This window comes from Janibacter sp. Y6 (assembly GCF_040900765.1).
GTDB lineage: Bacteria > Actinomycetota > Actinomycetes > Actinomycetales > Dermatophilaceae > Marihabitans > Marihabitans melonis.
Map to the genome: position 1 here is coordinate 453,979 of NZ_JAKLYZ010000001.1, position 57,671 is coordinate 511,649.

Sequence of the window (57,671 nt, forward strand, 5' to 3'; positions counted from 1 at the left end):
GACGCACATCGCATTCCGCACCTACAGCCGTCACGACCTGGACGCGGCCTTCAGCCTCGGCCTCGAGGGCTGAGCCCGTCGCGCGGATCGCGCACCGGGCATCGCTCGCCCCTTCGTCGAGACGAGCCCTGATGCCCGCCCCCGTCGTCCCCGCCGTCGCGCTCGGCGCCTACCTCCTCCTGCTGTGGCTCGCGTTCGGAGTCCGGGCGATCCGTCAGGAACGCCGCACCGGTGACCACGGCTTCCGCGGCACCACCGAGGCGCCCGGCAGCCCGGGGTGGTGGGGGGTCCTGCTCCTCGCCGTCGCGATCGTCTGCGGGCTCACCGGGCTGAGCCTCGCGGTGGCCGGCGTGGTCCGGCTCGAGCAGGTGCCCGGACCGGTGCAGCTGCTCGGAGCCGTCGTCGTGGCGCTCGGCGCCGGCCTCGTCCTGCGGGCGCAGAGCGTCATGGGCGAGTCGTGGCGCGTCGGCGTCGACCCGCAGGAGCGGACCGAGCTGGTGACTCATGGCCCTTTCGCCCAGGTGCGCAACCCGATCTTCACCGGGATGGTCGTCGCGGCGGCAGGCTTCGCCCTCCTCGTGCCCAGCTGGCTGCTCGTGCTCTCGTGCGCCGCGCTGGCTCTCGGCATCCACCTGCAGGTGCGCCACGTCGAGGAGCCGTACCTGCTCGACGCGCAGGGCGAGCCCTACCGCCGGTACGCGGCGAGCACCGGGCGCTTCGTGCCGGGCCTGGGTCGTCTGCCGCAGCCCTGTGCCCGGCGTCGTCGCGTGACGGCGGTTGCTCAGCCCACGTGGCGGCGGCTCGCCTCGGACCACCGGTCCAGAGCTGCGCGGGCACGCCCGTCGTCGATGACCTCGGCGACCGCCCGCACCGAGCGTGCGATCGCCTCCGGCACGTCCTGCGGGACCTGACCTGCTGCCGTGGCCAGGGCGTGCGCCGCACCGGCGTTGAGGAGCACCGCCGTGCGGGCCCCTCCCCCCTCGCCGCGCAGGACGGCACGAGCCACCTCCGCGTTAGCCGCGTGGTCGCCGCCGCGGATGTCGTCGATCGTGCACCGCACCAGCCCGACGTCTTCGGGAGTGATCGCCTGCGCGTGCACCTCGCCGCCCGCGACCCACCACAGGCGGGACGGACCGGCCGGGCTCAGCTCGTCGAGGCCCTCGTCGCCGCGGAAGACCAGGGCGTCCCGACCCCGTGCGGCGAAGACGCCCGCGATGAGCTCGGTGTGACGCGGGTTCGCGACGCCGACCGCCGAGTAGCGCGGCTGCGCGGGGTTGGTCAGCGGCCCGAGCATGTTGAAGGCGGTCGGCACCCGCAGCGCGCCCCGGGCGGGAGCGGCGTGCCGCATCGAGGGGTGGAAGAGGTTGGCGAAGCAGAAGGTGATGCCTGCCTCGAGGGCGACGTCCCGCACGTCCTGCGGGCGCAGCGTCAGGGGGACCCCGAGGTGCTCGAGGACGTCGGCGGTGCCCGTCATGCTCGACGCGGCCCTGTTGCCGTGCTTGACGACCGTGAGTCCCGCACCGGCGAGCACGATGGCCGACATCGTCGAGATGTTCACCGTGTTGAGGCGGTCGCCGCCGGTGCCGACGATGTCGACGGTCTCACCGGGGACCTCGATGCGCGTCGCCCGCCCGAGCATGACGTCGACGAGCCCCTCGAGCTCGGCGACGCTCTCCCCCTTCGCCCGCAGCGCGACGAGGAAGCCCGCGACGACGACCGGGTCGGCCTCGCCGGCCATCACCTGCTCCATCGCCCAGCGGGCGCGCTGCGTCGTGAGGTCCTCGCCCTCGATGAGGGTCGTGAGGATGTCGGGCCAGCTCTCGTCCGGGACGGTGCTCGTGGAGGACGCCGCCGGGACCTGGGTCACGCGCTCAGCCCGCGTCGGGGCCGTCGACCGGCCGGGCCACGTCGTCCGAGCCGCCACGGGCCAGGGCGGCCACGGCGTCGGCGAGGGCGATCGGGTCGAGCGGGTGCGGCACGACGGCGTCGGCGAGCGACCACGTCGCGAGCCAGCCGTCCTGGGGGCGCCCGGTGAGGACGAGGACGGGCGGGCAGCGGTAGACCTCGGACTTCAGCTGACGGCACAGACCCATGCCACCGGTCTTGGCCGCCTCGCCGTCGAGGATCAGCAGGTCGAAGCCGCCGGCGTCGACCGCCTCGACCACCGCGGGGGCCGTCGCGCACTCGTGCCAGGAGACCACCTCGACGTCGCGCGCCGGTCGGCGGCCGACCGCCGCGCGGACGGTGTCGCGCACCGTGATGTCGTCGCTGTGGAGCAGGACGGTGACCTGCCGCGCCGCGGCGGTGGGACCGGTGGTCGCCACGGTGCTGCCGGGCGTCGCAGAGGAAGCGCTCATGGGCCCAGATGGTACCTGCGAGCCGTTCGCCGCACGTCACACGGGGGGTGCGCGCACATGGCCCGCCCCGTCGGACATAATGACGACGTGGCCACTGCTCAATCACTCTCCCCGACCGCGCCCGCGCCGCTGCCGTCGGACCCCATGACGGGACCGGTCAGCCGGCCCAACATGGTCTCCGTCGGGACGATCGTGTGGCTCTCCAGCGAGCTGATGTTCTTCGCGGGTCTCTTCGCGATGTTCTTCACGCTGCGCGCGACCCGACCGGACCTCTGGGCCGAGCGGGTCCCGATCCTCGACGTCCAGTACGCCCTGATCAACACCCTGATCCTCGTGGTCTCCTCGGTGTGGTGCCAGCTCGGCGTGCTCAAGGCCGAGGACGGCATCCCCTCACGCACCGGCAGCCTGCTGCAGGTCGGCCAGTGGGGCATGCGTGAGTGGTACGTGCTCACCTACATCTTCGGCTCGGTCTTCGTCGCCGGTCAGGTGACGGAGTACGCGAAGCTCGTGAGCGAAGGGGTGACGATGTCCGCCGACGCGTGGAGCTCGGTCTTCTACCTCACGACCGGTCTGCACGGCATCCACGTGACGGGCGGGCTCATCGCCTTCCTGCTCATCATCGGCCGCACCTTCACGACGAGGCACTACAGCCACTCCCAGGCCACGGGAGCGGTCGTCACCTCGTACTACTGGCACTTCGTCGACGTCGTGTGGATCGCGCTCTTCGCCGCGATCTACCTGCTGGGCTGAGCAGCGCCATGACCTCGACCGACTCCCCCACCAGGACAGGACGACGCATGCCCTCGATCAACCGCCGCCACCCCGCTGCCCTGGCGCTGCTGATCCTCTTCGGCCTCTTCTTCGCCGGCACCGCGTACGCCGCGGTCTCCCCCTCGCAGGCCGACGCCAGCGCGACGAGCCGCAGCTCGGTCGACGACGTCGCCGAGGGCAAGAAGCTCTTCACCGCCAACTGCGCCACGTGCCACGGCACGAACGGCCTCGGCATCGACGAGAAGGGCCCGAGCCTGGCCGGCGTCGGCGCCGCCTCCGTCGACTTCCAAGTCGCCACCGGTCGCATGCCCCTGGCCAAGCCCGGTGTGCAGGCCCCCCGCGTGGAGCAGGTGAAGTTCACCCAGGAGGAGATCGACCAGATGGGGGCCTACGTCGCCTCCCTCGGCGCCGGTCCCGCGGTGCCCGAGGAGGAGTACACCGACGCCTCGAAGGGGGATGCCGGCAAGGGCGGCGAGATCTTCCGCGTCAACTGCGCCATGTGCCACAACTCCGCCGGCGCCGGTGGCGCGCTGACCCGTGGCAAGTACGCCCCCGCCGTCGCGGGCGTCGAGGGTCGCCACGTCTACGAGGCCATGCTCACCGGCCCCCAGTCGATGCCCGTCTTCAACGACGCGAACCTCACCCCCGAGGACAAGCGCGACGTCATCGCCTACATCCAGGCCCAGCAGGACGCGGGCAACCCCGGCGGCAACCCGCTCGGGTCGCTCGGTCCCGTCCCCGAGGGTCTCTTCATCTGGACGATCGGCCTCGGCGGCCTCGTCGCCGCCGCCGTCTGGCTCGGGCAGAAGTCCGCCTGAGCCCCCGCCACGACTGATCAGAGAAGGACCAAGACGATGACCGACCACACTCCCGAGTCAGAGCACACCGCGGGGACCGCGGTGCGCCTGGACCAGGGCCACGTGCAGGGCACCGGCGGGGTGCCGGACCGCTTCGAAAACCCCGGCCTGCCGCCGCACGTCCACCGCGCCGCCGACCTCGACGACCGAGCCGCTCGCCGCGCCGAGCGCATCGTCGCCGGGCTCTTCGGCCTGTCGATGGTCGGCACCCTGATCTTCCTCGTCGCCTACTTCCTCGTCGACGTCGAGACCCAGACCTTCGTGCCCGTCGTCGGCCGCACGAGCCTGTCGAACGTCCTGCTCGGCGTGGGCCTGGCGCTCGCGCTGCTCGGCATCGGTCTCGGTGCCGTCCAGTGGGCCAAGACGCTCATGCCCGACGAGGAGAGCGTCGAGGAGCGCCACCCGCTGCGCAGCAGCCAGGAGGCTCGCGACGGCTTCGTCGAGACGATGATGGAGGGCGGCGAGAAGGCCCAGCTGACCCGTCGTCCGATCCTCAAGGGCGCCTTCCTGGGCTCCATGGCCCTCTTCCCGCTGCCGCTCGTCCTCCAGGTCGCCGGCAGCCTGGGGCCCCTGCCCAAGAACGACCTGTCCGTCACGTGGTGGAACGGCCGCCGTGACGAGCAGACCGGTCTCATCGTCAAGCCGGAGAAGAAGCTCCGCCTGATGACGGACCCCGAGAACAAGCCGATCCGTCCCGGCGAGGTGACGATCGGCTCGGTCTTCCACGTCATGCCGGAAGGCCTGCTGGAGGAGCACGGGACGCAGAAGCTCACCGAGAAGGGCAAGGCCGCGGTCTTGCTCATGCGTCTCAAGCCGGAGGACTTCCAGGACACCCCTGGGGGCCGCAAGGCACAGGAGTGGGGTTACCAGGGCATCGTCGCCTACTCCAAGATCTGCACCCATGTCGGGTGCCCCGTCGGGTTGTACGAGCAGACCACGCACCACCTCCTCTGCCCGTGCCACCAGTCCACCTTCGACGTCACCAATGACTGCGAAGTCATCTTCGGACCGGCCAAGCGTCCGCTGCCGCAGCTGAAGATCACCGTCGAGAACGGCTACCTCGTCGCCGACCAGCCCTTCCAGGAACCGGTCGGACCGAGCTTCTGGGAGCGTGAGTCCTGATGAGCACCACAGCACGACCTGCCGACGCCCTGCGAGCAGGCGACAGCCCCCGCAGCACCTCCACCTCACCCGGTCTGAAGAAGGTCGGCGGCGTCGCCGGCTGGATCGACGACCGCACCGGCTCCGCCAAGGGCGTGGGCTACCTCATGAAGAAGGTCTTCCCCGACCACTGGTCCTTCATGCTCGGCGAGATCGCGATGTACTCGATGATCATCTGCCTGCTGACCGGTGTCTTCCTCACCCTGTGGTACGACCCCACGCACGGCGAGGTCATCTACGACGGCTCGTACGTGCCGCTGCAGGGCGTCGAGATGTCGCGGGCCTACGCCTCGACGCTCGACATCTCCTTCGACGTCAAGGGCGGTCTGCTCATCCGGCAGATCCACCACTGGGCGGCCCTGCTCTTCATCGTCTCGCTCTCGGTGCACATGCTGCGCGTCTTCTTCACCGGTGCCTTCCGCAAGCCCCGCGAGATCAACTGGACCATCGGCTGCCTGCTGTCGATGCTCGCCCTCATCGAGGGCTTCGCCGGCTACTCCCTGCCCGACGACCTGCTCTCGGGCACCGGTCTGCGGGCGGCGCAGGGCTTCATGCTCAGCGCGCCGGTCATCGGCAGCTACCTCAGCTACGCGGTCTTCGGCGGCGGCTTCCCGGGCGAGGACATCATCCCGCGCCTGTACTCGGTGCACATCCTGCTGCTCCCGGCGATCCTCGTCGCGCTCTTCACGGCGCACATCGTCCTCGTCGCGCTGCAGAAGCACACCCAGTACCCCGGTCCGGGTCGCACGAACGACAACGTCGTCGGCTTCCCCGTCATGCCGGTCTACGCGGCCAAGGCCGGTGGCTTCTTCTTCATCGTCTTCGGTGCCCTGGCCCTGATGTCCTCCCTCGTGCAGATCAACGCGGTGTGGGTCCACGGGCCCTACGACCCGAACGCGACGACCGCCGGTGCCCAGCCCGACTGGTACATGGGCTTCGCCGACGGCGCGCTGCGTCTGCTGCCCGGCTGGCTGGAGTTCACGACCTTCGGCTACACGTGGAGCCTCAACGTCGCCATCGGCGCGCTGCTGCTCATCCCGGTGATGTACGGCGTCATGGGCGCCTACCCCTTCATCGAGTCGTGGGTCACCGGTGACAAGCGCGAGCACCACCTGCTCGACCGCCCGCGCAACCGTCCGGTGCGCACGGGCATCGGCATGGCCGGTCTGACCTTCTACGGCGTGCTCCTCTTCGCCGCGAGCAACGACATCATGGCGATCAAGTTCCACATGTCGATCAACGACATCACCCACATCCTGCGGGTGCTCGTCTTCGTCGGCCCGATCATCGCCTTCTGGGCGACGAAGCGGATCTGCCTGGCGCTGCAGCGTCACGACCGCGAGACCGTGCTCCACGGTCGCGAGACCGGTCGCATCGTGCGTGGCCCTGGTGGCGACTTCCACGAGGTGCACGAGCCGCTCGACCCGTACACCCGCTGGACGCTCGTGCAGCACGACCCGGCCAGCCCGCTGGAGCTCGAGTCCGGTGTCGACGCCAACGGCGTCGAGCGCAAGGGTGCAGGCAAGCGCAAGGCCCGTGCGGCGCTGTCCCGCTTCTACTACTCCGGTGCGGTCAACCCCGTCACCCCGGCCGAGCTCGAGGCGGCGCACCACGACGGTCGCAGCCACGAGGCCATCGAGCCGGCGCAGGAGCAGGAGCGGCGCACCGTCGAGGCCGGCGAGCGCTGAGCGGCCATCCCGACGAAGGGGCCCGGAGGTGACCACCTCCGGGCCCCTTCGTCGTGCCCCGGCGGCCTCGAGCGCGCCGGTGGCGGTCATGGTCGTCGTCCTCGCGGTGCTCGGCATGTTCGGGCCGCTGTCGATCGACACCCCCTTCCCCGCCTTCACCCAGATGGGCCGCGACCTCGGCGTCGGGAGCACCGCGCTGCAGCAGGTCGTCAGCGTCTACCTGCTCTCCTTCGCCGCCATGAGCCTCTTCCACGGCCCGCTGAGCGACGCAGTGGGGCGCAAGCCCGTCATGGTCGGCGGGGCGGTCGTCTACGCCCTCGCCTCCGTCGGCGCCGCCCTCTCCCCCTCGCTGCCCGTCCTGCTGCTGTGCCGCGCCCTCCAGGGCGCCTCGGCGGGTGCGGGCACCATCGTCTCGCGCACGGTCGTGCGCGACCTCTACGAGGGACCCCGGGCCCAGCAGCTGATGAGCGTCATCGCCATGGTCTTCGGCGTGGGCCCGGCGATCGCCCCCCTCCTCGGCGGCTGGTTGCTCCACCTCGGCCCGTGGCCGGTGATCTTCTGGTTCCTCGCGCTCTTCGGTGTCCTCATCGCTGCCGCGGTCGTGCTCCTCCTGCCCGAGAGCCACCCCGTCGATCGGCGCACCCCCCTTCGCGTCGGGAGCGTCCTGGGCAACGTCGCCGCGGCCGCCCGAGACGGACGCTTCCTCGTCCTGTGCGGGGCCAACGCCTTCTCCTTCGCCGCGCAGTTCCTCTACATCGCCGGGGCACCGATCGTCGTCGTAGAGATCCTCGGGCTCGGGGAGCAGGACTTCTGGCAGCTCTTCGTGCCGATGGTCGTCGCGATGGTGAGCGGCTCCTTCGTCGGCGGACGGCTCGCCGAGCGCGTGCCCGGCCCCCGGCTCGTCGCCAGCGCCCAGGTCGTCGCCGTCACCGGTGCGGTCGTGGCCGCCGTCCTCGCCGCCACCCCGGGCACGTCGGCGCAGATGCCCTACGCTCTCGTCGGTCTCGTCATGGTCTCCTTCGCGACCGGTCTATCGCTGCCCGTCTACCAGATCGCCCTGCTCGACGCCTTCCCGCGCGCGCGGGGCACCGCCGCGTCCGTGAGCACCTTCCTCATGCTGCTGCTCAACTCCGCGCTCGCCGGTCTCGTCGCGCCGCTGGCCGGGGTGTCGATGCTCGCCTTCACCTCGACCAGCCTCGGCCTGCTGCTCCTCGGGGTGGCCCTGTGGTGGCTGCACCGGTGGGCCGACCCCGACCGGCGTCCGCAGCCGGCGACCGAGCAGGCGGCAGCGTAGTGGAGGCCGTCGACGACGCGACCTTCGAGACGGTCGTGCACGAGGCGCTCGACGCCGTGCCCGAGCAGCTCATGCGGATGGCCGACAACCTCGCGATCTTCGTCGAGGACGAGCCCACCGAGGAGCACCTCGACCCCACGCTGCCCCCCGACGAGGCGGGCGACCTGCTCGGCATCTACCTCGGCACCCCGCTCACCGAGCGCGACGCCTGGTGGGCGGCCGGGTCGCTGCCGGACCGGGTCGTCCTCTTCCGGGGGCCGCTCACCCGGATGTGCGAGGACCTCGACGAGCTGCGCGAGGAGGTCGCGATCACCGTCGTGCACGAGATCGCGCACCACTTCGGGATCGACGACGCCCGCCTCCACGCGCTCGGCTGGGGCTGACCCGCCCCGATCAGCGCAGAGCGCTGTGCCCGATCAACGCAGAGCGCTCTGCTCCTGCCACCCGGCGTAGTCGTACTGCCATACCCCGATGCCCTCGGTGGGCTGGAACTCCCGCGAGGAGCCGGTGAAGTCCACCGGGTCGCCCGGGATGGAGCTCTCGTACATCCAGCGAGCGGCGGCGGGCGCGAGGTTGACGCACCCGTGCGAGACGTTGCTCGAGCCCTGCGCACCGACCGACCAGGGCGCGGAGTGCAAGAACTCCCCCGTCCAGGTCACCCGGACGTTCCAGTCGGTGTCGATCTTGTAGTAGCCCGGCTCGCCCTTGTCGATCCCGATCGTCTCGGAGTCCATCGTCATCTTCGCCTGCTTGCCGATGACGACCTTCATCCCCGACCGGGTCTCGGTCTGCGGGCCCGGCTTGCCGCTCGAGACGGGGAAGGAGCGCACCGTCTCGCCGTCACGCGTGACGCGCAGGCGGTGCTGCGCGATGTCGACCGTCGTCAGCTGCTGCCGGCCGATGGTCATCGTGCCGGAGACGTCGCTGCTGACCCACTTGTCCTCGCCGGTCTGGAAGCCCGTGAGCGGCGCGTCGAGGGTCACCGTCGTGCCGGGCTTCCAGAAGGACTTCGGGCGCCACATGAGCTGGCGGTCGTCGAGCCACCCCCACGACCCCTGAGTGCGCGGAGAGGTGGTCACCGTGACGGCCTTCTCGATCGCCCGGCGGTAGCGGGCAGAGGTCACGGCGGAGTCGAACTGCAGGCTCACCGGCATCGCGACCCCGACGGTCTGCCCGTCGTAGACCATCCCGTAGGTCGCGGTGACCGCGGGCTCGTGGGTGCGGAAGGTCGAGCGCGAGGTGCGCTCGACGCCGTCCGAACCAGTGCTGCGCGTCGTCACGGAGTACCTCGACCCCGGCGCAAGACGACCCGTGCTCTTCCACTGCGAGCCCGTGACGCGTCCTTCGACCGCGCTCCCGCCAGCGGTGCGCACCGTCACGCCGTCGAGCTGCCCGGTCATCGCCTGGACGGTCACCGGCTGGTCGGGCATGACGTCACGGGCCCCGTCAGCAGGTGAGAGCTTGAGCCGGGCGGGCCGGGCGGGTGCCGACGTCGTGCTCGACGTCTGCCCGTCGGTCGACCCGCTCGTGCCCGAGCCCGTCGCGCCCGCCGTCCCGGTGCCCTCGGCCCCCGACGTGCACCCGGCCAGCAGCAGGCCTGCTGCCGCACCGTACGCGGCCCAGCGGCCGCCCTTCGCTCCCCTGCTCATCGAGGTGCCCCTCTCCCCTGCTCGTGCGGCCCCTGCAGGCCCGGTCCTCGGACGACGACGCCGCGGCGACCTCGACCGGTGGTCGTGGTCGCCGCGGCGTCAGCCGGCATGCGTGCTCAGTGGGCGTGCTCGCCCTTGTAGTACTCGAAGACCCAGCCGACGAGGGCGAAGACGCCGAAGACCGCGCCCAGGACCGCGACCCAGATGCCGACGGCGACACCGAGGAAGATGATCGACCCGGACAGCGCCAGCCACAGCGGCCACCACGAGTACGGGGCGAAGGAGCCGTAGCTGCCGGCCTGCTGCTCGATCTCGCCGTCGAGGTCGTCCTCGGGGCGAAGAGGGAGCTTCGCGGCCGTCTTGGCCAGGTAGAAGGCGATCATCACGCCGAGACCACCGGCGAGGTAGAGCCCGACGAACCCGACCGGCTCGTCCCACTGCGTCACCAGGCCGTAGATCGTGGCGACGAGGAAGAAGAAGACGGCGAGGATGCCGAAGAGCTTGTACTCGGGCTTCATGCGTTGTCCTCACGGGTCGAGCGGACCGTGGCCGTCGCCGGGTCGCCGGCACCGCTCGGGGTGAGCGCACGGGGCGCGTACTCCGGGTGGTGCAGGTCGAAGGCCGGGCGCTCGGAGCGGATCCGCGGGATCGAGGTGAAGTTGTGCCGCGGGGGCGGGCACGAGGTGGCCCACTCCAGCGAGGCGCCGTAGCCCCACGGGTCGTCCTGGTTGACGTCCGGGGCGGTCGTCTGCGTCTTCCACACGTTGTAGAAGAAGGGGAAGAACGAGATCGCGAGGATGAAGGCGCCGACCGTGGAGATCTGGTTGGCCAGCTGGATGTTGTCCTCGGGCATGTAGTCGGCGTAACGACGCGGCATGTTCTGCACACCCAGCCAGTGCTGGATGAGGAAGGTCGTGTGGAAGCCGATGAAGAGCAGCCAGAAGTGCCACTTGCCGAGGGTCTCGTCGAGCATCTTGCCGGTGAACTTCGGCCACCAGAAGTACGTCGCCGCGAAGAAGCTGAAGACGATGGTGCCGAAGAGCACGTAGTGGAAGTGCGCGACGACGAAGTACGTGTCGGACACGTGGAAGTCCAGGGCGGGGCTGGCGAGGATGATGCCCGTCAGACCACCGAAGAGGAAGGTCACGAGGAAGCCGATCGTCCAGATCATCGGCGTGTCGAAGACGAGCTTGCCGCCCCACATCGTGCCGATCCAGTTGAAGAACTTCACGCCTGTCGGCACCGCGATGAGCATCGTCATGATCGCGAAGAACGGCAGGAAGACCTGGCCGGTGACGTACATGTGGTGGGCCCACACCGAGACCGACAGCGCCGCGATGGCGATCGTCGCGAAGACGAGCGTCTTGTAGCCGAAGATCGGCTTGCGGGAGAAGACCGGGATGATCTCGGAGACGATGCCGAAGAACGGCAGGGCGAGCACGTAGACCTCTGGGTGCCCGAAGAACCAGAAGAGGTGCTGCCACAGCAACGTCCCGCCGCTCTCCGGCGCGAAGATGTGCCCGCCGAAGCGCCGGTCCACGCCCAGGCCGATGAGCGCGGCCGCGAGGACCGGGAAGGCCATGAGGACGAGGATCGAGGTGATGAGCACGGTCCACGTGAAGATCGGCATCCGGAACATCGTCATGCCGGGCGCGCGCATGCACAGGATCGTCGTGATGAAGTTGACGGCGCCGAGGATCGTGCCGAAGCCACCGAGCGCGAGGCCCCAGACCCACAGGTCGCCGCCGAGGCCGGGGCTGTAGGTGGGGTTCGACAGCGGGGTGTACGCCGTCCAGCCGAAGCTCGCGGCGCCGCCCGGGGTGAGCAGACCGGCGCCGGCGATGACACCGCCGAAGAGGTAAAGCCAGTACGCGAACATGTTCAGCCGCGGGAAGGAGACGTCAGGGGCGCCGATCTGCAGCGGCATGAGCGCGTTGGCGAAGCCGGCGAAGGCCGGGGTCGCGAAGAGCAGGAGCATCACCGTGCCGTGCATGGTGAACATCTGGTTGAACTGCTCGGGGTTGTCGACCACCTGCAGACCGGGGGCCCACAGCTCGGCGCGGATGACGAGGGCCATCACGCCACCGATGAGGAACCACAGGAAGGAGGTGACGAGGTAGAGGTTGCCGATGACCTTGTGGTCGGTCGTCGTCAGGTACTTGTAGGCCTGCGTACCGGCCCGCTCGCGCCTCATGACGCGGCGGTCCTCGGAGTCGGTCGTCCGGTTGACGATCCCGGTGATGCCGGACATCAGCGTGCCCCTTCCTCGAGCAGTTCGGCCTCGCCCGGCGCGAGCTTCTCGCGGTTGAGGTCGGTGGGCAGCAGCCCGGTCTGGCCCTTCGCCTCGAGGTCGGCCATGTGCTGGTCGAACTCCTCCTGGCTGACGACCTTGACGTTGAAGAGCATCTGGCTGTGGTAGGCGCCGCAGAGCTCGGCGCACTTGCCCTGGAAGGTGCCGGTCTCGGTCGGGGTGACCTGGAGGCGGTTGACCAGGGAGGGGTTGAGGTCCATCTTCTCGAGGAAGGCGGGGACCCAGAAGGAGTGGATGACGTCACGCGAGGTGAGCTGGAACTCGACGCGCTTGTCGACCGGCACGTAGAGCGTCGGCAGCGTCTCCTCGACACCCGGCTTGCCGTCGAGCTCGGCCATGAGGCCGCTCTCGTGGACGTCGGCGTCGACGTAGTTGAAGTCCCAGCTCCACTGCTTCGCGGCGACGTTGATCGTCACGTCGGGCGTCTGCGAGACGTCGTGCAGCTCGGACTGCGCCTCCTCGGTGAAGTAGAAGAGGGCGCCGACCATGAGGATCGGGACGACCGTGTAGAGGATCTCGAGGGGGACGTTGTACTGGAGCTGGACGGGCAGGCTGCCGTCGTCGTCCTTGCGACGGCGGTACGCCACCATGCACCAGATCGTCAGGCCCCACACGAGGACGCCGACGGCCAGCGCGGCGATCCAGGAGCCGATCCAGAGGTTCTCGACGAGCTTGGACTGCTCCGTCGCCCCCTGGGGCAGGTAGCCGTTGGCAGGGTCGGTGTGGATACCGACGGCGCTGCAGGCCGAGAGCGCGAGAGCGGCGACGGCAAGACCGACGACGCCGATCCGGCGACGAGCTCGACCGATGTGGCGGTCAGGACGAGGCAAGGGACACCAACCTGGGACGGGACGGACAGTGGAACACGAGCAAAGGTACCCCAGTCGGCTGGGAGGTCCGGGACCGGGGGCGCCGCCCGCAGGGGTGTGGCGAGCCCCGTCGAGCCCCCTGTCGCCGAGCGGTCGCCGGCGGTGTCCTCACGGCCCCCACGGCGCCGGCAGGACGGCCCGGGCGAGGTCGGGCTGGGGCTCGCGCAGGGCGGCGGCCAGGCGCCTCGCGTAGGCGGTCCGTGACAGGGTCGTCACGCCGAGAGACTCGAGGTGCTCGGTGGGCCACTGGGTGTCGACGAGAGCAGCAGGACGCGAAGGGGTGAGCACCAGCCCGTCGAGGGCGACGAGGGCGACCTTCGAGGCGTCGCTCACCCGGTGGAACATCGACTCCCCCGCGAAGAGGCCGCCGATCGCCAGGCCGTAGAGACCCCCGACGAGATCCCCTTCGCCAGGTTCCCCCTCCCACACCTCGACGGAGTGCGCCCAGCCGAGGAGGTGGAGGGCCCCGTAGGACAGGCGGACGTCGTCGGTGATCCACGCACCGGGTCGGTCGGGATCGGCGCAGGCGGCGACGACGGCGTCGAAGGCGAGGTCGACGCTCACGCGCAGCCGCCGGCAGGAGCGGCGCAGCGAGCGGGTCATCCGCAGCGCGCCGGGCAGCAGCACCCCCCGCTCCTCGGGGCGCCACCAGCCGACGGGCGGGCCACCGAGGTCGCCCACCCCCATGGGGAAGAGACCGTGCCGGTAGGCCTCGAGCACGGTGCCGGGGCGCAGGTCGGCGCCGATCGCCACGAGGTCCTCCCCCGGCGTGTCGCGGACCGAGGCGAGGTCGACACCGGCGGGGCCGGGGTCGACCGGCGGGTACGGGACCTGCGGGGACCGCGGCGCAGAGCCGCTCGCCCCGGGCGTCACGACGCTCAGGCCGCGGCTGCCAGGGCGTCGACGAGCAGGTCGGCGCTCGCGTCGCCGTACGCCTCGCGGAAGCGGGCGACGAAGTCCTCGCGCCCCAGCTCGTACTCCTGGGTGCCGACGGTCTCGATGACGTAGGTCGCGAGCATCGAGCCCACCTCGGCCGACTCGCGCAGCGGCAGGCCGATGGCGATGCCGGTGATGAAGCCGGCACGGAAGGCGTCGCCGACCCCGGTCGGGTCGGCCTTGCGCACCTCACGGGCAGCGGGGACGACGACCGGCTCGGGCAGCTCGGCGCCGGTGATCCGCACGCCGTCCTTGCCCAGGGTCGTCACCCGGAAGCGCACCCGCGCGGTGATCTCGTCCTGGCTCCAGCCGGTCTTCTGCTCGGTGAGGTGCGACTCGTACTCGTTGGTGATGAGGTACTCGGCCCCCTCCACGAGGTCGCGGATGAAGGCGCCGTCGCTGAAGGCGAGCTGCTGGCTCGGGTCGGCGACGAAGGGGATGCCGCGCTTGCGGCACTCGTCGGTGTGCCGGCGCATGGCCTCGGGGTCGTCGGGGCCGACGAGCACGAGGTCGAGGCCCCCGAGGCGGTCGGCCACGGGCCCGAGCTCGATCTCGCGGGCCTCGGACATCGCGCCGGCGTAGAAGGTCGCGATCTGGGCCATGTCGTCGTCGGTCGTGCACACGAAGCGAGCCGTGTGCTGCGTCTGGGAGACGCGCACGGAGGCGCAGTCGACGCCGTGGCGCTCCAGCCACGAGCGGTAGTCGGCGAAGTCCTCGCCCACGGCCCCGACGAGCACGGGGCGCTGGCCCAGGCGCGCCATGCCGAAGCAGATGTTCGCGGCGACGCCCCCTCGTCGGATGTCGAGCTTGTGGGCGAGGAAGCTCAGCGAGATCTTGTCGAGCTGGTCGACGACGAGGGAGTCGGCGAAACGGCCCGAGAAGGTCATGAGGTGGTCGGTGGCGATGGATCCGGCGATGGCGATGCGCACCGCCGCACTGTATCCGGCAGGTCGCCACGCCCACGGCCCACGGCCCGGGGTCGTCGAGACCGCCCCGCCGCGGTCCCGTGCTGTGCATCGTTTGGTACTTGACATCGCTAGGTAGCGGGTGGACAGTTGCGCCATGCCCACCCACGACCCGCAGATGCTCAAGGGAGTCCTCGGGCTGCTGCTGCTCAGCGTGCTGTCGACCGGCGACAGCTACGGCTACGGCCTCGTCACCCAGCTGCGCGAGGCCGGCTTCGACGACCTCGCCGAGGGCACGGTCTACCCGGCCCTCACCCGGCTCGAGGGTGCCGGTCTCCTCGCGTCGCACCTCGTGCGCAGCGAGTCCGGCCCGGCCCGCAAGTACTACGGCCTCACCGAGGCCGGCCGGGCCGAGCTCGTCGCGCGGCGCTCCGCCTGGGAGCACCTCGTCTCGTCCGTCCAGACCGCGACCACCGTGTCGCCCACCTCAGGGGAGAGAGCATGACGATCATCGACCGGGCCCGGATCGAGTCCGCGATCCTGCGCTACGACTTCTGGCTCGAGATGCGCGGCGTGCGCGGGTCGCGACGCCGCGACCTGCGACGCGAGCTGCGCGCCAACCTCGCCGAGGCGAGCACCGACGTCGGCACGACCCGCGCGCTCTTCGGCATCGGCTCCCCCAAGGAGCTCGCCTTCGGCGCCACGGAGACCGACCCGACCCGCCCGCGGTGGTCGCAGGCCGCGATGGCGGCGGCTGGCGTCTTCACCGTCGTCCTCTTCGGCTGCGTGCTCACGGCGATCGCCTTCACCTCGGGCGTCGAGGCGAGCGGGGCGACGGGGCGCGAGGTGAGCGGCGCGGTCTTCCCGTGGTTCGGGGTCGACTACACCGCCCAGGTCGACCCCGGCCGCAGCTACTCCGCCGGCGCAGGGGGCATCGGCGGGTACCTCCTCGGGCTGCCGCTGCTCACCTTCGTGCTCGTCGCCCAGCCGTGGCGGCTGCTGCGCCGGGGCCACCGCGCGCCCGCGGCCTCCAGCCCGCGGGCCTGAGAGCTCGAGCCGAGGCCCCGGACCCGCAGACGACGACGGGCCTCTCACCGCGAGGTGAGGGGCCCGTCGTGCGTGGTGAGCTCGTGCTCGCTCACCGGCAGCGCTCGATCAGCTGAAGGAGTCGCCGCAGGCGCAGGAGCTGCCGGCGTTGGGGTTGTCGATCGTGAAGCCCTGCTTCTCGATCGTGTCGGCGAAGTCGATCGTCGCACCGGTGAGGTACGGGGCCGACATCCGGTCGACGACGACGCCGACGCCGTCGAAGTCGCGGACGAGGTCGCCGTCGAGGGTGCGCTCGTCGAAGTACAGCTGGTAGATCAGGCCGGAGCAGCCACCGGGCTGCACACCCACGCGCAGGCGGAGGTCGTCGCGACCCTCCTGCTCGAGGAGGGACTTGACCTTGCCAGCCGCGAGGTCGGTGAGCAGCACGCCGTGGGTCTCCTCGGCGGTGGCCTGCTCGGTGGTCGTCGTGACCGTCTCGTCCTGGACGCTCATGGTGATCCTCACGTGTCTCGGGGGGCGGGCGTAGATCCCGTCAGCGGGATGAACACCGGGGGTGCCGGAGATCTTCCCGCACCCCCAATGTACGTCAGGGCGAGCCGAGGGCGGCAGCCCCGGGGTCGTAGCGCGCGGTCAGCGACCCGGTGACCACGTGGCCGCGACGCGGCTGACCCGGGCGGTGAGCCTCGGCACCGGGTCGGCGAGCGAGGCGTCGAGGTCGGCGAGCGACTCGGCGACGGCGTAGACCCCGCTCGCCCCCATCGCCATCGCCTCGCGCCGACCGAGGAGCACCCGGCCGGCGACGACGACGACGGGCGTGCCGTGGCGGCTCGCCGCGGTGCACACGCCGCTGACGACCGTGCCCTGGCGCGACTGCCAGTCCAGGCAGCCCTCGCCGGTGAGGACGAGGTCGGCCGCGCCGACGAGCATGTCGACCCCGACCGCCTCCAGCGTGGCGTCGACGCCGCTCACGCGTCGGGCCCCGAGGACGAGCAGCGCGTAGCCGATCCCACCGGCGGCGCCGGCCCCTGGCTCGCGGTCGAGCCGGCGAGGTCGGCCGGTCAGCAGGTCGGTCGGCGCCGGGTGCGCCGCGGTCACGGCGGCGACGAGGTGCCCGAGGGCGCCCTCGAGGTCCTGGGCGAGCTGCGGGCTGGCGCCCTTGTCCTCGGCGTGGCTCGCGCTCGCCCCGTCGAGACCGAGCAGCGGCACGTCGACGTCCGTCGCCGCGACGAGCTCGACGCCGCGGAGGGCCTCACGGGCCCGGGGCACGACGTCGACGAGGTCGTCGGGCGCCACCGCGCCGAGGCCCAGCCCCCCGCGGGTGAGCGTGCCCTCCCCGAGCCCGGCGAGGACGGCGAGCATCCCGGCGCCGGCGTCGTTGGTGGCCGACCCGCCGAGCCCGACGACGACCCGGTCGGCGCCCGTCTCGACCGCGGCGAGGACGAGCTCGCCCAGACCGGCGGAGGTCGTCACCGCCGGGTCGCGCTCGTTGGCCTCGAGGAGGTGCAGCCCGACGGCCTGGGCGCTCTCGACCCAGGCCGTGCGCCGCTCGCCGTCGGTCGTCACGAGGACCGTCGCGGGCACCGGCCGGCCGAGCGGGTCACCGACGGTGACGAGCACGCTCTCACCGCCGATGGCCCCGGCGAGGACGTCGAGGAACCCCGGACCGCCGTCGGACAGGGGCAGCAGGGTCAGCAGGTCGTCCGGAGCGGCGCGGCGCCAGCCCTGGGCCATCGCCTCCGCCGCCTGGGTCGCGGTGAGCGTGCCGGTGAAGCAGTCGGGGGCGATGAGGACGTGCACGGGAGGTGACTGTACCGAGCGGGCTCAGCCTGCGTCCGGCCCCAGGGCGCCGCCGCGCTCGGCAGGTCGTCCGGTGTCGCGGACGAGGTAGAGCCACGGGAAGGCCCGGCAGCCGACCTGCCACCCGTCCCTGGCGTAGTGCTCGGCGGGACGGCTCCACACGACGCGGCGGTGCTCCCACTGCGTGTCCGTGCGCTCGACGAGGTGGTAGAACATGCCCGCGCCGACGGTGCGCCAGCCCTGCCGACCGGCGATCTCGAGCTCGGCGAGCTCGTCGAGCGCGGTCACGGGACCGAGCCGACGTCGCTGCCCGGTCGTCCCCGCGCCGGGCTCTGCGGCGCCGCCACCGGGGTCGGTCTCGGAGCCGAAGCGCTGCTGCACCGCCTGACGACTCATGCCGAGCACTCCCCCGATGGCCGCCCAGCTGTGCCCGTGGGCCCGGGCGGCGGCGACCGCCTGGCGCAGCAGGTCTCGGGTCACCTCGTCGGCCTGGGCGGCCCGACCGACGATGGCGAGGTGGTCGTCAGCCCGCTCGGGGTCGACCCCTTCGCCGAGGACGGCCCGCCCGACCCGGTCGGCGAGACCCTGGTCGACGACCTGCGGCCGGTCGCTCACCGCTCGTCCGCCCCGTCACGGCTGGGCAGCCACATGCTGTCCTCGTCGGGGTCCGCGTCCGAGGACCACACCCGCCGACCGAGGAGGTAGGCGCCGCCGACCATGAGCGCGACCGTCGCACCCTGGAAGGCGCCGTGGACGAACCCCGAGTCGACGACGAGGCTGCCGACGAAGGTGAGCGCCCCGAGGGCGATGAAGGTCAGGCCCGATCGCATGAGGAGTGAGACGTGCCGAGGAGTCATGCGTCAACCTTAGGTTGACGAGCCTATGGACGTCAACGCATCGTTGACAGGTGAGTCGTCAGGCGGTGCGCACGAGCCCGGTCGCCGGGTCGACGTGCGGGTTGTGCTCGACCGGCACCCGCTCGCGCTCGGGCACCGGACCGGGGGCGGTCGCCCCCGGGGCGAAGGGGGACCCCCCGAGCGACTCGCGACCGTGCGGCTCGGCCCAGCCTGACAGGTCCGGCCCGAGGGGCACGACGCCGGTGGGGTTGATGTCGCGGTGGACTCCGTAGTAGTGCGCCTTGATGTGCACGAAGTCCGTCGTGTCGCCGAAGCCGGGCGTGGTGAAGAGGTCGCGCGCGTAGGCCCACAGGACGGGCATCTCGGTGAGCTTCGAGCGGTTGCACTTGAAGTGCCCGTGGTACGCGGCGTCGAAGCGGGCGAGGGTCGTGAAGAGGCGCACGTCGGCCTCGGTGATGTGCTCGCCGACGAGGTAGCGCCGGGTGGACAGACGCTCTTCGAGCCAGTCCAGCGCCGTCCACAGCCGCTCGTAGGCGGCATCGTAGGACTCCTGCGTGCCGGCGAAGCCGCAGCGGTACACCCCGTTGTTGACCTCGGTGTAGACGCGCTTGTTGACCTCGTCCATCTCGGCCCGCAGCTCCTCGGGCCACAGGTCGGGCGCCCCCTCGCGGTGGTGGTCGCGCCACTGCCCGGACATGTCGTAGGTGATCCACGGGAAGTCGTTGGTCACGACCTGACCGGAGGGGATGTCGACGACGGCCGGGACCGTGATGCCGCGCGGGTAGCCGGGCACCCGCGCCTCGTACGCGTCCTTGATCCGCGGGATCTGCAGCACCGGGTCGAGGTGCCCCTCGTCGAGGTCGAAGGTCCAGCTGTCGGCGTCGTGGGTCGGACCGGCCACCCCCATGGAGATGGCGTCCTCGAGCCCCAGCAGGCGGCGCACGATGATCGCGCGGTTGGCCCACGGGCAGGCGCGGGCCACGACGAGGTGGTAGCGACCGGCCTCGACCGGCCACTCCTGCTCCCCCACCGGCATGTCGCTCCCGGGCCCCTTCGCGGGGTCGGGCTCGGCGAGGATGCGGTCGCCGATGTAGTTGGTGTCCCGGGTGAAGTCCTGCTCGACGTAGCTGCCCTGTGCCATGCCGCTCACCCTAGATGTCGTGACCGGTCGCCTCGCCGGTCGCGCGCCGCCCGTTGTCGGTGGTTGCCCCTAGCGTTGGTCCATGGCACCGACGCCCGCTCCGACCACCCCGATCAGGGGTGTGCGGTCCGTGCCCACGGGCAGCGCCGCGGTCGGCTGGGCCTGTGCTGGTCCGGCTCCCGGTGTCCCGATCCGACAGGCGACCGCCACTGGCGCCGGCACCGCGCCCGACGACCCGATCACCTGGGCCGAGCGCCGCGACGCGCTCGACGCCGCGGTGCGGGCCTTGCGCGGCTTGAGCAGCGCGATCCACCAGGCGTGCGGGTCCGAGCTCGTCGAGGTCATGGGCGTCCTGGACGAGCTGACCACCCTGGCCGCTGCTGGGCGCTACGTCGTCACCGCGCAAGCGCACATGCGCGGTGAGGTCGCCCAGTCAGACGCCCCGTCCCTACCGGCCTGGGTCAGGGAGCACGCCGTGAGCACCCGCCAAGGAGGGTGCGGCACCATCGCCCAGGCCGTGCTCGACCTGTCCCGACCCGTCAACACCCTGCTGCGCGACGCCGTCGAGTCCGGCATTTTGACCCTGCCGGTGGCGCGCACCGTCATCACCGAGATCTCCCGGATCGAGTCGCGCCTGGTCGACGGCGCCCGCGACAGCGTCCTGACCGCGATGATCGAGATGGGCCGCCTGCACGGATCGGCAGGTGTGCGGTCGGTGCGCCCCGAGCTGCTCGCGAGGCACGGCGCCCCCGGCGAGCTGCAGACCGAGCAGGACCGCCTGCGCCGCGGGCGCAGCCTCTCCCGACCCGTCGTCGACGACGGGTTGCACGAGTACCGGCTCGTCCTTGGCCCCGAGGGCGCCGCCGTCCTCGAGGCCGCCATCGAGGCCCTGTCCGCACCAGCCCCGACCCAGGACGAGGACACCGGCACCCGCGAGCCCGACCTGCGCACCAGCGACCAGCGCCGCGCCGACGCCCTCGTCGAGGTGGTGCGCACCGCGGTGGCAGGCATGGACACCAGGGCCGGACGCGGCGCCAAGGCCACCCTGCTGCTCACCATGACCTACGACGACCTCCGTGCACGCACCGGTGCGGCGCGCACCCTCGGCGGCCTCGACACCGGCACCCTCCTCGCGCCCGACACCATCCGCCGCCTGGCCTGTGACGCCGAGGTCATCCCCGTCGTCCTGGGCAGCCGCAGCCAGGTCCTCGACCAAGGCACCGCGGTCCGGCTTGTCACCCCCGCGATGACCCGCCAGCTGTGGCTGCGCGACGGCGGCTGCACCTACCCCGGCTGCACCACCCCCGCGCGGTGGACCGACGCGCATCACCTCATCCACTGGGCCGACGGCGGACCCACCGACCTCAGCAACGCCGCCCTGCTCTGCGCCCGCCACCACACGATCGTCCACGCCCGCCGCCTCCACGGACACCTCGACACCGAGCCGTCCGACAACGGGCCACCACACGTCGTCTGGGACCTCACCCCCGGCTCCTACGACCACGCCCTGACGATCCTGCCCCGCGCCGGCTGAGGACAACCCCGCGCCGGGTGAGGTGCGCGCCCGGGTCTCGTGGGATCCCGGTGGATGTCGTGGGATCCCGGAGGAGGGGCGAGCGGGCCGAGCGCGCTCAGCCGCGGGGCATCGCGCCGAGACGGGCGAGGAGCAGCGCCTCTGCCGCGCAGGTGCGCTCGAACTCACCGAGGTGCAGCGACTCGTTCGCGCCGTGGGCGCGGGTGTCGGGGTCCTCGACGCCGGTGACGAGGATCGCCGCGTCGGGGAAGCGCTCGGCGAAGGCCTGGACGAAGGGGATGGACCCGCCGATGCCGACGTCGACCGGGTCGGTGCCCCACGCGTCGGCGAAGGCGGCGCGGGCCTGGTCGTAGACCGGCCCCTGCGCGTCGGCGGCGAAGCCCCAGCCCTGCTCGTCGAGCTCGACCTCGACGGTGGCGCCCCACGGGGCGTAGTCGGCGAGGTGGCGCTGCAGCGCGGCCCACGCGTCCTGCGGGTCCTCCTGCGGGTGCAGGCGCAGGTTGATCTTCGCCCGCGCCGACGCGTTGAGCACGTTGCCCGCCTCGTCGACCGCGGGGGCGTCGATGCCGATGACGACGGCGGCCGGCTTGGTCCACAGCCGCGAGAGGATCGAGCCGGTGCCGATGAGCTCGGTGCCCGGCAGCAGGCCGGACTCCTCGCGCAGGCGCGCCTCGTCGTAGTCGAGCTCGGGGGCGTCGGTGGCCTTGAGGCCCTCGATCGCGACGTCGCCCTGGTCGTCGTGGAGGGTGGCGAGCAGCCGGGCGAGGGTGGTCAGGGCGTCGGGGCAGGCCCCGCCGAACATGCCGGAGTGCACGCCGTGGTCGAGCGTGCGCACGGTGACGACGGCGCGGATCGAGCCGCGCAGGGTCGTCGTGAGCGCCGGGGTGCCGATCGCCCAGTTGAGCGAGTCGGCCAGGACGATCGCGTCGGCCTCGAGCTTGTCGCCGTGCTCGGAGAGGATCCGCGGCAGCGACTCCGAGGCGATCTCCTCCTCGCCCTCGACGAAGATGCGCACGCTGCACGGCAGATCGCCGGCGTGCGCGCGCAGCGCGGCGACGTGGGCCATGACGCCGGCCTTGTCGTCCGCGGCGCCCCGGCCGTAGAGCCGCCCGTCGCGCTCGGTGGGCTCGAAGGGGTCGGTGTCCCAGTCCTCGAGGGCCCCGGGGGGCTGGACGTCGTGGTGCGCGTAGAGCAGGACGGTCGGCGAGCCCTCGGGGCCGGCGACGTGGCCGATGACGGCGGGGCGTCCCCCTTCGCTGACGATCTCGACATCGAGGCCCTCCGCCCGCAGCAGCTCCGCGGTCGCCTCGGCGCTGCGCTGCACCTGGGCCTGGTCGAAGGAGTCGAGGCTGACGCTCGGGATGCGGGTGAGCGCCTCGAGGTCGGCGCGCACACCGGGCATGAGGTCACGCACGCGGTCGCGGATGGTCTGGATCTGGTCCTGGCTGAGCACGTCGGGCGAAGTCACGTGGGGGACGCTACCGCGAGGGCGTGCGCGCGCCCCCGCGGCGGGCCGCGCCGTCGGGGCGGCGGGGAGCGGGTGGTGCGTGCACCTAGACTTCACGTCGTGTTCGGACGCAAGAGCAAGAGCGAGCAGGAGCTCCAGGAGCAGGCCGCGCTGTCGGATCGCCCTCGGGGCGACGGGGCGAAGGGTCGACCGACCCCGAAGCGGCGTGACCAGGAGGCCGCCCGCCGGCGCCCGCTGGTGCAGAACGACCCCAAGGCCGCGAAGAGCGCCGACCGGGCCGCGCGCCGCGAGCAGAGCATGAAGATGCGCCAGGCGATGATGACCGGCGACGACCGCAACCTGCCCCCGCGCGACAAGGGCCCGGTGCGCCGCTACGTGCGCGACGCCGTCGACCGCCGCTTCAACCTCGGCGAGATGCTCCTGCTCCTCATGCTCGCCGTGCTCGTCATGTCGGTCATCGCGCCGAGCATCGCCACGCTCTTCTTCCTTGGCGTCTACGTCCTCTTCGCCCTCGCCGTCCTCGACGCGGTCCTGCTGTGGCGCCGCACGAAGAAGGGCATCCTCGCGAAGTTCGGCGAGGACACCGATCTCAAGGGCCTGCCGATGTACGCGGGGATGCGCAGCTTCCAGATGCGCCGGACCCGGATGCCCAAGCCCCAGGTCGAGCGCGGCGCGCCGCTGTCCTGACCTCTCGCCCGCACGACGAAGGGGTGCCCCGGACCGAGCGGTCCGGGGCACCCCTTCGTCATGGGTGGTGCGGGTGCGGTGCGGTCAGGCGGGGTCGAGCGGCATCGGGCCGTAGACCTCGGCGTCCTCGTGCAGCAGGGTCACCGCGGTGACGCCCTGCTCGGCGAGATCGGACCACTCCCCCGCGAACCACGACTCGGCGTCGGCCTGCGTCGGGAAGTCGGTCGAGGACGAGGGCGCGCCCTCGCCGCCCTCGTAGCGGAAGCGCCAGCGCTCGGTCATGACGCGCGCACCTGCACCTGGACGAAGGGGGGCTTGACGACCTCGGCGGGCAGGTCGCGGCCGCGGACGTCGACGACGACCTGGGAGCCGAGGCTCACCGAGCGGTCGAGGAGCGCGAGGGCGATCCCCTCCTTGCGCGTCGGGCTGAAGGTGCCCGAGGTGACCTCGCCGACGACGGTGCCCTCGGCGTCCTTGACCGCGCAGTGCGCGCGGGGGATGCCGCGGCCGGTGACGACGAGACCCTTGAGCACGCGCGACTCCTTCGCGACGCGCTGGGCGACGAGTGCCTCCTTGCCCCAGAAGTTCTCCTTCTCCCAGCCGACCGCCCACGCGGAGCCGGCCATGACGGGGGTGATGTCGAGGCTGAGGTCGTTGCCGTGCAGCGGGTAGCCCATCTCGGTGCGCAGGGTGTCGCGCGCCCCGAGACCGGCGGGCAGACCGCCGCGCTGCGTGACCTGCTCCATGAGGGCCGCCCACAGGGCCGGGGCCGCCGAGCTCGGGGCGACGAGCTCGTAGCCGCGCTCACCCGTGTAGCCCGTGCGGCACACGGTGATCGGCGTGCCCTGGAAGTCCGCCTCCTCGAAGGACATGTACTCGTGGTCGACGGGCAGCCCGAGCGCGGTGAGGACCTCGTCGCTCAGCGGGCCCTGGACGGCGAGCACGGCGTAGTCCTCGTGCTGGTCGGTGACGCTCACGCCCTCGGGCGCCTCGTCGCGCAGCATCTGCACGACGGTCGCGGTGTTGGCGGCGTTGGGGATGAGGAAGACGTCGTCCTCCGAGCGCAGGTAGGCGATGAGGTCGTCGACGACGCCCCCGGTCTCGGAGCAGCACAGGGTGTACTGCGCCTTGCCCGGCTCGATCCGGCCGAGGTCGTTGGTGAGGCAGCGGTTGACGAAGGCGGCGGCGCCCGGGCCGGTGACGTTCGCCTTGCCGAGGTGGCTGACGTCGAAGACGCCGACGCGCTCGCGCACCGCCGTGTGCTCGGCGACGACACCGCCGCCGGGGTACTCGATGGGCATCTGCCAGCCGCCGAAGTCGGCCATCTTCGCGCCGAGGTCGACATGGGCCTGGTGCAGCGGTGAGGTGCGCTGGGTCTGCGTCATGCGGCGAAGGCTACTCGTCTCAGGATCCGGGATAGCGTGGTGACGGATCGCACCCCACCGGAAGGACACCCGTGCCCCGTCTCGCCCTCGGCAACACCTCCCTGGCCGGCTACTCCGGCGACACCGTCGTCGTCGGCCTCCGCCCCGCGGAGAGCCCGAAGGGGGGCCGCCGCCGCAAGGACGCGGCGCCCGCCGCGCAGGTCGCCACCGGCGTCGAGCTCGACGCCGCGCTGGCCGACGAGATCGCCTCGCTCGTCGAGGTGCTCGCCCCGAAGACCGCGCTCGGCAGCACGACGCTCGCCGCCGCGCCCGCCGGTCTGCGCGCCCGCACCCTCCTGCTCGTCGGCCTCGGCGACGACGCGCCGACCACCGAGACCCTGCGTCGTGCCGCCGGCGCCGCCACCCGCGCCCTGCCCAAGGCCAGCTCCGTGCGCCTGCTGCTCCCCCATGACGGCCCCGCGCAGCTCGCGGCGATCGCCGAGGGTGCGCTCAGCGGCTCCTACTCCTTCACCGCGCACAAGTCCGCGGACGCCGAGGGCGGGCTCGAGACCGTCGAGATCGGCACGACCCTGGGCAAGGAGCACGCCCCCAAGGACGTCCTCGCCCGCGCCGAGGTCCTCGGCCGCGCCGTCGCCTGGGCGCGCGACCTCGTCAACACCGCGCCCAACCTGCTCTACCCCCAGTCCTTCGCCGACCGCGTCGCGGAGACCGTCAAGGCCAGCCCGGGCAAGATCAGCCTCACCGTCCTCGACGAGAAGGACCTGGCGAAGGGGGGCTTCGGCGGCATCGTCGGCGTCGGCCAGGGCTCCTCTCGCCCGCCGCGCATCGTGCAGATGACGTACACCCCGTCGCGCTCGCGCAAGGCCCCCCACGTCGGGCTCGTCGGCAAGGGCATCACCTTCGACACCGGCGGCGTCTGCATCAAGCCGGCCGCCTCGATGGCGACGATGAAGTCCGACATGGCCGGTGCCGCCGCCGTCGCGGCGACCGTCGTCGCCGCCGCCGAGCTCGAGGTCCCCGTCGCCGTCTCGGGCTACCTGTGCCTCGCCGAGAACATGCCGGGCGGCAACGCCCAGCGCCCCGGCGACGTCGTGACGATGCGCAACGGCATGACCGTCGAGATCCTCGACACCGACGCCGAGGGCCGCATGGTGCTCGCCGACGGCATGTCGCTGGCCGCCGAGCAGGGCGCGGAGGTCATCCTCGACATCGCGACCCTCACCGGCGCCTGCATGGTCGCCCTCGGCCCGGACATCTACGGCGTCATGAGCAACGACGAGTCCGTGCGCGACGCCGTCGGCGTCGCGTCGGCCGCGACCGACGAGCCGTCGTGGCCGCTGCCGCTCCCGCGCGACCTGCGCCCGGGCCTGGACTCCTTCGTCGCCGACATCGCGCACAAGGCCGACCGGATGGGCGGCGCCCTCACGGCGGGCATCTTCCTCGAGGAGTTCGCCCGCACGAAGGACGGCGAGACCATCCCGTGGGCGCACCTCGACATCGCCGGCCCGTCCTTCCGCGACGGCGGTGCGCGCGACCACCTGCCCAAGGGGGGCACCGGCGTCGGCGTCGCGACGATGCTGCGCTACCTCGAGGACCTCGCCTGACCCGGCACCGCTGAGCACGACGCCCCGCACCCGGCCCCGGGTGCGGGGCGTCGTGCGTCCCGGCCGTGGTCGGGCTCCGTGCGTCCTGGCCGTGGTCGGGCGCTCTGGGCGCAGCCTCTACGCTGTGCCCCGTCCGTCACCCCGGGCACCACTGATGCAAAGGAGCACACCGTGGCAGACCCCACGACCCCCTTCGACCTCGTGATCCTCGGAGCCGGCAGCGGCGGGTACGCCTGCGCGCTGCGCGCGCGCCAGCTCGGGCTCACCGTCGCCCTCGTCGAGGAGGCCGAGGTGGGCGGGACCTGCCTGCACCGCGGGTGCATCCCGACCAAGGCGATGCTCCACGCCGCGGAGGTCGCCGAGGCGTCACGCCACGGGGCGGGGATGGGGCTGCGGACCTCCTTCGAGGGGGTCGACGTGCCGGCTCTGCACGCGTACAAGGACAAGGTCGTCGGGCAGCTGCACAAGGGTCTCGTCGGTCTCGTCACCCAGTCGGGCACCGAGGTCGTGCCCGGGCGCGGGCGGCTCGTCGACGCGACGACCGTCGAGGTCGAGGGACGCCGGGTCACCGGCCGCACCGTCGTCCTCGCGACGGGCAGCCAGGCCCGGACCCTCCCTGGCGTCGAGCTCGGCCCGCGCGTCATGACGAGCGACGGCGTCCTGCGCATCGAGGAGATCCCCGAGCGCGTCGCCGTGCTCGGTGGCGGTGTCATCGGGTCCGAGCTCGCGTCGGTCTTCGCCGGCCTCGGGTCGCGCGTCACGATCGTCGAGGCGCTCGACCGCCTCGTCGCGGGCGAGGAGCCCGCGATCAGCAAGGTGCTCGAGCGCAGCTTCAAGAAGCGCGGCATCACCACCCGCACCGGCGCCCGCGTCGCCTCGGTCGAGGCCGGCGCGGACACCGTCGTCGTGCGTCTCGAGGAGGGCGACCCGCTCGAGGTCGAGCTCGTCGTCGTCGCCGTCGGTCGCGGTCCGCGCACCCAGGACCTCGGGCTGGAGGAGGTCGGCGTGCGCACCGAGCGCGGCTTCGTGCCGACCGACGAGCGGCTGCGCACCGACGTCGAGGGCGTGCGCGCCGTCGGCGACCTCGTCCCCGGCCTGCAGCTGGCCCACCGCGGCTTCGCGCACGGCATCTTCGTCGCCGAGGACGTCGCGGGCCTGGAGCCCGCGCCCGTCGTCGACGTGCAGATCCCGCGCGTCACGTACTGCGACCCCGAGATCGCATCGGTCGGCCTCACCTCGGCGCAGGCGCAGGCCGCCGGTCACGAGGTGGCCAGCTCGACCTACCCGCTCGGCGGCAACGGACGCAGCATCATCCGCGGCACGAGCGGGTCGATCACCGTCGTGCGCGAGGTCGACGGCCCCGTGCTCGGTGTCCACATGATCGGCGCAGGGGTCAGCGAGCTCGTCGGAGAGGCCCAGCTCATGGTCGGCTGGGAGGCCCATCCCGAGGAGGTCGCCTCGCTCGTGCACGCCCACCCGACCCAGGGCGAGGCCCTCGGCGAGGCGGCGATGCTCGCCGCCGGGCGACCCCTCCACGCCCACGCCTGATCGCCCTGACAAGATGGGCAGCCAGCACGTGACCTGGCTCTCCATCGAGCCTGTCCGCGTGAGAGTGTGAGACCCAACGACCGCGACCAGCGTGATGTCGACGAAGGAGAAACAACGCCATGTCAGAGCGCGTGACCATGCCGGCCCTCGGGGAGTCCGTCACCGAGGGCACCGTGACTCGATGGCTCAAGAGCGTCGGCGACAGCGTCGAGGTGGACGAGCCGCTCCTCGAGGTCTCGACCGACAAGGTCGACACCGAGATCCCCTCGCCCGTCGCGGGCACCCTGCAGGAGATCCTCGTCGAGGAGGACGAGACCGTCGAGGTCGGCGCGGACCTCGCCGTCATCGGTGACGGCGACGCCCCCGCGAGCTCCGGCTCCGACGAGGGCGGCGCCGACGACAGCGCCGACGAGCAGGCCGAGTCCCCCGCCGCGAGCGAGGACGCCGCCGACACGCAGGAGCAGCAGGCCGAGGCGGAGGAGGAGGCCACCGCGCCGAGCACCGCCGAGGACGAGCCCGCCAAGAAGCCCCAGGCCGAGACCGCGAGCACCGACGAGGGCCAGAAGGTCCAGATGCCGGCGCTCGGCGAGTCCGTCACCGAGGGCACCGTCACCCGCTGGCTCAAGGCCGAGGGCGACGAGGTCGAGGTCGACGAGCCGCTCCTCGAGGTCTCCACCGACAAGGTCGACACCGAGATCCCCTCGCCCGTCGCGGGCACGCTCACCTCGATCCTCGTCCAGGAGGACGAGACGGTCGAGGTCGGCGCCGACCTCGCGGTCATCGGCGGGTCCGGCGGCGGCTCCGCGGAGGAGCCCCAGCAGGAGGCCCCGAAGCAGGAGGCCCCGAAGCAGGAGGCCCCGAAGCAGGAGGCCCCGAAGCAGGAGGCCCCGAAGCAGGAGGCCCCGAAGCAGGAGGCCCCGAAGGAGCAGCCGGCGCAGGAGACGCAGGAGAGCGCCTCCTCCGAGGACACCGACGACAGCGCCCAGAAGGACGAGTCCCTCCCCGAGGACGGCGAGGGCGGCGACGTCGCCGACCAGCCGGCCGGTCAGTCCGCCCCCTCCACCGGTGGCGAGTCCGCGGCGACCCAGCAGGCCCCGGCCTCGGGCTCGAGCACCTCGGCTCCCGCCTCCGGCGACAGCGCCCCTCAGGACGCGTCGAAGTACGTCACCCCGCTCGTGCGCAAGCTCGCGGCCGACAACGGCATCGACCTCGCCGACGTCCAGGGCTCCGGCGTCGGCGGCCGCATCCGCAAGGAGGACGTCCTCGAGGCGGCCCGTGCGAAGAACGCCCCCGCCGAGCAGCCAAGCGCTCCCGCGGCCCAGGCCCCGGCAGCGCAGGCCCCGGCGTCCTCGAGCACCCCGCCCCGCGGCATGGAGAGCAGCGTCTCGCCGAGCAAGCGCGGCACCCGCGAGAAGATGACCCGCCTGCGCAAGGTCATCGCCCAGCGGATGGTCGAGTCGCTCCAGGTCTCGGCCCAGCTGACGACGGTCGTCGAGGTCGACATGACCAAGATCGCCCGGGTCCGTGCCCGCACCAAGGCCGACTTCGAGCGCCGCGAGGGCACGAAGCTGTCCTTCCTGCCCTTCATCGCGCTCGCGACGGCCGAGGCGCTCAAGCAGCACCCGGTCGTCAACTCCAGCGTCGAGGGCGAGGAGATCGTCTACCACGGCTCGGAGAACCTCTCCATCGCCGTGGACACCGAGCGCGGTCTGCTCACCCCGGTCGTGAAGAACGCCGGTGACCTCAACGTCGCCGGTCTGGCGCGCGCCATCGCAGACGTCGCCGAGCGCACCCGCGCCAACAAGATCACCCCGGACGACCTGTCCGGCGGCACCTTCACGATCACCAACACCGGCAGCCGGGGTGCGCTCTTCGACACCCCGATCCTCAACCAGCCGCAGGTGGCCATGCTCGGCACCGGCGCGATCGTCAAGCGTCCGATCGTCGTCACCGACGCCGACGGCGGCGAGACGATCGCCGTGCGCTCGATGATGTACCTGGCCCTGTCGTACGACCACCGTGTCGTCGACGGCGCCGACGCCGCTCGTTTCCTCGGGACCGTCAAGGCGCGTCTCGAGGAGGGCAGCTTCGAGGCCTGAGCAGCATGCACGTCCGAGAGCGCGTCGTCGTCGCCGGGTCCTCCGGTCTGATCGGCAGCGCGCTCTCGGCGTCCCTGCGCGCGCGCGGCACCGAGGTCGTCCGTCTCGTGCGGCGCGAGCCGAGGTCCGCCGACGAGCGACGCTGGGACCCCTCGAGCGGTGAGCTCGACCCGACGGTCCTCGAGGGCGCCGACGCGGTCGTCTGCCTCTCCGGCGCCGGAGTCGGCGACCAGCGGTGGACCCCGTCGTACAAGCAGCTCATCCTCACCTCGCGGGTCGAGACCACCCGCACCCTCGCCCGGGCCGCCGCCTCGGCCGGCGTGCCCCGGATGGTCGCCGGGTCGGCCATCGGCATCTACGGCGACCGCGCCGACGAGGTGCTCACCGAGGACTCCGCGCCGGGCCACGGCTTCCTCACCGAGGTCGTCCGGGCCTGGGAGGAGGCCGCCGACCCCGCCCGTGACGCCGGCATGTCCGTCGCTCACGCCCGCACCGGGCTCGTCGCGACCCGCGACGGCGGCGCGACCGGGCCGCTGCTGCGTCTCGGCCGCCTGGGCCTGGGCGGCCCGCTCGGACGCGGCCGGCAGTGGTGGCCGCTCATCTCCCTCGACGACGAGGTCGCGGCGCTCGTGTGGCTCCTCGACGCCGACGTCGAGGGCCCGGTCAACCTCGCCCCGCCCCAGCCCTACCGCCAGCGTGACGTCGCCCGGGAGATCGGGCGCCAGCTGCACCGTCCCGCCGTGCTCCCGGCTCCCTCGCCGGCGCTGCGGGTCGTCCTCGGCGAGTTCGCCGGGGAGATCCTCTCCTCCACCCGTGTGCTGCCGACCCGTCTGTCCGACGGCGGCTTCGCGTGGGAGCACCCTGATCTGCCCACCCTGGTTCGCTGGATGCTCCGCGAGCAGGGCTGAGCCCGCACTGGCCTCCGCCCAGACACCACGACGACCACTCGGGTCAGGGCTCGCGCAGGTCGACCACCCGCCATCGCCCGTCGCGGTAGGCCAGGTGCACGTCGGTGACGACGGCCGGCTGGGCCGGGCGTCGCCGCGCGGCCGGTCCGCTCACGGAGTACGCCGAGGTGGCGATGCTCGCGCGGAGCACGACGTCGGTGCTGCTCGAGCTGCGCACGAGCGACACGCCGCTCACGCGATGGGCCAGCCCGGTGTAGCGGTGACCGCCCTCGCCGAGCCGCCGCAGCACTGCGCGGTCGGCCCGCTCGGCCGGCGAGCCGGGCACGACGAGACGGGCGAGCAGGTCACCGTCCTGCTCGGTGAGCACCCGGGCGCGCAGCCTCGCCAGCTCCGTCATGAGCTCGGCCGGTCGCTCCCGCGCAGCGCGGGGGTCGAGCGCGGCCTCGCCCTCGGCCGGCTCCCCCGCAGCGGCACCGCCTCCGGAGCCCGACGTGCTCGACGTCGACGCCCCCGGCGCCTGCTCGGCCTGGGCGAGCCGCTCCCAGGGCACGAGCACCGAGAGCACGACGGCGAGCGCGAGAGCCGCTCCGGGCAGCACCCACGACCGCACGGTCGAGCGGTCCACCGCGCCGGCGTGCGCACCCCCGCCGCGATCCCGCGCGGCGTGACGCCGACCGGCCGGAGCGGGCCGCCGACCCGTCCGTGACGTCGACGCCGGCGCCGGCTCGTCGCGGCTCAGGTCGATCTCGTCGTCGCGCCGCCAGGGCCGCCACCAGCGCCGCGGCTCCTCGAGGGTGAGGTCGCGCTCCCACACGGGCAGGTCGTCGGGGTGGATGTCGGCCACCGCCGCCTCGCGGATGCGCCGGGTGAGCGAGCTGTCGACGTCGCAGGGCACGACGAGGACGAGCGGCTCCGCGTCCGCAGCGGCGAAGACCCGAGCGGCGACGTCGTCGACGTCGGGCCGGGCGGCGGGGTCCGGCTCGAGGCACTCCTCGACGACGGCCCGCAGCTCCGGCGGCGCCTGCGGCGCCACCTCGGCGAGGACCGGCCGGGTCGCCCGGTGGCCCGGAGCCGCGCCGGTGAGGCAGGCCCAGGCGATCGCACCCAACCCGAAGACGTCGCTCGCCGCCGAGGGCTGCCGGCCGAGGGTCACCTCGGGTGCGACGTAGCCCTCGGTGCCCCACAGGTCGGCCTCACCGGGGTCGACCCCGACGAGCCGCGACCAGCCGAGGTCGGACCACACCGGGCGCCCGGTCGAGTCGAGCAGGACGTTGCCGGGGCTGACGTCGCCGTGCACGACACCGAGCCGGTGCAGCTGCCCCAGCGCGGTGGCGAGCGGCACGAGCACGGTCACGCACTCCCCCGCGCTGAGGAAGCCGCGGGCGCGGACCACGTCTCGAAGACTGCCGCCCGCCATCCAGTCGAGGACGAGGACGGGGCGGGGTCCCCCTTCGCCCTGCGTCGTCGCCCACCCGTGGACGCCGACGCAGTGCTCCAGGGCGCTCTGCGCGAGCAGCTCGTGCTCGCGCAGGGCGCGCTCGTCGGCGTCCGCGTCGAGCACCTTGAGCGCGACGAGGGAGTCGTCGCTCTCGCGCCGGGCGCGGTAGACGGTCGAGGTGCCGCCCCGCGCCACCCGCCGGGTGACCCGGTAGCCGGGCACGTGCGGCAGGTCGGCGGTGGGGTCGAGCGTGCTCACGGGGTGCGGCGACTCGTCCATGCCTCCAGGCTGCCCGAGGGGGCCGACCTCGCCGCGGAGTCATCCACAGGCCTGGTAGGACAGGAGCATGACCGCTGCCGAGCCGACGATCCTCGCCACCTCCGGCGGCTACGCCCGTCCCGAGGGCGGTGACCTCGCCCTCGGCCCGCTCGTCCACCACGCCATCGGGCTCTCTCGCCCGCAGGGTCGCCCCCGGGTCGCGCACCTCGGCACGGCGAGCGGGGACCAGCGCTCCTTCAACGCCCAGCTCGGCGAGGCCGCCTCTCGCGCGGGTCTCGAGCTCACCCACGTCAACCTCTTCCCCATGCCGACGCTCGACGACGTCGAGGCCCACCTCCTCGCGCAGGACGTCGTGTGGGTCGGCGGCGGGTCGGTCGCCAACCTCCTCGCGGTGTGGCGGGTCCACGGGCTCGAGCAGACCTTCCGCCGGGTGTGGGAGGCGGGCGTCGTCCTCGCCGGGGTGAGCGCGGGCTCGATCTGCTGGTTCCGCGGCGGGGCGACCGACTCCTTCGGCCCCGAGCTGCGGGCCGTGCGCGACGGTCTCGGGCTGCTCCCCTTCGACAACGGCGTGCACCACGACTCCGAGGCACGCCGGCGCCCCACGATCCACCGTCTCGTCGCCGACGGCACCTTCGGCGAGACGCACTGCACCGACGACGGCGCCGGCCTGCACTACGAGGGCACCGAGCTCGTCGGGTGCGTCACGGAGCGGCCCGGGGCGCGCTGCTACCGCGTGACGAAGGGGGACGACGGCGCGGCCGTCGAGGTCGCGCTGCCGACCGTCGAGCTTGCCCGGTAGACGGCGGCAGATGACCGCCCGGTAGCGGCGTAGGCTCCGAGACATGCGCTTCGAGCACCTCGGCTTCTCCCCTGATCTCGTCGACTACATGGACGCCTGGGAGCGTCAGAAGCAGGTGCACGCGCAGGTCGTCGCCGGCGAGCGCGAGGACACCGTGCTCCTGCTCGAGCACGCCGCGGTCTACACCGCCGGCAAGCGGACCGTCTCGCACGAGCGTCCCCTCGACGGGACCCCGGTCATCGACGTCGACCGCGGCGGCAAGATCACCTGGCACGGGCCGGGCCAGGTCGTCGGCTACCCGATCGTCCACCTGCCCGACCCCGTCGACGTCGTCGCCTACGTGCGCCGGCTCGAGGAGATGATGATCCGGGTCGCGCGCGACGTCGGGGTCGAGACGACCCGGGTCGAGGGTCGCTCGGGCATCTGGGTGCTCGCCGACGAGCGCGGTCGTGACCGCAAGGTCGGGCAGATCGGCATCCGCGTGAGCCGCGACGTCGCGATGCACGGCTTCGCGCTCAACTGCGACTGCGACCTGTCCTGGGCGCAGTCGATCGTGCCGTGCGGCATCCCCGACGCCGACGTCTCCACGCTCTCCCGCGAGGCCGGCCGCGAGATCACCGTCGCCGAGGTGCTGCCGCTCGTCGAGCGCCACCTCGCCGAGGTCCTCGACTGGTCGAGTCAGATCAGCACCGCGCCCGACGCCACCGCGTCGGCCCCCACCGCCACCGCCTCCGCGACGGGCGTCGCGTGAGCCGGCCCGTCACCGGCACCTACCGACTCCAGCTGCACGCGGGCTTCACCTTCGCCGACGCGGCGACCCAGGTGCCGATGCTCGCGACGCTCGGCGTCAGCCACCTCTACCTCTCGCCGATCCTCCAGGCCGCACCGGGCAGCGCCCACGGCTACGACGTCGTCGACCACACCCGGGTCAGCGCCGACCTCGGCGGTGTCGAGGGCTTCCGCGCGCTCGTCGCGACCGCCCACGAGCACGACCTCGGGGTCGTCGTCGACGTCGTCCCCAACCACATGGCGCTGCCCTCGCCGGAGCACCTCAACGCGCCGCTGTGGCAGGTCCTCGCCGAGGGCCGCGACGCCCCGACCGCGCACTGGTTCGACATAGACTGGAAGGCCGGCGGCGGTCGTCTCGGCCTGCCCGTCCTCGGCGCCCCGCTCGAGGAGCTCGTCGCGGGCGGCCAGATCACCCGCGACGTCCGCGAGGGTCGCCCAGTCATCCGTTACGGCGACCACGTCCTGCCCCTCGTGCTCGGCAGCGAGGACACCGAGGACCTGCCCGAGCTGCTCTCGCGCCAGCACTACCGGCTCGAGCACTGGCGGCACAAGGACGAGTGGCTCAACTACCGCCGCTTCTTCGAGGTCGACCAGCTCATCGCCGTGCGCGTCGAGCTCGACGACGTCTTCGACGCGACGCACGCGCTGCTCCTCGAGCTCCACCACGAAGGGGCGATCGACGGCTTCCGCGTCGACCACCCGGACGGCCTGGCCGACCCCACGGGGTACCTCGACCAGCTGACCGCCGCGTGCCGTCCCGGCACCCCCATCTGGGTCGAGAAGATCCTCGAGGGCACCGAGCGCCTGCCCGACGACTGGCGCTGCGCCGGCACGACCGGGTACGACGCGCTGCGCGTCGTCCAGGCCGCGCTCACCGACCCCGCCTCGGCGCCGACGCTCGACGAGACGTGGGCCGCGACCGGCGGCACCGCCTCCCTCGACGACGCCGTCGAGACCGCGAAGCGGCACGTCGTCGACCGCTCGCTCGCCCCCGAGGTCGAGCGGCTCACCCGGCGCGCCCGGGAGGCCCTGCCGGGTCTCGCGCCCGACCGGCTGCGCGCCGCCGTCGTCGAGATCCTCGTCGCCGGCGAGGTCTACCGCGCCTACGTTCGGCCCGACGAGCGCCCGGCGCCGAGCGACCAGGAGCGCATCGACGAGGCCTTCGAGCGGGCGCTCGCGGCCCGCCCCGACCTCGCGGCCGAGCTCGACTCCCTTCGCCCCCTCACCCTGCTCGCCGACGACGAGGCCGCGGCGACGGACTTCGGCGTGCGCCTGCAGCAGACGTGGGGCCCGGTGATGGCGAAGGGGATCGAGGACACGACCTTCTACCGCTGGCACCGGCTCGTCGCGCTCAACGAGGTGGGCAGCGACCCCGACGTCGTCGCGGACGCCTCTCCCGAGCACATGCACGACTGGGCCCGGCACGCGCAGGCCCACTGGCCGCGCACGATGACGACGCTGTCGACCCACGACACGAAGCGCAGCGAGGACGTGCGAGCCCGCGTCCTCGCCGCCTCCGGGCGCCCGCAGCTGTGGCGCCGGCTCTCCGAGGTCGCGGCGAGCGCCGCTGACGAGGCCGGCGTCGACCGGCCCACCGCGCACCTCGTGTGGCAGACCCTCCTCGGCGCGCGCGGCCTCACCGACGAGCGCCTCGGCGAGTACCTCACGAAGGCGATGCGCGAGGGCAAGGAGCGCACCGCGTGGGTCGACGGCGACCCCGAGCACGAGGCGCGGGTCATCGACTTCGCGACCCGGGCCAACCGCGGCGGTCCGGTGCGCGAGGCGCTCGACGCGGCCGAGGAGCAGCTCGGCGACGACGTGCGCGCCTACGTGCTCGCGGCCAAGCTCCTCCAGCTCACCCTGCCGGGCATGCCCGACGTCTACCAGGGCTGCGCCGGTGTCGACCTCTCCCTCGTCGACCCCGACAACCGTCGCCCCGTCGACTTCGCCGGTCGCTTCGCCGACCTCGCGGACCTCGACGCCTCCGAGACCGACCCGCAGGCGAGCCTGCACCTCGAGAAGCTGCACCTCACCGCGACCGCGCTGCGGCTGCGGCACGACCACCCCGAGCTCTTCGGCGGCGAGGCGACGTACGAGCCGGTCACGACGGGCTCCGAGCACGTCACCGGCTTCGTGCGCTCGGGTCGCGTCGCCGTCCTCGTCACCCGGGCGCCCGGGCGGCTCCAGGACGCCGGCGGGTGGGGCGACGAAGGGGTCGACCTCTCCCCCGGTCGGTGGACCGACGTGCTGAGCGGTGCCGTGCACGACGGCGGTGCGCTGCGCTGCGCCGACGTCTTCGCGCAGGCCCCGGTCGCGCTGCTGGTGCTCGAGGAGACCGGCCCGGACGCCGCCACCACCGGCCCCGAGGCCGCCGCCGCGCAGGAGCAGGCCCCGGCCGACCTCGGCCCCCACCGCGTGTGGGCCCCGGACGCCGAGCAGGTCGAGCTCGTCCGTGCAGGTGACGACGGTGAGACCCGCGAGCCGATGGTCCGCGAGGAGGGCGGCTGGTGGCGCAGCGATGCCGACCGGGTCGACGGCGAGCGCTACGGCTTCGCGCTCGACGGCGGCGAGACCTCGCCCGACCCGCGCTCGCTCGCGCAGCCGGACGGGCCGATGGGTCTGTCCCAGGTCGTCGACACCTCCGCCTTCACGTGGACCGACGAGCACTGGCAGGGGGTCCCCCTTCGCGGTGCGGTGATCTACGAGCTGCACGTCGGCACCTTCACGCCCGAGGGCACGCTCGACTCCGCGGTCGAGCGGCTCGACCACCTCGTCGACCTCGGCGTCACCGTCGTCGAGCTCATGCCGGTCGCGACCTACCCCGGCCACCACGGCTGGGGCTACGACGGCGTCGACATCTGGGCCGTGCACCCCGACCTCGGCGGTCCGCAGGCGCTGGCGCGCTTCGTCGACGCCGCGCACGCGCGCGGGCTCGCCGTCTGCCTCGACGTCGTGCACAACCACCTCGGGCCGAGCGGCAACACGCTCATCCGCTTCGGGCCGTACTTCACCGACACCCACATGACCCCGTGGGGGCCGGCGCTCAACCTCGACGGCCCCCGCGCCGACGAGGTCCGCCGCTACCTCGTCGACCACTCGCTCATGTGGCTGCGCGACTTCCACGTCGACGCGCTGCGGCTCGACGCCGTCCATGCGCTCGTCGACGAGAGCGCGGTGCACGTGCTCGAGCAGCTCGCCGAGGCCGTCGACGACCTCGCCGACGAGCTCGGCCGCGAGCTGCTGCTCGTCGCCGAGTCCGACCGCAACGACCCCGCGACGGTCGTGCCGCGGTCGGCCGGGGGCTTCGGCGGGCTCGGCCTGGCCGGGCAGTGGGCCGACGACGTGCATCACACCCTGCACGTCCTGCTCACCGGCGAGACCCAGGGCTACTACGAGGACTTCGCCGCGCCAGAGGCTCTCGACACCCTCGTCGCCACCCCCTTCTTCCACGCCGGGACGTACTCGAGCTTCCGCGGGCGCACGCACGGGCGTCCGGTCGACCCCGAGCGGACGCCGGGCTGGCGCTTCGTCGCCTCGCTGCAGACCCACGACCAGGTCGGCAACCGCGCGAAGGGGGATCGCCTCACCCACCTCGTGAGCACCGGTCGCCTCGCGTGCGGGGCCGCGCTGCTGCTCACCGGGCCGTGGACGCCGATGCTCTTCATGGGCGAGGAGTGGGGTGCCTCCACCCCGTGGCAGTACTTCACCGACCACACCGAGCCCGAGCTCGCCGAGGCCGTGTCACGCGGCCGGGCGGCGGAGTTCTCCGCGCACGGCTGGGGTGGTGACGTGCCCGACCCGCAGTCGCCCCAGACCTACCGCGACTCGCAGCTGCGCTGGGAGGAGACGACGCAGGAGCCGCACGCCCGGGTGCTGGAGTGGTACCGCACCCTCGTCGGCCTGCGCCGCGGCGTGCCGGACCTCTCCGACGCCGACCTCACGAGCGGATCGGTCGAGCGCGACGGGGACGTCGTGACGATGCACCGCGGCGCGTGCGACGTCGTCGTCAACCTCGGCACCGAGCCAGTGCGTCTCGAGGTCGGTGACGTCGAGCTGCTCGCGGCGTGGGAGGCGAGCCTCGAGGGCTCGACCCTCGTCGTCCCCGCCGACGCCTGCGCGGTCCTCCGCCGGTCCTGAGCGGCCCGGCTGGTCGAGGTGCGAGGGCCGCCAGGCCTGAGCCTCGAGACCACCCGAGGTCATCGCTGGTCGAGGTGCGAGGGCCGCCAGGCCTGAGCCTCGAGACCACCCGCAGCCCTGGCTGGTCGAGGTGCGAAGGCCGCCAGGCCTGAGCCTCGAGACCACCCGCCCTCGCCGCGACGCGCTACCCCAGCGCCCGGACCGTCTCGATCGTGTCGGCCTGCTCAGCGGTCTTGTCCTCGCGGTATCGCAGCACCCGCGCGAAGCGCAGCGCGACCCCGCCGGGGTAGCGCCGCGAGGTCTGCACCCCGTCGACGGCGATCTCGACGACCTGCACCGGGTCGACGTGCACGACGTGTCCCTCGCGCCCGGTCTCGAGCGCGAGGAAGCGCTCGGTCTGCCACGCGAGCGTCTCGTCGGTCATCCCCTTGAAGGTCTTGCCGACCATGACGAGCTCGCCGTCCTCCCCCTTCGCCCCGAGGTGGATGTTCGACAGCAGCCCACGACGACGGCCGCTGCCCCACTCGACCGCGAGGACGACGAGGTCGAGGGTGTGGCGGGGCTTGACCTTCGTCCACGCGCTGCCGCGCCGCCCGGCGGCGTACGGGGCGTCGAGGTCCTTGACGACGACGCCCTCGTGGCCGGACGCGACGGCCTCGTCGAAGAAGCGCCGCGCCTCGCCCTGGTCGGAGGTGAGCAGCCCCGGCACCCGTGACGACTCCGGCACGAGCTCGAGCAGCACCTCGCGCCGGGTCGCGTACGGCTCGTCGAGCAGGTCGCGGCCGTCGACATGCAGGACGTCGAAGACGAAGGTCGTCAGCGGGGTCGCCTCGCGCAGCGCCTCTACGGAGCGGCTCGACGCGGTCCGCGCCCCGGTCTCCTGGAAGGGACGCGCCCGGCCGTCGGGGTGCAGCGCGATGGCCTCGCCGTCGAGGACGAGGGTGGTGGCGTCGAGCGCCTCGGCGACCTCGACGACCTCGGGGACGCGCTCGGTGATGTCGTCGAGGCTGCGCGTGTAGACCCGCACCCGGCCCGCGGGGTCCTTGTGCACCTGCACCCGGATGCCGTCGACCTTCGTGTCGAGCACGACCGGCGTGCCGGCGACGAGCTGGGGCACCTCCTCGATCTCCGCGGCCGAGCCGGCAAGCATCGGCTGGATCGCCCGACCGGGCTCGAGGCGGACCTCCTCCAGGCCCTCCTCCCCCGACGTCAGCGCGATCTCGACGGCGAGCGGCAGGTCGCCGGCGAGCATGGCCGCGCGGCGCAGCGTCGGCTCGGGCACGTCGGCGGCGAGCGCACCCGCGGCGAGGAGCACCCCCTCGAGCGAGCCCTGCCGCACCTCGCCGAGGAGCAGCCGGCGCAGGTACTCCTGCTCGTCCTCGCTCGCCCGGCCGAAGAGGTCGGCGAGGAGCTGGGTGCGCGTGGTGCGGCTCGTCGTGCCGGCGAGCGCGGAGAGGGTGTCGTCGACCTCGGCGACCGTGAGCGATGGGGCGGCCGCGGGCGCGGGGAGGTCGGCCAGGCTGCGCCAGCCGACGCCGACCCGTCCCTGCGGGAGGGCACCGGCGAGCCAGGAGGCGACGGTGCGCACCTGGGCGGGCGGCGTCTCGCGCAGCACCTGCGCGACGAGCTCGGTCTTGGCCGTGCGCGACCGGGTGGCCCCCACGGCGCGGGAGACCTCGACGACACGGCTCAGCGGGATCGGCTCGCTCACGCGGCCACGCTATGCCGCACCACCGTCAGCCGCGCCCGATGTGCTCCCACGGCTTGTCGAGCGCGAAGCGTCGTCCGGTGACCTCGTCGGCGGAGATCTCGACGACCGTGTGCTTGTCGCTGCCGACCCACGGGCGAAGGGGGATCGACTCGGCCCGGTAGGCCTCCTGGCCCTCGAGGACGCGGGCGGAGCCGCGCACGACGACCGACCAGGCCTCCTGCGCGCCGATCCCGTCGATCTCGAAGGCGACGTCGCTGTCCATGACGACACCGAGCAGCTTGTTGCCCTCGGCGGTGCGGAAGAGGATCGTCTCGCCGTCGACGGCGTAGTTCACCGGGGTGATGTGGACCTCGCCGGCGAGGTGGAAGGCGAGCCGGCCGAGCTCGTGACGGCGCAGCAGCCCCCAGCACTCCTGGCTGCTCAGCCTCGTGGTGACGTCGGTCATCTCAGGTGCCTCCTCGACTGGGTCCCTCCTAGTACTACGTACTGTAGTACTAGGAGGGAAGATCGGCGACCCCGTCGACGCTGTACCTGTCGGGCTGCTCCGCGACCGCGGGGCGAAGGGGTGTCCCCCACCGGGCGTACCCTGGTGACCTGGGCCACGAACCCCCTTCGCCGCCCACACCCGATCTACCCAGGAGGGTTTGCGTTGACCGTCGCACCCGAAGGCCGCCGCATGCTGCGCGTCGAGGCGCGCAACGCCGAGACGCCGATCGAGCGCAAGCCGAGCTGGATCCGCACGACGGCGAAGATGGGCCCCGAGTACACCGCGCTCAGCTCGATGGTGAAGTCCGAGGGCCTGCACACGGTCTGCCAGGAGGCGGGCTGCCCCAACATCTTCGAGTGCTGGGAGGACCGCGAGGCCACCTTCCTCATCGGCGGTGACGTGTGCACGCGTCGCTGCGACTTCTGCGACATCGCGACCGGTCGCCCGACGAGCCTCGACATGGACGAGCCGCGCCGCGTCGCCGAGTCCGTCCAGCAGATGGGTCTGCGCTACTCCACCGTCACCGGCGTCGCCCGCGACGACCAGCCCGACGGCGCCGCGCGCCTGTACGCCGAGACGATCCGCGCGATCAAGGCACTCAACCCCGGCACCGGTGTCGAGATCCTCCCGCCCGACTTCGGCGCCAAGCCCGAGCTCGTCGGCCAGGTCTTCGACGCCCGGCCCGAGGTCTTCGCACACAACCTCGAGACGGTGCCGCGCATCTTCAAGCGCATCCGCCCGGCCTTCACCTACGACAAGTCGCTGAAGGTGCTCTCCATGGCCCGCGAGGCCGAGCTCGTGACGAAGTCCAACCTCATCCTCGGGATGGGCGAGGAGGACCACGAGATCGAGCAGGCGATCCGCGACCTGCACGAGGCCGGCTGCGACATCCTCACGATCACCCAGTACCTGCGCCCCTCCCCGACCCACCACCCGATCGACCGGTGGGTCAAGCCCGAGGAGTTCGTCCACTGGAGCGAGCTCGCCGAGGAGATCGGCTTCAAGGGCGTCATGGCCGGGCCGCTCGTGCGCAGCAGCTACCGCGCCGGCCGTCTCTACGTCGGGGCCATGCGCCGCTGGGGTCGCGAGATCCCCGCGGAGCTCGCCCACCTCGCCGAGGACACCGGGTCCGCTCGCCAGGAGGCCTCGACTCTCCTCGCGGCGGGCAAGACCGGCGCGGCCACCGCGTAGGATCGGGCGCACTATGGCACGACAGGACAACCCGGCAGCTCCGAGCGAGACCCGCAACCCCTTCAAGCGCATCGCGCAGGTGCACCGCACCGTGCGCACGATCGACCCGAAGATCACGCTGTGGATGCTCGGGGCCTTCGTCCTCGTCATCGCGGTCGGGCTGCTCATCGGCTTCGCCTTCGGCCACCCGTGGCTGACGATGATCGTCGCCGTACCGGCGGCGATGCTCGCGGCGATGATCGTCCTCGCCCGTCGTGGTGAGCGTGCCGCCTTCCGCCAGATGGAGGGCCAGAAGGGCGCCGCGCTCGGTGGTCTGTCCGCGCTGCGTCGTGGCTGGTACTACGACCAGGAGCCGGTCGCGGCCGACGCGGCCCGCGCCCAGGAGCTCGACAACGCGGCCATCGTCTTCCGGGCGCTCGGTCGTCCCGGCGTCGTCCTGCTCGCCGAGGGCCCGAAGGGGCGCGCGGCCAAGCTGCTGGAGAAGGAGCGCAAGAAGGTCGTGCGCGTCGCCCCCGGCGTGCCCGTGTACACCTACCACGTGGGCACCGGCGAGGGTGAGCTCCCCGTGCAGAAGATGCGCTGGACCCTCACCCGCCTCAAGCCGGCGCTGTCCAAGCAGGAGCTCATCGTCGTCAACAAGCGCCTGAAGTCGCTGCCCGGCATCCGCCAGGGCATCCCCGCCGGCGTCGACCCCACCTCCGCCCGGATGAACCGCAAGGCACTCCGCGGCCGCTGACCGTCACCGCACGTCGACGAAGCCCCGAGACCGTTGGTCTCGGGGCTTCGTCGTTCGTCGGTCGAGGTGCGCGGCCTTCTGCTGGTCGAGGTGCGACGGGCCCGCCAAGGCCCGAGCCTCGAGACCACCAAAGCCTCAGACGCGGACGAGCCTCGTGCCGGCGGCGCGGTCGTGGAGGCCGACGTTGTCGCGGTCGGTGACGACGGCGGGGATGACGATGCACAGCAGCGCGGCGCGCACGACCCCCTGGACGACCGAGATCCGAGGGCGGGCGACCGGCACGACCTGCATGCCGAGCAAACGGTGCCCGAGGGACCCGCCGGCGAAGGTCACGAGCAGCACGTGCTCCACGAAGAGGACGAGTAGCGGGTAGAAGCTCTGCCCGGTCGGGGTGATGTCGACGACCTGCCCGATGAGCCCGAAGGTGATGGCCAGGCACGCGGCCCAGTCGATGACGATGCCGACGAGACGTCGTCCGAGGCCCGCGGGCCGGGGCGTGGAGGTCGAGGAGGTCACGGCTACGAAGGGTAGCCGTGCCGGATGACGGGACCGCTCCCCCTTCGCAGGCCCCTCCTCGGTACTGTGTGTCTCACGGATCGGGACCGCCGTCTCACGTAACACCTGTGAAACACACGAGTCATGGTCGGGTAACTGCCCCGACCTACGGTGGTCGCATCAACGCGAGGCTGGCCGACAGATCAGCCGACATCACCAGGAGGATGGATTGTTCAGCAACGCTGACGAGGTCCTGTCGTACATCAAGGACGAAGACATCAAGTTCGTCGACATCCGCTTCTGCGACCTGCCGGGCATCATGCAGCACTTCAACGTGCCGGCAGAGACTGTGGACGAGGACTTCTTCACCGAGGGGCAGATGTTCGACGGCAGCTCCATCCGGGGTTTCCAGGCGATCCACGAGTCCGACATGAAGCTCGTGCCCGACGTCAAGACCGCGTTCGTGGATCCCTTCCGCGAGGAGAAGACGCTGGTGATGAACTTCTCCATCGTCGACCCCTTCACCGGTGAGCCGTACTCGCGCGACCCGCGCAACATCGCCGCCAAGGCCGAGGCCTACCTGAAGTCGACCGGCATCGCCGACACCGCCTTCTTCGGCGCCGAGGCCGAGTTCTACGCCTTCGACGACGTGCGCTTCAAGACCGACGCGCAGAGCAGCTTCTACCACCTCGACTCGATCGAGGCCGCGTGGAACTCCGGCCGTGAGGAGGAGGGCGGCAACAAGGGCTACAAGACCCGCTTCAAGGGCGGCTACTTCCCCGTCCCGCCGGTCGACCACTTCGCCGACATCCGCGACAAGATGTGCGTCAACCTCGCCAAGGTCGGCATCGAGGTCGAGCGCAGCCACCACGAGGTCGGCACCGCGGGTCAGCAGGAGATCAACTACCGCTTCAACACGATGCTCCGTGCGGGCGACGACGTCATGAAGTTCAAGTACGTCATCAAGAACACCGCCTGGGACCTCGGCAAGACCGTGACCTTCATGCCGAAGCCGATCTTCGGCGACAACGGCTCGGGCATGCACACCCACCAGTCCCTGTGGAAGGACGGCGAGCCGCTCTTCTACGACGAGCAGGGCTACGGCGGCCTGTCCGACATCGCCCGCTGGTACATCGGTGGTCTGCTCAAGCACGCCCCGGCGCTGCTCGCCTTCACCAACCCGACGGCGAACTCCTACCACCGCCTCGTGCCCGGCTTCGAGGCCCCGGTCAACCTCGTGTACTCCGCGCGCAACCGCTCGGCCTGCATCCGCATCCCGATCACGGGCAGCAACCCCAAGGCCAAGCGCGTCGAGTTCCGCGTGCCGGACCCGTCGAGCAACCCCTACCTGTGCTTCGCCGCGCAGCTCATGGCCGGCCTCGACGGGATCCGCAACCGGATCGAGCCGCCGGACCCGATCGACAAGGACCTCTACGAGCTCCCCCCGGAGGAGCACGAGGCCATCGAGCAGGTCCCGACGACCCTCCCCGGCGTCCTCGCCGCGCTCGAGGCCGACCACGAGTTCCTGCTCGAGGGCGACGTCTTCACCCAGGACCTCATCGAGACCTGGATCACCTGGAAGAAAGAGAACGAGGTCGCTCCGCTCCAGCTGCGTCCCCACCCGCACGAGTTCGAGATGTACTTCGACATCTGATTCCGGGGTCTTCGTGACCTGCGGCTAGATGCCTGAAACGGCGTCTGACCTGCGAAAACGTCTTCCGACGTCTTCCAGCGTCAGGCGCCGTTTCTCATCCTTGTGCGTACCCACTGCACCCCACGCGGCGTAGGCATCAGGCGCCGGGTCGGGGGTTTAGACAGCGGCACAGCGACGCGAGCGACGCCTCTAGAGGTCCGCGAGCAGCACGTTGAGGAGGGCCTCCTCATGGACTGCAACTCCGATGCGCGACATGCTTACCGCGAGTTGCGGGTCCCAAGGTGTCGCACCTGGGGTCCCTGCGAGCGGCAGCTTGTTAGCCGAGCTAGCCGCCGCGACAGCGTCCTCGTAGTCGCTGGCGCCCATGCGCCACGGCTGCACCCCCGCAGCCAGGATGCGTCCGGCGATCACGACTCCGGGCCAGTCGAAGTCGCCGTGATAACGAACCAGTGCGCCTTGCCCTACTAAGCCGCGGAGTAGAACCCAGGCGGCGCTCGCGGGGTTGCCGGAGGTGCACACCAGAGCGCCCGCCGATCCTGCTCGTGCAGCCGCTTGGAGGACCTGCGGGTTCTCGCAGACCGACACGGTGGTCCCTGCGACCGTCCAGGCCAGCTTGGCGGCGACGCCGTTCAGTTCGTGCAACGTCAGGTGAGTGACCAAGCCAAGATCGGCTCGGGCGCGCATCATGACGGACCAGGGATCGTCGCCCGGTGGCCGTAGCGACCAGACCAGCACCGTTCCGGAAAGCTCATCAGGCACCACCCCGAGAAGGGTCCACATGTTCCGGACCTCGGCCGCCGACTCCGGTGGATGGAGACCGTGAGCGGCGGCCGCGGCACGCAGCACGAGGGCGGCGGCGACGCGGCCTGAGTCGAGCCCGTGCGCATCACCGGTGCACTTGGTCGCCAGTTCAGCCAAGCCCCACTCGGTTGGTCGCTCGGACGCGGACCTTGATGGCTCAAGGACACCGGATGCCGCAAGCTCGGCCAGGACGGCACCCGCGTGCACGACGGCGGCGGGGGCGCCATCGCCGGCCTTAGTGAGGATGCCTGCCTGCCGGGTTCCCTGAACGAAACCCGCGACCCACTCCTGATCGCCGACCCCTGCGGCGGCGAGCGCACCGTCAAATAGGGCGGCTGTGCTGGCTCGCGCCTCGGTCCGAGCCACACGGGCGGCCTTGCGGTCCACGAGCGGCCCGATGAGCGCCTCGATGACAGTCACCAGCCCAGCTGCTGCAGCGGACCGCCGCAGGGCCGCGTCCACGTCTGCGAGGCGCACGCGGGCGGGGCTTGTCACGCGCCTGCCGAGGAGGCCGCTGAGACGGTCGACGCCCTGTTCGTTCAGGGTGACACTCACAGTGCCGGTGACCTGGATACCGTTTCGTTCGAGCCTGCCGCGAACGGCATCCCACAGGGGCATCAGGTCGAGGTGGAGCAGGTACTCGCGTGTCGCCGGCGGCAGGGCATGGTCGGTCATCGCGGCGCTGCCCGGAGGTGTCGGGTGTGTCCGTCCCAACGGACGTGGGTCGTCACAGCGGCCGACCCTTCGACTCGGCGGACTTCGTAACAGTCCAGCGCCGGCACCTGCGGGTAGTCACCCCACAAGGCGTGCCCGGTCATAGCGAAGTCGACGTCGAGCCGGACCAGCAGCCCCATGAGCTCACCGATGGTGCGGTTGTCGACCTTGGCGAACGCGTCGTCCAGTAGCAGCAGCCGGAGCGCACGCCCGGTGTCGGGCAGACCGGAAAGGTAGGCGTCGATGGCAGCGAACAGGGCCACGTAGGACACGAACCGCGTCTCGCCCTGCGAGAGTCGCGCCTTGCGGCTAATGCGTCGCTCCTGGCCCGGCTTCGGACCGAGAATGATGACCTCGACTGTGTGCCAGGACCGATAGTCCAGTGCGTCGCGCAGGTGTGTGGCGTAGCCCGCGGACTCATCGAGCTCGAACGCCTCGTTGACGCGGTCCTTGAGGAGCTCGGTCAGTTCGGCGGTCTGGTCGGCGGACCTCACCGCACCGGCGGTGGACACGAGCTCCTTGATGCGCACGACGGCCGGGTCGGAACTCTCCGATACCTTCCACCGCAGCTTGACCCCGATGCCGTGCGAGGTGCGGATGGTGGCCAGTGAGGCGTTCATCGCGGCGATGAGCTCGTCGGCCTGGTCCAGTCGGCGGCGAAGCTCTTCGGCGACTCCGCCGAGCACGAACTCGGTGAAGACGCTCCGCTCACGTTCGCTGAGCGCGTTTCGGCCCTCTTCGACGGTCCGGGCGAGTTCGGCGGCGGCGGCGGCGATGCTGCGTCGTCCGGTCGCGTCGGACAGTTCGACGAGGCGAACACCGTCGCGGACCTCGGTGATGACGTCGTAGGAGCCTGACAGGTCTCGGTCCAGGGTGCGCTGCGGACCGAAGAGCGAGTTCTCATCGGCGCCCTGGCTGTGTCGACGCAGGCCGGCGGCAACGCGGGTCACTGCCTTGCGTACGGCGGCCGGGGTGACCTCGGGTAGCTCGATGGGCTCCGGCAACTCGGCGAATGCTGCTGCTGCGATGCCCGGCAGCGCCAGCCGTCGACGGAACTTGTCGAACGCGGCGACAAGCTCCGCTTGGGTTGTTGTGACTCGTTCGGCGGCAGCGCGAGCCTCAGCTTCGGCGGTGCCGACCTCCACACCCAGACGGGAGTCGAGGTTCCGTGCGGACTCCAGCTCACCTTCCAGGGCCGTGCGGGTGGTCTCGCATTCGCGCAGCTCGGCCTTCGCCGCGGCCGCCTCCCGCCCGATGCTGGAACGGACCGACTCGAGCTCGGACGCCTCTCGATGCCAGACGGCCCACTCCGTCGCGGCGCGCGACTCGTCCTCGACCCGTTCGCCGGCGCGGTCTCTGACCTTTCCGACGGCCCCCGTGTGGTCGGCGACCGCGCTGATCAGCTGGCCGAGCAGGTTGCTCAGGTCACGGCATGCCGTCTCCGCTTCGCCGGTGGCCTGCCGGACGACCTGTAGGTCGTCAGCGGTGTGCGGAAGGCTGAACTCGGCGCAGATCGCGCGGTGTTCGCTGACCTCACGGGACCAGGCCGTGCGCATCTCTCCTGCTTGCATTGCAGCGTCGTGGGCTCGCGACCGTTCCTTCGCGGCTCGGTTGGTCGCGTCGGTGGCGCGGACCCTGGCGGAGGAGACAGCCTGTGTCCGTGGAGCGTTGTGGGTCGCGACGCTGAGCCCGTCCCGGGCAGCGCGAGCCTCGGCCCGGGTAGTGGCCCGAACCTCGGCGGCGGCCGTGAGCTGGGCGAGCTCGACCTCGATCGCTGCCAGGCGCACCCGCCGCGCGTCTGCGCGGGCGGTAGCGCCGATGTGGCGGGCTGTGGCGGGCAGGTGTCGGCCGGTCAGCGGACCTGAGCCCCACGACCCGTCTGGAGCCACCCACACCCCGCTAGGCGACGTGGCCCCTCCTCCGCGGCGGTCACCGAACCCGATGCGCGCAAGGACCGCTTCGACGACGTCGACGGGTATTGGGCTCCCCGGGTCGGCGACCAGCTTGCCTGTCACTGGGGTTTCGTCAACCGGACCGGTCGGGGTCAGAAGCAGCTGTCCGTCTTCGGCATGCAGGGTCCCGTCTCGGTGCAGGTCGGCAAGAAGGAGTCCGGAGGCGAGGAGTGCTCCTTCGAGGCCGGCGCGGTCATTCGCATCGAGGTCGTCGCCGAAGTCGATCGCTCGCCACAGCGGGACGGAGTCGTCGCGACGTGGCCGGACCCAGGTCGGCGTGGCCGGGCTCGGGTCGATCGCGGACTCCAGCTGGGCGCGTTCTGCCTTCAGGTTGTCACGGACCGCGTTGTCGACCTGGTCCGCGGCGTCGAGTACGGCGAGAGTGTGCGTGTGTCGTTCGCGCACGGGGTCGGCAAGCGACCCTGCGACGTGGTCCAGCTCGACCAGGTCGTCTTCGCTGAGGTCACCGATGAGGACAGTTGCGTCGGCGAGAACATCGTCGATGCCTGTGCCGGTCAGCTCGGGCTCTGCGCCGAACGCAGCGACCGTCGCTTCGGAAGAGACCCAGTCCCGCCACCGGTTCGCGTACAACTCGACGGACGTCATGAGCTCGGACTGACGCTCAAGCTCGACCTGCTCGGCTTCGCCAGCCCGCTGGTCGGCTTCCTCGGCGCGCCGCTCGGCCGCCTCGACCTTCCCGTGTTGCACGTCGAGCGCCTTCGCCTTACCCAGACGCCCCGCAGCCTGGCGACCACGTTCGGTTGCGCTGACCTGCACCAGCCGCACCTGCTCGATCGCACTGCCGAGGTCGTCTGGGGTGACGGATAGTTGAACCGGGACCGGACGGTCCAGCGGGGTCGGGTCGCCGTCCCGGGTGAGGCGCACCGGCTCGGTGAGGACGCTGGCCGGAGCGGTCGTAGCGGCGATGCTCGCCGGGAGCCCACCAGAGACGCCAGCGGCGCCAACCTTCGCGCGGGCCTTCTCGACGGCTGCTGCGACTCGCGCACTCGTGCTGACCGCCCTCGCGGCTACCTCGTCGGTGGTCCGGACCTCACGAACCTCCGCGCCGCGTGCACGCTCTGCGGAGGCAAGCGCGGCGTCGGCAGCCGAGCCGAGGGCCTGGACCTTCTTCTCCCGCTCATCGAGGTCGCGGGCGTCGGCGTACGCGGAGGACTGCTTGATACCGGCGATGGTTCCGTTCAGGTCGGCGATCGTCTCGTCGAGTTCGCCCATGCGGGCCTTGTTCTCGGCACGTGCCTTGGCGAGCTCGGCGTGAACGGTGGCGCGATCCTTGGCGTCTTTGACCGCTGCGTCAGCGGCCGACGCCGCCTTCGTGGTGTTCTCGGCGCTGTCCGAGACCGCGGTCGCTGCGTAGCGACGGTAGGTGCCGAAGAACGTGTTCACGTGACCCTGGGCAGCTTCGAGCCGGCCTTGTGCGAGGCGGGTCTCGGACAGCCCGTCGAGCTGCTCGCCGGCCGCGTTGAGGGCACGCTCGTCCAACGGCGGGAGCGCGTCGGACAGGATTTGCGGAAGGCGACCTTCCTCGATGCGGTTGCCGACGTCGGGTGAACGCAGCGTGTGAAGCAGCTGGAGCAGTCCGACGTACCGTTCAGCACCCGAGTCGCCGGCCAGGGTGAAGACGGTCGCGCGGACGCGGTCGCGGTGAGTACTCGGTGACGTCGTGATGCGGTCGGCACCGATGAGGTCGGCGAGCTTGTCCCGCGGAAGCGTCTCTCGTGTCGGCGACAGGAGCTCGAGGTCGTACCCGACACGCAGGTCGGTGGTGAAGTAGTGCACCTTGGCTTCTGCGGTCGAACGGGAGAACCGGATGTGCGCGCCGACGGTCGTGTACTGCTCGGTTGCCCCGGACTCGTGTAGTTCGACATCTGCCGGGTCAGCGGGGTCCACCGCACGGGCCAGCTCGAGCCACACGTAACCGGCCCGCGTGGTGCGGTCCTCTGCCCCTGCCTTCATCAACTCGACGAGGCTGACCTTGCCGGACCCGGTTGCGTCCATCTTGCGGCGGTCGGCGTCGAGGACGAACGGCAGGAGTAGTTCGAGGGCCCGGCTCTTGCCAGATCCGTTCGTTCCGCGCAGGACGAGCCGGCCGCCGGAGAGGTCGAACTCGGTGTCGTAGTAGTACCAGACGTCGACCAGCCCGGCCCGGTTCATGCGCCACCGGTACGGGTGGTGCTTCGGCGGGGTCTGGTCCTCGGTCTCGAGCCCGTCGCTCGGGGTCTGCATGAGGGTCACGACTGCTCCTGGTTGTGCGGTACTACGACGGTGTCTGCGCCGGGCCCGGAGCCGTCGAAAAGGGGGTCGTCTGCGGGGTCGATTGGCCTTCCATCGTCAGCGAGACGGCGTTGGGCTCGCGTGCGGGTCGCCGTGCGGACAGGTTCGGGCCGGTATCGGCTGCAGGCTGGATGGAGGACGAGCCCGTCGTCGGTGGGCGTGGCGAGCGACACCGCCGACAGGACCTCAACCACTTCGTCGGTCAGCCTGCCCAGGTCGCCTGCAACTTCAGCACGCCAAGACTTCGCGTTCTGGTCGGAGAGGAGTTCGAGGTTCTCGGCGACTACCTCCCACGACGCGAGGACACCGGGGACCGGGACGCCGTTGACTAACGCAGTCGTGCCGGCCGCGGGGTTCAACGTGTCCACCAGCGCGTCAAGGAGGAGGAGGGCGGCCTGGCGGACCGTTCCCTGGCCAGGGAACTCGACGTCGGTCAGCTCATCGTCCGGGTCGTAGGCCAACGCGCCCTCGAGCCGAACCTCGAGCGTGAGGCCGAATGCGTCGTCGAGGGCCCTGGCAACGTCGCGCCGTTCACGCGACAGGGCGTCGGCCTCGGCCTCGGTGAGCGTCTCGCGTCGGGTGAGTGGATGCTCGGTCAGCCGGCGACGCAACGCGGGTCGAGGCTGCTCACGCTCGGCCGGGTCGACTGCCCACATGTCCTGCGGGACGTCCATCCCAGCGAGCGGACGAGCGACAACGTGCGGCAGGAGGGACTGGTTGACGGTCAGGAGCGCCTCTTCACGGCGCTCACCCCACCCTGCGACGCTGCCGTCGGTCTCGATCAGGACACCCCATGCGATGAGCTGGTTGATGGCGACGACCAGGGCTCGTCGTTCCCCGAGGGTCTCGTCCATCGTGATGCCGGCAGTCGCCGCGTCGGCCCGAAGCTGCTCGACGAGGGCCGAGAGGAGAACCTGCTCACCCGCACCGGGAGCCATCAGGCCGGCACACACGAGCGCGAGGTACGTGTACGCGCGGGGGGTGAAATCACCGCCGTTCGCGCGTCGCGCACCGCGGGCGGGCGCGTCGACGGGCGGGACCGCCTTCACCAGTCGAGCGAACGTCGGCTCGACCACGAGCGGATATCCGAGCAGCGTTTGGAACGCCTGCCGGAGCGCGACCTTATGCCGACGGACCAAGGCGAGGTCCTCAGCGTGCTGCGCTGCAGCGAGAATGGGTGTGGACAGCAATGCCCGTGCGGCGGCCCGACGTTCTGCGGCGGCGTGCTCGCTCGTGGTCGCCGTCGGAGTAGAGCGGCCCTCGGACGCGCTCATGCTGTGGTCTCCCTCCACACGTGGTTGCCGACCTCGTCGGGGCCGTCGATGACGGTGCCCGCGACGGCGGCCGGATCGGCACGCAACTCGAGGTCGTGCACGGTCAGGTCGCCGTCCGAGCATCGAACGACGGTCTTCGTGCCGGCCACCGGGGTGGCGGTGATGACGAGGTTCGCGTCGGTGTCCGTCGAAGTGGCCGGCCCGGAAAGGACCTGGTCTATCGCGATGAGATCCGCCACCCTGTCCAAGAGCAGCTCGCGAGCCGCCGGTGACATGTGTGCGCCGTTCAGGTTGCCGGCCGCGGCGAGCTCCGCTGCTGCGGCGCGCTTACGGTTAGCTTCGGCCTGAGCCTCGGCCAGGAGCCGCTCGCGGTCCAACCCTGGGTCGGGAACTCGGGACGCTCGGCCCCGGGCAGTGCGGTCGCCGCGCTCTCGTAGCGACAGCGGCACGTCGACAGGGTCGCTGTCCCACCACGACGTTGTGGCGCCGGCTCGCCCGGAGTCCTCTTCGGGGCCGCCCAGAAGGTGCCGTGCCGGGTACGCCCCGAACGCCGCGTCGAAGATGCGGTGTGCGATTGCCGTGTCCGCTTCGTCGAACCAGACCGCGAGGCGCAGGAGGTCAGCGCGGCGCGATGCACCGGTGCCGGCGGCTGCGAGCATCCGCTTCGCGTTCGCGATTAGTTGGCCCAGGGCCTGGTCGGCGGCCGCACGCAACTGCGACGGTCCGGATCTACCGCGGCGCCCGGTGTACCAAGCGGTCAGCTCGTCCCAGTCTGCCCGCGTGCGGCCCGGTGACCGTTCGGCCGGCCCGTCGGTGTCGGTGAGGCCTGGCAGAGAGTCGAGCGTGGCGAGCACCAGGTCGAGTCGCTCCTCAATCTTCTCGAGGAGCGCCGCGACCGCCGGCGCGTGGCGGGCCACGTCGGCCGAGATGAGGTCGACGTAGGTCAGCAGCATCGTCTTGAACGCGGCGTACTCGGATCCGCCGAGGTCGTAGCGCGAGATGCGGCCCTGGACGAACGCGTAGAAGTCCGTTGCGGACTCGGCGAAGAGTCGCTGGTTGTTGAACACCGTCGTCACGTCAGCGGCGAGGGCGTCCCCTTCGACACGCGGGGCGTCTAGGTGAGCAAGGATGCGCTCCAGTGTCTGGACGGTGCCGCCGAGAAGCTCACGCGCAATCTCACGGGCACCGTCCGAGGCACGAAGAACATCATCGACCTGGCGGTGTACTCGACCGCCGAGCTTTGACGCCTGGTAGCGAGACCTGGAGCGAAGCCACTCGCTGACCGTGGCGACGCGGGCGTCCCGGACGGACGGCACAAGGTTGCCCCACGTCACGAGCTGTCGGCAGCGATTCTCGATGTCGTCGACCGACATCGCTAGTTCAGGCACGGCGCGAAGCAGAGCCTCGTGTGCTTCAGCCGCAGACAGGTCGTTGAGAAGAGTCTCGGTGAACAGCCGCATCAGCTGGAGGTACTCGGCAGCGTTCTCGGCCGTGACGTACCGGTAGAGCGTCAGCCTCTCGACCGTGGCGGCCGTAGCGGAAGAGCTGGTTTCAGACGGAGGATCGCCCGCTTCGACGACACGAGCCTGCGTGTCGCCAGCGTCGCTGTTCGGTGCCACAACACACCCTCCGTCCATGCTTCACGAGCGGCACCGCGCTGCCGACAACCGCGACGACAATGGCTTGCTCACCCCGACGCCATGCACGCTACGTGAGCCCACCGACACTCCGGCTGAGAAGCCGTACATTCCTCAAGCACGAGCGCGGACGAGTGGAACACCAGGTCGACGTCACCTGCTCTTCAAACAGCCCCACGTCGTCGGCGATGGTCAGTAGTCTCGCTGAGGTGAGCGCTGCAAGCCGGGAGGCCATCCTCGAGCCGAAACTGATCGGTGACATCTCCGGGCGGTTCTACGTCCCGGCTTATCAACGTGGTTATCGGTGGGGCGAGGTGGAGGTCACCAAGCTCCTGGACGACATCTGTGCGAGCCGCGACCGGCCGTACTACCTCCAGCCAGTCGTGGTCAAGCAGCACGGCGAGGAATGGGAGCTAGTCGACGGGCAGCAGCGACTCACGACGTTGTTTCTCATTTTCAGCTACATGCAGCGCAATGGACTCCAAAGTGCGGGCGCTGGCTACTCGATGCGCTACGAGACCCGGTCGGACAGCGCGGACTACCTAAGGGCGCCTGACCCAGCGCTGAATGAGAAGAACATCGACTTCTTCCACATCTCGGAGGCTTACCGATGCATCTCCGAGTGGTTCGAGTCGCACGGGCACCGGCGCCAGTTTGTCGCGAATGCGTTCTACGGCGCACTTTTCGAGCACGTGCGCGTCATCTGGTACGAAGCTCCCGAGGAGCTCGACGCCACCGATCTCTTCACCAGACTCAACATCGGCCGAATCCCTCTGACAGACGCCGAACTCGTCAAGGCGCTGCTCCTTTCCAGCAGTCGTGGGCGAGACGATCGTCCAGACCGCGCCCAGGAGATCGCCGCTCAATGGGACACCTTCGAACGCGATCTGCGGGACCCAGAGCTGTGGGCCTTTATCACCAGGAAGTCCTCAGAGGACCCAACACACATCAGCTTGCTGCTCGACACGATCGCCGGAGGCCCGATGGGACGTGAGCGACCCGCGTTCCACACGTTCGACGCCCTCCGACAGCGGATCGCCGCGGACCCCCAGACATTCTGGAACGAGGTCGTGGAACTGCACGCCACCGTTCTCGGGTGGTACAGCAACCGCGACCTCTTCCACAAGATCGGCTACCTGATTGCCGAAAGGGCAACAACGTTCGCGGATCTCCTGAGGCTGAGCCATGGCAAGACGAAGTCGGCGTTCGAGGCCGAGCTTGATCAATTGATCCGCAAGCATCTGAATCTAAGCTCGACGGGCCTGCGCGAGCTGACCTATCAGAGCGACAAGCAGACGAGCCGGGCCCTGCTGCTGATGAACGTGGAGACGATCCGCCAGCGCAAGCACTCGTCCGAGCGGTATTCATTCAGGGAGCATGTTGCTGGCCGCTGGTCGCTCGAGCACATCCATGCCCAGAGCGCCGAGGGCATTCGTCGCAGCAAGGACCAATGGGCAACCTGGCTCCGGCTGCATCGTCGCGCGCTCGAGATGCTGGACGACGTCGACGCTACCGAGAGACAGGAATTGATCGCCCGCACAGACGAGGTCCTCGGCAACGCCGACATCAAGGAACGAGAGTTTCAGGACCTCGAGCGGGAGTTCACGAGCATTCTCAGCCTTGACAACCCGGCTGGAGAAGACTCAATGCACTCGATCGCCAATCTCGCGCTCCTGCACGGTGGAGACAACAGCGCCCTCAGCAACTCGGTTTTCTCAGTCAAGCGTGCCGAGATCCTGGACCGCGACCGTCAGGGCTCGTACATTCCCGTCTGCACACGCCATGTATTTCTGAAGTACTACTCCCCCGCCGAGGAGCACCAGATGCACTTCTGGAGCACGCGGGATCGAGAGCACTATCTCGCGGCCATGGCAGCCGTGCTGAAGGACTACCTCCTCGACGAGGGGGTGCGCCGATGAAGGGCTACCTGACGTCCTACACGGATCTTTTCGGCGCGCGGTCGAATGGACTGAGCATCAGCAAGGTCGAGATCCCTCTGATCCAGCGCGACTACGCCCAAGGTCGTCTCGACCCTTCGACCGCGGAGATCCGCACGTCGTTTCTGGAGATTCTTCTGGGCGCGATTGCCGGTGACTCACCAGTCGGACTGGATTTCGTCTACGGCAAGGTGTCGGCGGGGGCACTGCTGCCGCTGGACGGCCAGCAGAGGCTCACGACGCTGTTCCTCATCCATTGGTACGTCGGTTCCGCAGCAGGCACACTTGAGCCGGACGCGCCGTGGACCAAGTTCTCGTACGAGACCCGGCCTAGCGCTCGACTGTTCTGCGAGTCGCTCGTTCGGCACCCGATGCCGGCAGGGGAGGAAGCGCCGGCGAGCTGGATCCGGGACCAACCCTGGTACCTGCACACCTGGCACAACGATCCGAGCATCGCCTCGATGCTCGTCATGATCGATGCGATTCACGGCCAAGTGAAGCGTCTGAATCCGCCGCTCGATCCGACGACCGCATGGGCTCGGCTGACTGACGCCGACTCCCCCGCTGTCTCGTTCTACCTCCTGCCCCTCGCAGACATGGAGTCTGAAGAGGAGCTCTACATCAAGATGAACTCGCGCGGGAAGCCGCTCACCGAGTTCGAGAACTTCAAGGCGCGGTTCGAACGAGACATCGGGAGCTCGGCACTGGCGGACGCCTTCGCTCATAGGATCGACGGCCCCTGGTCGGACCTCATGTGGCCTTTCCGGGGTGCAGACAACATCGTGGACGACGAGTTCGTTCGCTACATCGACTACTTGACAGAGATCTGCGAGTTGCGGGATGGCGAGGTCAAGTCAGGGAAGCTAGGACCGCGCGCGAGAGCGATCTTCGGGGCCGGGAATCCACGTGCCGACGAGCACCTCGACTTCCTCTTCCGGGCCTTCGATGTATGGCTGTCTTCGGACGACATCTCGGGAACCTTCGCCACGTACTTCACGACTTCCGTGCCAGGGGACGACGAATACGACGCCGGGAAGGTGGTGCTCTTCGGCGCGGGGGATGTCAATCTGTTCGAGCAGTGCTGCTACCAGTTCGACAGCCAGCGTGGCGGCAACCGAGCCTTCACCCTGCAGCAGAGCCTGCTTCTGTATGCAGTGCTGCTGCACCGCATGGAGCAGACGCCAGATTTCCCGCGACGGCTACGCGTATTGCGGAACCTTCTCGCCGCCTCGGCGGAGGACGAGGTCCGCCGACCGAACATGCCCGGTCTGATTCAGGACGTCGAGGCTGTGATTCGCCATGGCAACCTTGACGCGGTCAGTAAGTTGAGCAGCAATCAGGTGGAGGACGAGCGCCTCAAGGCCAGGTTCCTTGCTGACAACCCTGAGCAAGAAGCAGATGTGTTCCGGTTAGAGGACCACCCGATCCTCAGAGGAACTCTCAGCGCCTTCGATCTGGACGCTGCCGCATTTCAGAGACGTGCAAAGGCGTTCGAAGCCGCTTTCAGCCAGCCTCACCTATGGCTGCAGGTGACCGGCGCCCTCTTGGCGACGGGTGACTACCAACGGCGACGTCCCAACACCGAGGCTTGGCAGTTCGGCACCAGTTCGCCGACCAACGAGGCTGTCTGGCGCTATCTCTTCACTGCCGCTCCGCGACAGGAGCTGGACGCCACGCGCAGGGTGCTGGGCGAGTTTCTCGAGGGTCTCGCCATGCGTGAAAGCGAACCGCACCCATACCTCGACCACGTGGTGGCCGAGTGGCTCAGGGATCGCGAAGATCGCCGGGAGTTCGACTGGCGGTACTACCTCGTGAAGTACCCGGCAATGCGCGGGAAGAGGGACCAGCGCCGGGAAGGCAAGACAGGTATCTACTACGGCGTCGGCGGCCACCTCGGTTACTCCCTGTGCATGCTCCGGACCGTCCAGCTCAACGGGCTCTACCGCGACCCGATCCTGCTTCAGGTGTGGCTTGACTCAGGCGTGGGTGACGCAGTCAGAGATCCCTGGTTCACGGGTTACGTGCACACGCCCCGCTGGCTGCGCCTGGAGCGAAGCCACGTTGGTCTCCGATGCGTTGACGAGGGTTTCGAGCTCGACACCTCGGACGATGAGGCGCTGCGGACACGCTTCCTTGAGATATGCGAGGAGCGGAACGACGTGAGCGTCCTCGATGGTCGGATCCTGCTCACCATCCCTCAGCAAGCCGGAATCGACACGCGCGATCGAGTTGCCGTAGGCGCGGAGTTCCTGCGGCTGCTCGTGGCTGCTGGGCTGTAACGTCGGGACGCTGCCGCGCGCGGCCCCACGACTTGCACGAGAGTGGGCGCGGCTGGACTGCCCCCCACGCTATCCCCGCGATGTGTCGGACCATCGATCTATGGTCGCCAACGACATGAAGAAGACGCAGTTCAAGGCAGAGCACGAGGCTCTGGCCGCCGCTTGGAAGAAGCGGAGCAATACGCTGACCGAAGAG

General features: G+C 71.1%; 48 protein-coding genes and 1 pseudogene (2 of these 49 only partly in view). 25 read left to right on the forward strand and 24 right to left on the reverse strand.

Annotated features, from left to right (window positions below; translation table 11 throughout):
* Together L6241_RS02190 and L6241_RS02195 are read left to right on the forward strand one after the other, a co-directional pair.
* Positions 1 to 73: the final stretch of an Lrp/AsnC family transcriptional regulator gene (locus tag L6241_RS02190; protein ID WP_068275261.1), read on the forward strand. Its footprint begins 209 nt before the window's first position; 73 of the gene's 282 nt are visible here — the last part of the coding sequence; its start codon lies off the left edge, out of view; the stop codon is at positions 71 to 73.
* A 58-nt stretch (positions 74 to 131) separates the two neighbouring features.
* Positions 132 to 656: pseudogene (locus tag L6241_RS02195) on the forward strand (isoprenylcysteine carboxylmethyltransferase family protein); the annotation flags it as partial.
* Positions 657 to 781: 125 nt separating this feature from the next.
* Here the strand turns inward: L6241_RS02195 and trpD are convergent.
* Both trpD and L6241_RS02205 read right to left on the reverse strand, forming a co-directional pair.
* On the reverse strand, positions 782 to 1,867 hold the full coding sequence (gene trpD / locus L6241_RS02200) for an anthranilate phosphoribosyltransferase (RefSeq protein WP_368244582.1): 1,086 nt from the start codon (positions 1,865 to 1,867) through the stop codon (positions 782 to 784).
* A 4-nt stretch (positions 1,868 to 1,871) separates the two neighbouring features.
* Positions 1,872 to 2,357 (reverse strand): response regulator transcription factor, encoded by a 486-nt coding sequence (locus tag L6241_RS02205; protein WP_068275258.1) that lies wholly within the window; start codon positions 2,355 to 2,357, stop codon positions 1,872 to 1,874.
* Positions 2,358 to 2,501: 144 nt separating this feature from the next.
* On the opposite strand from L6241_RS02205, the gene L6241_RS02210 reads away from it, so the two are divergent.
* The 6 genes from L6241_RS02210 to L6241_RS02235 are packed head-to-tail and all read left to right on the forward strand — an operon-like array spanning position 2,502 to position 8,511.
* Positions 2,502 to 3,107 carry a heme-copper oxidase subunit III gene (locus L6241_RS02210; RefSeq protein WP_368245136.1) on the forward strand — a complete coding sequence of 202 codons (606 nt, stop codon included), beginning with the start codon at positions 2,502 to 2,504 and terminating at the stop codon, positions 3,105 to 3,107.
* 47 nt (positions 3,108 to 3,154) lie between these two features.
* Entirely contained in the window at positions 3,155 to 3,946 is a 792-nt protein-coding gene (locus tag L6241_RS02215) for a c-type cytochrome (protein WP_068275252.1), read from the forward strand.
* A gap of 36 nt (positions 3,947 to 3,982) precedes the next feature.
* On the forward strand, positions 3,983 to 5,107 hold the full coding sequence (locus L6241_RS02220; RefSeq protein WP_123091941.1) for a ubiquinol-cytochrome c reductase iron-sulfur subunit: 1,125 nt from the start codon (positions 3,983 to 3,985) through the stop codon (positions 5,105 to 5,107).
* Entirely contained in the window at positions 5,107 to 6,834 is a 1,728-nt protein-coding gene (locus L6241_RS02225; RefSeq protein WP_191564216.1) for a ubiquinol-cytochrome c reductase cytochrome b subunit, read from the forward strand. The genes L6241_RS02220 and L6241_RS02225 overlap by 1 nt, the downstream gene beginning before the upstream one ends.
* 28 nt (positions 6,835 to 6,862) lie before the next feature.
* Positions 6,863 to 8,128: a multidrug effflux MFS transporter gene (locus L6241_RS02230; RefSeq protein ID WP_368244584.1), complete on the forward strand. Its 1,266-nt coding sequence runs from the start codon at positions 6,863 to 6,865 to the stop codon at positions 8,126 to 8,128.
* Complete coding sequence (locus tag L6241_RS02235) at positions 8,128 to 8,511, forward strand: metallopeptidase family protein (protein ID WP_240341654.1); 384 nt, start codon at positions 8,128 to 8,130, stop codon at positions 8,509 to 8,511. The genes L6241_RS02230 and L6241_RS02235 overlap by 1 nt, the downstream gene beginning before the upstream one ends.
* 33 nt (positions 8,512 to 8,544) lie before the next feature.
* On the opposite strand, the gene L6241_RS02240 is transcribed toward L6241_RS02235, so the two are convergent.
* The 6 genes from L6241_RS02240 to L6241_RS02265 all read right to left on the reverse strand — a co-directional run bounded on the left by L6241_RS02240 (position 8,545) and on the right by L6241_RS02265 (position 14,822).
* Complete coding sequence (locus L6241_RS02240) at positions 8,545 to 9,777, reverse strand: Ig-like domain-containing protein (RefSeq protein WP_368244585.1); 1,233 nt, start codon at positions 9,775 to 9,777, stop codon at positions 8,545 to 8,547.
* Positions 9,778 to 9,893: 116 nt separating this feature from the next.
* Positions 9,894 to 10,295 carry a cytochrome c oxidase subunit 4 gene (locus tag L6241_RS02245; protein ID WP_123091944.1) on the reverse strand — a complete coding sequence of 134 codons (402 nt, stop codon included), beginning with the start codon at positions 10,293 to 10,295 and terminating at the stop codon, positions 9,894 to 9,896.
* Positions 10,292 to 11,971, reverse strand: a complete 1,680-nt coding sequence (gene ctaD / locus L6241_RS02250) for a cytochrome c oxidase subunit I (protein ID WP_368245137.1) — start codon at positions 11,969 to 11,971, stop codon at positions 10,292 to 10,294. Before ctaD ends, L6241_RS02245 begins: the two co-directional genes overlap by 4 nt.
* A gap of 56 nt (positions 11,972 to 12,027) precedes the next feature.
* Entirely contained in the window at positions 12,028 to 12,918 is an 891-nt protein-coding gene (gene coxB, locus L6241_RS02255; RefSeq protein ID WP_068275237.1) for a cytochrome c oxidase subunit II, read from the reverse strand.
* 147 nt (positions 12,919 to 13,065) lie between these two features.
* The gene (aat, locus tag L6241_RS02260) at positions 13,066 to 13,830 is read right to left on the reverse strand and encodes a leucyl/phenylalanyl-tRNA--protein transferase (RefSeq protein ID WP_368244586.1); all 765 of its coding nucleotides are present in this window, start codon (positions 13,828 to 13,830) and stop codon (positions 13,066 to 13,068) included.
* Between the two features lie 5 nt (positions 13,831 to 13,835).
* The gene (locus L6241_RS02265; RefSeq protein WP_368244588.1) at positions 13,836 to 14,822 is read right to left on the reverse strand and encodes a carbohydrate kinase family protein; all 987 of its coding nucleotides are present in this window, start codon (positions 14,820 to 14,822) and stop codon (positions 13,836 to 13,838) included.
* Positions 14,823 to 14,955: 133 nt separating this feature from the next.
* On the opposite strand from L6241_RS02265, the gene L6241_RS02270 reads away from it, so the two are divergent.
* Complete coding sequence (locus L6241_RS02270; RefSeq protein ID WP_123091947.1) at positions 14,956 to 15,303, forward strand: PadR family transcriptional regulator; 348 nt, start codon at positions 14,956 to 14,958, stop codon at positions 15,301 to 15,303.
* Entirely contained in the window at positions 15,300 to 15,845 is a 546-nt protein-coding gene (locus L6241_RS02275; protein ID WP_368244589.1) for a hypothetical protein, read from the forward strand. The genes L6241_RS02270 and L6241_RS02275 overlap by 4 nt, the downstream gene beginning before the upstream one ends.
* Before the next feature lie 108 nt (positions 15,846 to 15,953).
* On the opposite strand, the gene L6241_RS02280 is transcribed toward L6241_RS02275, so the two are convergent.
* From L6241_RS02280 to L6241_RS02300, 5 genes are all read right to left on the reverse strand, one after another.
* A complete protein-coding gene (locus tag L6241_RS02280) occupies positions 15,954 to 16,337 on the reverse strand; it encodes an iron-sulfur cluster assembly accessory protein (RefSeq protein ID WP_068275223.1) in 384 nt (127 codons plus the stop codon).
* Between the two features lie 138 nt (positions 16,338 to 16,475).
* Positions 16,476 to 17,642 (reverse strand): glycerate kinase, encoded by a 1,167-nt coding sequence (locus L6241_RS02285; protein WP_368244590.1) that lies wholly within the window; start codon positions 17,640 to 17,642, stop codon positions 16,476 to 16,478.
* A gap of 24 nt (positions 17,643 to 17,666) precedes the next feature.
* Positions 17,667 to 18,257 carry a hypothetical protein gene (locus L6241_RS02290; protein WP_368244591.1) on the reverse strand — a complete coding sequence of 197 codons (591 nt, stop codon included), beginning with the start codon at positions 18,255 to 18,257 and terminating at the stop codon, positions 17,667 to 17,669.
* On the reverse strand, positions 18,254 to 18,499 hold the full coding sequence (locus L6241_RS02295) for a hypothetical protein (protein WP_368244592.1): 246 nt from the start codon (positions 18,497 to 18,499) through the stop codon (positions 18,254 to 18,256). Before L6241_RS02295 ends, L6241_RS02290 begins: the two co-directional genes overlap by 4 nt.
* A 58-nt stretch (positions 18,500 to 18,557) precedes the next feature.
* Positions 18,558 to 19,640, reverse strand: coding sequence for a glutathione S-transferase family protein (locus L6241_RS02300; protein WP_368244593.1), 1,083 nt, complete (start codon positions 19,638 to 19,640; stop codon positions 18,558 to 18,560).
* 130 nt (positions 19,641 to 19,770) lie between these two features.
* Between L6241_RS02300 and L6241_RS02305 the strand changes: the two genes are divergently transcribed.
* Positions 19,771 to 21,174 (forward strand): DUF222 domain-containing protein, encoded by a 1,404-nt coding sequence (locus L6241_RS02305; RefSeq protein WP_368244595.1) that lies wholly within the window; start codon positions 19,771 to 19,773, stop codon positions 21,172 to 21,174.
* Positions 21,175 to 21,271: 97 nt separating this feature from the next.
* On the opposite strand, the gene L6241_RS02310 is transcribed toward L6241_RS02305, so the two are convergent.
* Complete coding sequence (locus L6241_RS02310) at positions 21,272 to 22,642, reverse strand: dipeptidase (protein WP_123093345.1); 1,371 nt, start codon at positions 22,640 to 22,642, stop codon at positions 21,272 to 21,274.
* Positions 22,643 to 22,741: 99 nt separating this feature from the next.
* Here L6241_RS02310 and L6241_RS02315 point away from each other — a divergent pair, with 99 nt between their 5' ends.
* Positions 22,742 to 23,329, forward strand: a complete 588-nt coding sequence (locus tag L6241_RS02315) for a DUF3043 domain-containing protein (protein WP_068275200.1) — start codon at positions 22,742 to 22,744, stop codon at positions 23,327 to 23,329.
* A gap of 84 nt (positions 23,330 to 23,413) precedes the next feature.
* On the opposite strand, the gene L6241_RS02320 is transcribed toward L6241_RS02315, so the two are convergent.
* Positions 23,414 to 23,611 (reverse strand): hypothetical protein, encoded by a 198-nt coding sequence (locus L6241_RS02320; RefSeq protein WP_123093346.1) that lies wholly within the window; start codon positions 23,609 to 23,611, stop codon positions 23,414 to 23,416.
* Positions 23,608 to 24,714: a glycine cleavage system aminomethyltransferase GcvT gene (gcvT, locus tag L6241_RS02325; RefSeq protein ID WP_368244596.1), complete on the reverse strand. Its 1,107-nt coding sequence runs from the start codon at positions 24,712 to 24,714 to the stop codon at positions 23,608 to 23,610. Before gcvT ends, L6241_RS02320 begins: the two co-directional genes overlap by 4 nt.
* Before the next feature lie 71 nt (positions 24,715 to 24,785).
* Between gcvT and L6241_RS02330 the strand changes: the two genes are divergently transcribed.
* The 4 genes from L6241_RS02330 to L6241_RS02345 all read left to right on the forward strand — a co-directional run bounded on the left by L6241_RS02330 (position 24,786) and on the right by L6241_RS02345 (position 30,873).
* The gene (locus L6241_RS02330) at positions 24,786 to 26,318 is read left to right on the forward strand and encodes a leucyl aminopeptidase (protein ID WP_191564160.1); all 1,533 of its coding nucleotides are present in this window, start codon (positions 24,786 to 24,788) and stop codon (positions 26,316 to 26,318) included.
* 171 nt (positions 26,319 to 26,489) lie between these two features.
* Positions 26,490 to 27,866, forward strand: a complete 1,377-nt coding sequence (gene lpdA, locus L6241_RS02335) for a dihydrolipoyl dehydrogenase (protein ID WP_191564161.1) — start codon at positions 26,490 to 26,492, stop codon at positions 27,864 to 27,866.
* Between the two features lie 119 nt (positions 27,867 to 27,985).
* Positions 27,986 to 29,965, forward strand: coding sequence for a 2-oxoglutarate dehydrogenase, E2 component, dihydrolipoamide succinyltransferase (gene sucB / locus L6241_RS02340; RefSeq protein WP_368244597.1), 1,980 nt, complete (start codon positions 27,986 to 27,988; stop codon positions 29,963 to 29,965).
* Between the two features lie 5 nt (positions 29,966 to 29,970).
* Positions 29,971 to 30,873 carry a TIGR01777 family oxidoreductase gene (locus tag L6241_RS02345; protein WP_368244598.1) on the forward strand — a complete coding sequence of 301 codons (903 nt, stop codon included), beginning with the start codon at positions 29,971 to 29,973 and terminating at the stop codon, positions 30,871 to 30,873.
* A 43-nt stretch (positions 30,874 to 30,916) separates the two neighbouring features.
* On the opposite strand, the gene L6241_RS02350 is transcribed toward L6241_RS02345, so the two are convergent.
* A complete protein-coding gene (locus tag L6241_RS02350) occupies positions 30,917 to 32,590 on the reverse strand; it encodes a protein kinase (RefSeq protein WP_368244599.1) in 1,674 nt (557 codons plus the stop codon).
* Positions 32,591 to 32,657: 67 nt separating this feature from the next.
* Here L6241_RS02350 and L6241_RS02355 point away from each other — a divergent pair, with 67 nt between their 5' ends.
* The 3 genes from L6241_RS02355 to treY are packed head-to-tail and all read left to right on the forward strand — an operon-like array spanning position 32,658 to position 38,315.
* The gene (locus L6241_RS02355; protein WP_368244600.1) at positions 32,658 to 33,389 is read left to right on the forward strand and encodes a Type 1 glutamine amidotransferase-like domain-containing protein; all 732 of its coding nucleotides are present in this window, start codon (positions 32,658 to 32,660) and stop codon (positions 33,387 to 33,389) included.
* A 43-nt stretch (positions 33,390 to 33,432) separates the two neighbouring features.
* Positions 33,433 to 34,140 (forward strand): lipoyl(octanoyl) transferase LipB, encoded by a 708-nt coding sequence (gene lipB / locus L6241_RS02360; RefSeq protein WP_368244601.1) that lies wholly within the window; start codon positions 33,433 to 33,435, stop codon positions 34,138 to 34,140.
* Complete coding sequence (gene treY, locus L6241_RS02365; protein ID WP_368244602.1) at positions 34,137 to 38,315, forward strand: malto-oligosyltrehalose synthase; 4,179 nt, start codon at positions 34,137 to 34,139, stop codon at positions 38,313 to 38,315. The genes lipB and treY overlap by 4 nt, the downstream gene beginning before the upstream one ends.
* Positions 38,316 to 38,499: 184 nt before the next feature.
* On the opposite strand, the gene L6241_RS02370 is transcribed toward treY, so the two are convergent.
* Positions 38,500 to 40,026, reverse strand: coding sequence for an ATP-dependent DNA ligase (locus L6241_RS02370; RefSeq protein WP_368244603.1), 1,527 nt, complete (start codon positions 40,024 to 40,026; stop codon positions 38,500 to 38,502).
* 25 nt (positions 40,027 to 40,051) lie between these two features.
* On the reverse strand, positions 40,052 to 40,471 hold the full coding sequence (locus L6241_RS02375) for a pyridoxamine 5'-phosphate oxidase family protein (RefSeq protein WP_368244604.1): 420 nt from the start codon (positions 40,469 to 40,471) through the stop codon (positions 40,052 to 40,054).
* 204 nt (positions 40,472 to 40,675) lie between these two features.
* Here L6241_RS02375 and lipA point away from each other — a divergent pair, with 204 nt between their 5' ends.
* A complete protein-coding gene (lipA, locus tag L6241_RS02380; RefSeq protein ID WP_368244606.1) occupies positions 40,676 to 41,704 on the forward strand; it encodes a lipoyl synthase in 1,029 nt (342 codons plus the stop codon).
* Positions 41,705 to 41,717: 13 nt separating this feature from the next.
* Positions 41,718 to 42,440, forward strand: coding sequence for a DUF4191 domain-containing protein (locus L6241_RS02385; RefSeq protein ID WP_368244607.1), 723 nt, complete (start codon positions 41,718 to 41,720; stop codon positions 42,438 to 42,440).
* Positions 42,441 to 42,575: 135 nt separating this feature from the next.
* Here the strand turns inward: L6241_RS02385 and L6241_RS02390 are convergent, their stop codons facing one another.
* A complete protein-coding gene (locus L6241_RS02390; RefSeq protein WP_368244609.1) occupies positions 42,576 to 42,956 on the reverse strand; it encodes an RDD family protein in 381 nt (126 codons plus the stop codon).
* Positions 42,957 to 43,164: 208 nt separating this feature from the next.
* Between L6241_RS02390 and glnA the strand changes: the two genes are divergently transcribed.
* Positions 43,165 to 44,589 (forward strand): type I glutamate--ammonia ligase, encoded by a 1,425-nt coding sequence (gene glnA / locus L6241_RS02395; protein ID WP_123093358.1) that lies wholly within the window; start codon positions 43,165 to 43,167, stop codon positions 44,587 to 44,589.
* 189 nt (positions 44,590 to 44,778) lie between these two features.
* Here glnA and L6241_RS02400 read toward each other — a convergent pair whose 3' ends face one another.
* From L6241_RS02400 to L6241_RS02415, 4 genes are read right to left on the reverse strand one after another with little or no spacing between them, the layout of a single operon-like run.
* On the reverse strand, positions 44,779 to 46,065 hold the full coding sequence (locus L6241_RS02400) for a TIGR02679 family protein (protein ID WP_368244610.1): 1,287 nt from the start codon (positions 46,063 to 46,065) through the stop codon (positions 44,779 to 44,781).
* Positions 46,062 to 50,300 (reverse strand): TIGR02680 family protein, encoded by a 4,239-nt coding sequence (locus tag L6241_RS02405; protein ID WP_368245138.1) that lies wholly within the window; start codon positions 50,298 to 50,300, stop codon positions 46,062 to 46,064. The genes L6241_RS02400 and L6241_RS02405 overlap by 4 nt, the downstream gene beginning before the upstream one ends.
* Positions 50,301 to 50,305: 5 nt before the next feature.
* The gene (locus L6241_RS02410; protein WP_368244612.1) at positions 50,306 to 51,622 is read right to left on the reverse strand and encodes a TIGR02678 family protein; all 1,317 of its coding nucleotides are present in this window, start codon (positions 51,620 to 51,622) and stop codon (positions 50,306 to 50,308) included.
* Positions 51,619 to 53,241, reverse strand: coding sequence for a DUF2397 domain-containing protein (locus tag L6241_RS02415; protein WP_368244614.1), 1,623 nt, complete (start codon positions 53,239 to 53,241; stop codon positions 51,619 to 51,621). The genes L6241_RS02410 and L6241_RS02415 overlap by 4 nt, the downstream gene beginning before the upstream one ends.
* Before the next feature lie 227 nt (positions 53,242 to 53,468).
* Between L6241_RS02415 and L6241_RS02420 the strand changes: the two genes are divergently transcribed.
* The 3 genes from L6241_RS02420 to L6241_RS02430 form a co-directional block, all read left to right on the forward strand.
* Positions 53,469 to 55,178 carry a DUF262 domain-containing protein gene (locus L6241_RS02420; protein ID WP_368244615.1) on the forward strand — a complete coding sequence of 570 codons (1,710 nt, stop codon included), beginning with the start codon at positions 53,469 to 53,471 and terminating at the stop codon, positions 55,176 to 55,178.
* Complete coding sequence (locus L6241_RS02425; RefSeq protein WP_368244616.1) at positions 55,175 to 57,475, forward strand: DUF262 domain-containing protein; 2,301 nt, start codon at positions 55,175 to 55,177, stop codon at positions 57,473 to 57,475. The genes L6241_RS02420 and L6241_RS02425 overlap by 4 nt, the downstream gene beginning before the upstream one ends.
* 100 nt (positions 57,476 to 57,575) lie before the next feature.
* A protein-coding gene (locus L6241_RS02430; RefSeq protein ID WP_368244617.1) for a hypothetical protein crosses the window boundary here: on the forward strand, positions 57,576 to 57,671 show its 5' end (the start). The gene runs 897 nt beyond the window's last position; the window shows 96 of its 993 coding nt (coding positions 1-96); its start codon is at positions 57,576 to 57,578; its stop codon lies off the right edge, out of view.

What these genes read in the sequence shown, in the direction of transcription:
- L6241_RS02205 (WP_068275258.1), bottom strand. Translation starts at nt 2,357, where the DNA reads ATGAGCGCTTCCTCTGCGACGCCCGGCAGCACCGTGGCGACCACCGGT.
- L6241_RS02210 (WP_368245136.1), top strand. Translation starts at nt 2,502, where the DNA reads ATGACGGGACCGGTCAGCCGGCCCAACATGGTCTCCGTCGGGACGATC.
- L6241_RS02215 (WP_068275252.1), top strand. Translation starts at nt 3,155, where the DNA reads ATGCCCTCGATCAACCGCCGCCACCCCGCTGCCCTGGCGCTGCTGATC.
- L6241_RS02220 (WP_123091941.1), top strand. Translation starts at nt 3,983, where the DNA reads ATGACCGACCACACTCCCGAGTCAGAGCACACCGCGGGGACCGCGGTG.
- L6241_RS02225 (WP_191564216.1), top strand. Translation starts at nt 5,107, where the DNA reads ATGAGCACCACAGCACGACCTGCCGACGCCCTGCGAGCAGGCGACAGC.
- L6241_RS02240 (WP_368244585.1), bottom strand. Translation starts at nt 9,777, where the DNA reads ATGAGCAGGGGAGCGAAGGGCGGCCGCTGGGCCGCGTACGGTGCGGCA.
- L6241_RS02245 (WP_123091944.1), bottom strand. Translation starts at nt 10,295, where the DNA reads ATGAAGCCCGAGTACAAGCTCTTCGGCATCCTCGCCGTCTTCTTCTTC.
- ctaD (WP_368245137.1), bottom strand. Translation starts at nt 11,971, where the DNA reads ATGAGGCGCGAGCGGGCCGGTACGCAGGCCTACAAGTACCTGACGACG.
- L6241_RS02270 (WP_123091947.1), top strand. Translation starts at nt 14,956, where the DNA reads ATGCCCACCCACGACCCGCAGATGCTCAAGGGAGTCCTCGGGCTGCTG.
- L6241_RS02275 (WP_368244589.1), top strand. Translation starts at nt 15,300, where the DNA reads ATGACGATCATCGACCGGGCCCGGATCGAGTCCGCGATCCTGCGCTAC.
- L6241_RS02280 (WP_068275223.1), bottom strand. Translation starts at nt 16,337, where the DNA reads ATGAGCGTCCAGGACGAGACGGTCACGACGACCACCGAGCAGGCCACC.
- L6241_RS02295 (WP_368244592.1), bottom strand. Translation starts at nt 18,499, where the DNA reads ATGACTCCTCGGCACGTCTCACTCCTCATGCGATCGGGCCTGACCTTC.
- L6241_RS02300 (WP_368244593.1), bottom strand. Translation starts at nt 19,640, where the DNA reads ATGGCACAGGGCAGCTACGTCGAGCAGGACTTCACCCGGGACACCAAC.
- L6241_RS02320 (WP_123093346.1), bottom strand. Translation starts at nt 23,611, where the DNA reads ATGACCGAGCGCTGGCGCTTCCGCTACGAGGGCGGCGAGGGCGCGCCC.
- gcvT (WP_368244596.1), bottom strand. Translation starts at nt 24,714, where the DNA reads ATGACGCAGACCCAGCGCACCTCACCGCTGCACCAGGCCCATGTCGAC.
- sucB (WP_368244597.1), top strand. Translation starts at nt 27,986, where the DNA reads ATGTCAGAGCGCGTGACCATGCCGGCCCTCGGGGAGTCCGTCACCGAG.
- L6241_RS02345 (WP_368244598.1), top strand. Translation starts at nt 29,971, where the DNA reads ATGCACGTCCGAGAGCGCGTCGTCGTCGCCGGGTCCTCCGGTCTGATC.
- L6241_RS02350 (WP_368244599.1), bottom strand. Translation starts at nt 32,590, where the DNA reads ATGGACGAGTCGCCGCACCCCGTGAGCACGCTCGACCCCACCGCCGAC.
- L6241_RS02355 (WP_368244600.1), top strand. Translation starts at nt 32,658, where the DNA reads ATGACCGCTGCCGAGCCGACGATCCTCGCCACCTCCGGCGGCTACGCC.
- lipB (WP_368244601.1), top strand. Translation starts at nt 33,433, where the DNA reads ATGCGCTTCGAGCACCTCGGCTTCTCCCCTGATCTCGTCGACTACATG.
- L6241_RS02375 (WP_368244604.1), bottom strand. Translation starts at nt 40,471, where the DNA reads ATGACCGACGTCACCACGAGGCTGAGCAGCCAGGAGTGCTGGGGGCTG.
- L6241_RS02385 (WP_368244607.1), top strand. Translation starts at nt 41,718, where the DNA reads ATGGCACGACAGGACAACCCGGCAGCTCCGAGCGAGACCCGCAACCCC.
- L6241_RS02400 (WP_368244610.1), bottom strand. Translation starts at nt 46,065, where the DNA reads ATGACCGACCATGCCCTGCCGCCGGCGACACGCGAGTACCTGCTCCAC.
- L6241_RS02405 (WP_368245138.1), bottom strand. Translation starts at nt 50,300, where the DNA reads ATGCAGACCCCGAGCGACGGGCTCGAGACCGAGGACCAGACCCCGCCG.
- L6241_RS02410 (WP_368244612.1), bottom strand. Translation starts at nt 51,622, where the DNA reads ATGAGCGCGTCCGAGGGCCGCTCTACTCCGACGGCGACCACGAGCGAG.
- L6241_RS02425 (WP_368244616.1), top strand. Translation starts at nt 55,175, where the DNA reads ATGAAGGGCTACCTGACGTCCTACACGGATCTTTTCGGCGCGCGGTCG.